Annotated in this window: 56 protein-coding genes and 1 pseudogene (1 of these 57 only partly in view); 21 read left to right on the top strand and 36 right to left on the bottom strand. The window is 63.7% G+C overall.

Annotated elements, in window-relative coordinates; all coding sequences use genetic code 11:
* A protein-coding gene (locus tag NKJ76_RS10665) for an alpha/beta fold hydrolase (RefSeq protein WP_352537357.1) crosses the window boundary here: on the top strand, positions 1-370 show its final stretch. Its footprint begins 425 nt before the window's first position; the window shows 370 of its 795 coding nt (coding positions 426-795); its start codon lies off the left edge, out of view; its stop codon occupies positions 368-370.
* 85 nt (positions 371-455) lie between these two features.
* Here the strand turns inward: NKJ76_RS10665 and NKJ76_RS10660 are convergent, their stop codons facing one another.
* From NKJ76_RS10660 to NKJ76_RS10645, 4 genes and pseudogenes are all read right to left on the bottom strand, one after another.
* Positions 456-1,442: a Gfo/Idh/MocA family protein gene (locus tag NKJ76_RS10660; protein ID WP_023693056.1), complete on the bottom strand. Its 987-nt coding sequence runs from the start codon at positions 1,440-1,442 to the stop codon at positions 456-458.
* Between the two features lie 78 nt (positions 1,443-1,520).
* Entirely contained in the window at positions 1,521-2,096 is a 576-nt protein-coding gene (locus NKJ76_RS10655; RefSeq protein WP_023681381.1) for a YceI family protein, read from the bottom strand.
* 68 nt (positions 2,097-2,164) lie between these two features.
* Positions 2,165-2,743, bottom strand: coding sequence for a cytochrome b (locus tag NKJ76_RS10650; RefSeq protein ID WP_023728093.1), 579 nt, complete (start codon positions 2,741-2,743; stop codon positions 2,165-2,167).
* A 150-nt stretch (positions 2,744-2,893) separates the two neighbouring features.
* Positions 2,894-3,773 (bottom strand): annotated as a pseudogene (locus NKJ76_RS10645) (LysR family transcriptional regulator).
* Positions 3,774-3,869: 96 nt separating this feature from the next.
* Here NKJ76_RS10645 and NKJ76_RS10640 point away from each other — a divergent pair.
* The gene (locus tag NKJ76_RS10640; RefSeq protein WP_023725579.1) at positions 3,870-4,865 is read left to right on the top strand and encodes an aldo/keto reductase; all 996 of its coding nucleotides are present in this window, start codon (positions 3,870-3,872) and stop codon (positions 4,863-4,865) included.
* A 148-nt stretch (positions 4,866-5,013) separates the two neighbouring features.
* On the opposite strand, the gene NKJ76_RS10635 is transcribed toward NKJ76_RS10640, so the two are convergent.
* The 8 genes from NKJ76_RS10635 to infC all read right to left on the bottom strand — a co-directional run bounded on the left by NKJ76_RS10635 (position 5,014) and on the right by infC (position 12,101).
* Complete coding sequence (locus tag NKJ76_RS10635; RefSeq protein ID WP_023725578.1) at positions 5,014-5,616, bottom strand: nucleotidyltransferase family protein; 603 nt, start codon at positions 5,614-5,616, stop codon at positions 5,014-5,016.
* 146 nt (positions 5,617-5,762) lie between these two features.
* On the bottom strand, positions 5,763-8,171 hold the full coding sequence (gene pheT / locus NKJ76_RS10630) for a phenylalanine--tRNA ligase subunit beta (RefSeq protein WP_352537356.1): 2,409 nt from the start codon (positions 8,169-8,171) through the stop codon (positions 5,763-5,765).
* Between the two features lie 2 nt (positions 8,172-8,173).
* Complete coding sequence (locus NKJ76_RS10625) at positions 8,174-8,620, bottom strand: GFA family protein (RefSeq protein ID WP_023681387.1); 447 nt, start codon at positions 8,618-8,620, stop codon at positions 8,174-8,176.
* Entirely contained in the window at positions 8,617-9,669 is a 1,053-nt protein-coding gene (gene pheS / locus NKJ76_RS10620; RefSeq protein ID WP_032891898.1) for a phenylalanine--tRNA ligase subunit alpha, read from the bottom strand. Before pheS ends, NKJ76_RS10625 begins: the two co-directional genes overlap by 4 nt.
* A 296-nt stretch (positions 9,670-9,965) precedes the next feature.
* Positions 9,966-10,367 (bottom strand): 50S ribosomal protein L20, encoded by a 402-nt coding sequence (gene rplT, locus NKJ76_RS10615; RefSeq protein WP_023672281.1) that lies wholly within the window; start codon positions 10,365-10,367, stop codon positions 9,966-9,968.
* Positions 10,368-10,406: 39 nt separating this feature from the next.
* Complete coding sequence (gene rpmI / locus NKJ76_RS10610) at positions 10,407-10,610, bottom strand: 50S ribosomal protein L35 (RefSeq protein ID WP_006201248.1); 204 nt, start codon at positions 10,608-10,610, stop codon at positions 10,407-10,409.
* A 184-nt stretch (positions 10,611-10,794) separates the two neighbouring features.
* Positions 10,795-11,433, bottom strand: coding sequence for a methyltransferase family protein (locus tag NKJ76_RS10605; RefSeq protein ID WP_023681388.1), 639 nt, complete (start codon positions 11,431-11,433; stop codon positions 10,795-10,797).
* A 131-nt stretch (positions 11,434-11,564) separates the two neighbouring features.
* Positions 11,565-12,101, bottom strand: coding sequence for a translation initiation factor IF-3 (gene infC, locus NKJ76_RS10600; protein WP_023744911.1), 537 nt, complete (start codon positions 12,099-12,101; stop codon positions 11,565-11,567).
* A gap of 246 nt (positions 12,102-12,347) precedes the next feature.
* Here infC and NKJ76_RS10595 point away from each other — a divergent pair, with 246 nt between their 5' ends.
* The 4 genes from NKJ76_RS10595 (at position 12,348) to NKJ76_RS10580 (ending at position 15,812) form a co-directional block, all read left to right on the top strand.
* Positions 12,348-13,118 carry an alpha/beta hydrolase gene (locus tag NKJ76_RS10595; RefSeq protein ID WP_023741294.1) on the top strand — a complete coding sequence of 257 codons (771 nt, stop codon included), beginning with the start codon at positions 12,348-12,350 and terminating at the stop codon, positions 13,116-13,118.
* Between the two features lie 6 nt (positions 13,119-13,124).
* Positions 13,125-14,267: a benzoate/H(+) symporter BenE family transporter gene (locus tag NKJ76_RS10590; RefSeq protein WP_352537355.1), complete on the top strand. Its 1,143-nt coding sequence runs from the start codon at positions 13,125-13,127 to the stop codon at positions 14,265-14,267.
* A gap of 117 nt (positions 14,268-14,384) precedes the next feature.
* A complete protein-coding gene (locus tag NKJ76_RS10585) occupies positions 14,385-14,870 on the top strand; it encodes a DUF2852 domain-containing protein (RefSeq protein ID WP_023672286.1) in 486 nt (161 codons plus the stop codon).
* A gap of 183 nt (positions 14,871-15,053) precedes the next feature.
* Positions 15,054-15,812, top strand: coding sequence for a M48 family metallopeptidase (locus tag NKJ76_RS10580; RefSeq protein WP_023702070.1), 759 nt, complete (start codon positions 15,054-15,056; stop codon positions 15,810-15,812).
* A gap of 18 nt (positions 15,813-15,830) precedes the next feature.
* On the opposite strand, the gene NKJ76_RS10575 is transcribed toward NKJ76_RS10580, so the two are convergent.
* On the bottom strand, positions 15,831-16,049 hold the full coding sequence (locus tag NKJ76_RS10575; RefSeq protein WP_352537354.1) for a hypothetical protein: 219 nt from the start codon (positions 16,047-16,049) through the stop codon (positions 15,831-15,833).
* A 109-nt stretch (positions 16,050-16,158) separates the two neighbouring features.
* Here NKJ76_RS10575 and NKJ76_RS10570 point away from each other — a divergent pair, with 109 nt between their 5' ends.
* The 6 genes from NKJ76_RS10570 (at position 16,159) to NKJ76_RS10545 (ending at position 21,863) form a co-directional block, all read left to right on the top strand.
* Complete coding sequence (locus NKJ76_RS10570; RefSeq protein WP_023681392.1) at positions 16,159-16,818, top strand: phosphoribosylanthranilate isomerase; 660 nt, start codon at positions 16,159-16,161, stop codon at positions 16,816-16,818.
* Positions 16,819-16,908: 90 nt separating this feature from the next.
* A complete protein-coding gene (gene trpB / locus NKJ76_RS10565) occupies positions 16,909-18,159 on the top strand; it encodes a tryptophan synthase subunit beta (RefSeq protein WP_023687439.1) in 1,251 nt (416 codons plus the stop codon).
* Positions 18,160-18,161: 2 nt separating this feature from the next.
* Positions 18,162-19,001 (top strand): tryptophan synthase subunit alpha, encoded by an 840-nt coding sequence (gene trpA / locus NKJ76_RS10560; RefSeq protein WP_023693067.1) that lies wholly within the window; start codon positions 18,162-18,164, stop codon positions 18,999-19,001.
* Positions 19,002-19,102: 101 nt separating this feature from the next.
* On the top strand, positions 19,103-20,029 hold the full coding sequence (gene accD / locus NKJ76_RS10555) for an acetyl-CoA carboxylase, carboxyltransferase subunit beta (RefSeq protein ID WP_023672292.1): 927 nt from the start codon (positions 19,103-19,105) through the stop codon (positions 20,027-20,029).
* 62 nt (positions 20,030-20,091) lie between these two features.
* Complete coding sequence (locus tag NKJ76_RS10550; RefSeq protein WP_352459987.1) at positions 20,092-21,417, top strand: bifunctional folylpolyglutamate synthase/dihydrofolate synthase; 1,326 nt, start codon at positions 20,092-20,094, stop codon at positions 21,415-21,417.
* A 26-nt stretch (positions 21,418-21,443) separates the two neighbouring features.
* A complete protein-coding gene (locus tag NKJ76_RS10545; protein ID WP_352537353.1) occupies positions 21,444-21,863 on the top strand; it encodes a VOC family protein in 420 nt (139 codons plus the stop codon).
* Between the two features lie 22 nt (positions 21,864-21,885).
* On the opposite strand, the gene NKJ76_RS10540 is transcribed toward NKJ76_RS10545, so the two are convergent.
* The 14 genes from NKJ76_RS10540 to NKJ76_RS10475 all read right to left on the bottom strand — a co-directional run bounded on the left by NKJ76_RS10540 (position 21,886) and on the right by NKJ76_RS10475 (position 40,281).
* Positions 21,886-22,134 (bottom strand): hypothetical protein, encoded by a 249-nt coding sequence (locus tag NKJ76_RS10540; protein WP_023696002.1) that lies wholly within the window; start codon positions 22,132-22,134, stop codon positions 21,886-21,888.
* A gap of 72 nt (positions 22,135-22,206) precedes the next feature.
* On the bottom strand, positions 22,207-22,488 hold the full coding sequence (locus NKJ76_RS10535) for a cupin domain-containing protein (RefSeq protein WP_023696001.1): 282 nt from the start codon (positions 22,486-22,488) through the stop codon (positions 22,207-22,209).
* A 132-nt stretch (positions 22,489-22,620) separates the two neighbouring features.
* On the bottom strand, positions 22,621-22,944 hold the full coding sequence (trxA, locus tag NKJ76_RS10530; RefSeq protein ID WP_023672297.1) for a thioredoxin: 324 nt from the start codon (positions 22,942-22,944) through the stop codon (positions 22,621-22,623).
* 73 nt (positions 22,945-23,017) lie between these two features.
* Entirely contained in the window at positions 23,018-26,536 is a 3,519-nt protein-coding gene (gene addA, locus NKJ76_RS10525; RefSeq protein ID WP_352537352.1) for a double-strand break repair helicase AddA, read from the bottom strand.
* On the bottom strand, positions 26,533-29,670 hold the full coding sequence (addB, locus tag NKJ76_RS10520; protein ID WP_352537351.1) for a double-strand break repair protein AddB: 3,138 nt from the start codon (positions 29,668-29,670) through the stop codon (positions 26,533-26,535). The genes addA and addB overlap by 4 nt, the downstream gene beginning before the upstream one ends.
* Positions 29,667-30,371, bottom strand: a complete 705-nt coding sequence (locus tag NKJ76_RS10515; protein ID WP_027049083.1) for a nucleotidyltransferase family protein — start codon at positions 30,369-30,371, stop codon at positions 29,667-29,669. Before NKJ76_RS10515 ends, addB begins: the two co-directional genes overlap by 4 nt.
* Positions 30,372-30,385: 14 nt before the next feature.
* On the bottom strand, positions 30,386-31,897 hold the full coding sequence (gene tsaE / locus NKJ76_RS10510) for a tRNA (adenosine(37)-N6)-threonylcarbamoyltransferase complex ATPase subunit type 1 TsaE (RefSeq protein WP_352537350.1): 1,512 nt from the start codon (positions 31,895-31,897) through the stop codon (positions 30,386-30,388).
* An 8-nt stretch (positions 31,898-31,905) separates the two neighbouring features.
* Positions 31,906-34,470, bottom strand: a complete 2,565-nt coding sequence (locus NKJ76_RS10505) for a sensor histidine kinase (RefSeq protein WP_352537349.1) — start codon at positions 34,468-34,470, stop codon at positions 31,906-31,908.
* A gap of 308 nt (positions 34,471-34,778) precedes the next feature.
* The gene (gene ahcY, locus NKJ76_RS10500; RefSeq protein WP_023681401.1) at positions 34,779-36,179 is read right to left on the bottom strand and encodes an adenosylhomocysteinase; all 1,401 of its coding nucleotides are present in this window, start codon (positions 36,177-36,179) and stop codon (positions 34,779-34,781) included.
* Positions 36,180-36,386: 207 nt separating this feature from the next.
* Positions 36,387-36,677: an HPr family phosphocarrier protein gene (locus NKJ76_RS10495; protein ID WP_023672303.1), complete on the bottom strand. Its 291-nt coding sequence runs from the start codon at positions 36,675-36,677 to the stop codon at positions 36,387-36,389.
* Complete coding sequence (locus tag NKJ76_RS10490) at positions 36,674-37,075, bottom strand: PTS sugar transporter subunit IIA (protein ID WP_023672304.1); 402 nt, start codon at positions 37,073-37,075, stop codon at positions 36,674-36,676. The genes NKJ76_RS10495 and NKJ76_RS10490 overlap by 4 nt, the downstream gene beginning before the upstream one ends.
* Positions 37,076-37,239: 164 nt before the next feature.
* Positions 37,240-37,701, bottom strand: coding sequence for an HPr kinase/phosphorylase (locus NKJ76_RS10485; RefSeq protein WP_023672306.1), 462 nt, complete (start codon positions 37,699-37,701; stop codon positions 37,240-37,242).
* Positions 37,702-37,713: 12 nt separating this feature from the next.
* Positions 37,714-39,495, bottom strand: a complete 1,782-nt coding sequence (locus NKJ76_RS10480) for a sensor histidine kinase (RefSeq protein WP_023672307.1) — start codon at positions 39,493-39,495, stop codon at positions 37,714-37,716.
* A gap of 84 nt (positions 39,496-39,579) precedes the next feature.
* Positions 39,580-40,281, bottom strand: coding sequence for a response regulator transcription factor (locus NKJ76_RS10475; protein ID WP_010912942.1), 702 nt, complete (start codon positions 40,279-40,281; stop codon positions 39,580-39,582).
* A gap of 346 nt (positions 40,282-40,627) precedes the next feature.
* On the opposite strand from NKJ76_RS10475, the gene NKJ76_RS10470 reads away from it, so the two are divergent.
* From NKJ76_RS10470 to NKJ76_RS10455, 4 genes are all read left to right on the top strand, one after another.
* Positions 40,628-42,238: a phosphoenolpyruvate carboxykinase gene (locus NKJ76_RS10470; RefSeq protein ID WP_023672308.1), complete on the top strand. Its 1,611-nt coding sequence runs from the start codon at positions 40,628-40,630 to the stop codon at positions 42,236-42,238.
* Positions 42,239-42,324: 86 nt separating this feature from the next.
* Entirely contained in the window at positions 42,325-42,759 is a 435-nt protein-coding gene (arfB, locus tag NKJ76_RS10465; protein WP_023672309.1) for an alternative ribosome rescue aminoacyl-tRNA hydrolase ArfB, read from the top strand.
* A gap of 153 nt (positions 42,760-42,912) precedes the next feature.
* Positions 42,913-43,542: an alpha-ketoglutarate-dependent dioxygenase AlkB family protein gene (locus NKJ76_RS10460; protein ID WP_023681406.1), complete on the top strand. Its 630-nt coding sequence runs from the start codon at positions 42,913-42,915 to the stop codon at positions 43,540-43,542.
* 124 nt (positions 43,543-43,666) lie between these two features.
* Positions 43,667-44,803 carry a phosphatase PAP2 family protein gene (locus NKJ76_RS10455; RefSeq protein ID WP_352537348.1) on the top strand — a complete coding sequence of 379 codons (1,137 nt, stop codon included), beginning with the start codon at positions 43,667-43,669 and terminating at the stop codon, positions 44,801-44,803.
* Here NKJ76_RS10455 and coaA read toward each other — a convergent pair.
* From coaA to hisB, 9 genes are all read right to left on the bottom strand, one after another.
* The gene (coaA, locus tag NKJ76_RS10450) at positions 44,790-45,749 is read right to left on the bottom strand and encodes a type I pantothenate kinase (protein ID WP_352537347.1); all 960 of its coding nucleotides are present in this window, start codon (positions 45,747-45,749) and stop codon (positions 44,790-44,792) included. The two genes, NKJ76_RS10455 and coaA, sit on opposite strands and share 14 nt — an antisense overlap.
* Before the next feature lie 132 nt (positions 45,750-45,881).
* The gene (locus tag NKJ76_RS10445) at positions 45,882-46,205 is read right to left on the bottom strand and encodes a phosphoribosyl-ATP diphosphatase (protein WP_023672314.1); all 324 of its coding nucleotides are present in this window, start codon (positions 46,203-46,205) and stop codon (positions 45,882-45,884) included.
* Between the two features lie 8 nt (positions 46,206-46,213).
* Positions 46,214-47,020 (bottom strand): imidazole glycerol phosphate synthase subunit HisF, encoded by an 807-nt coding sequence (hisF, locus tag NKJ76_RS10440; RefSeq protein ID WP_023695992.1) that lies wholly within the window; start codon positions 47,018-47,020, stop codon positions 46,214-46,216.
* Positions 47,017-47,853, bottom strand: coding sequence for an arginase family protein (locus tag NKJ76_RS10435; RefSeq protein WP_023741283.1), 837 nt, complete (start codon positions 47,851-47,853; stop codon positions 47,017-47,019). Before NKJ76_RS10435 ends, hisF begins: the two co-directional genes overlap by 4 nt.
* Entirely contained in the window at positions 47,850-48,596 is a 747-nt protein-coding gene (gene hisA / locus NKJ76_RS10430; protein ID WP_352537346.1) for a 1-(5-phosphoribosyl)-5-[(5-phosphoribosylamino)methylideneamino]imidazole-4-carboxamide isomerase, read from the bottom strand. Before hisA ends, NKJ76_RS10435 begins: the two co-directional genes overlap by 4 nt.
* A gap of 3 nt (positions 48,597-48,599) precedes the next feature.
* Positions 48,600-48,890: a DUF1330 domain-containing protein gene (locus NKJ76_RS10425; protein WP_023710435.1), complete on the bottom strand. Its 291-nt coding sequence runs from the start codon at positions 48,888-48,890 to the stop codon at positions 48,600-48,602.
* A 1-nt stretch (position 48,891) separates the two neighbouring features.
* A complete protein-coding gene (gene hisH, locus NKJ76_RS10420; RefSeq protein WP_023681413.1) occupies positions 48,892-49,542 on the bottom strand; it encodes an imidazole glycerol phosphate synthase subunit HisH in 651 nt (216 codons plus the stop codon).
* 1 nt (position 49,543) lies between these two features.
* Positions 49,544-50,020 (bottom strand): DUF2628 domain-containing protein, encoded by a 477-nt coding sequence (locus tag NKJ76_RS10415; RefSeq protein WP_023695989.1) that lies wholly within the window; start codon positions 50,018-50,020, stop codon positions 49,544-49,546.
* A gap of 4 nt (positions 50,021-50,024) precedes the next feature.
* The gene (gene hisB / locus NKJ76_RS10410) at positions 50,025-50,624 is read right to left on the bottom strand and encodes an imidazoleglycerol-phosphate dehydratase HisB (RefSeq protein WP_023727853.1); all 600 of its coding nucleotides are present in this window, start codon (positions 50,622-50,624) and stop codon (positions 50,025-50,027) included.
* 237 nt (positions 50,625-50,861) lie between these two features.
* Here hisB and hslV point away from each other — a divergent pair, with 237 nt between their 5' ends.
* From hslV to NKJ76_RS10385, 5 genes are all read left to right on the top strand, one after another.
* On the top strand, positions 50,862-51,413 hold the full coding sequence (gene hslV / locus NKJ76_RS10405) for an ATP-dependent protease subunit HslV (protein WP_023672322.1): 552 nt from the start codon (positions 50,862-50,864) through the stop codon (positions 51,411-51,413).
* Positions 51,403-51,930: a GNAT family N-acetyltransferase gene (locus NKJ76_RS10400; protein WP_352537345.1), complete on the top strand. Its 528-nt coding sequence runs from the start codon at positions 51,403-51,405 to the stop codon at positions 51,928-51,930. Before hslV ends, NKJ76_RS10400 begins: the two co-directional genes overlap by 11 nt.
* A gap of 4 nt (positions 51,931-51,934) precedes the next feature.
* Complete coding sequence (locus tag NKJ76_RS10395) at positions 51,935-52,537, top strand: DUF2585 domain-containing protein (RefSeq protein ID WP_352537344.1); 603 nt, start codon at positions 51,935-51,937, stop codon at positions 52,535-52,537.
* Between the two features lies 1 nt (position 52,538).
* Positions 52,539-53,852 (top strand): ATP-dependent protease ATPase subunit HslU, encoded by a 1,314-nt coding sequence (gene hslU, locus NKJ76_RS10390; RefSeq protein WP_023672325.1) that lies wholly within the window; start codon positions 52,539-52,541, stop codon positions 53,850-53,852.
* A 276-nt stretch (positions 53,853-54,128) separates the two neighbouring features.
* Positions 54,129-55,085 carry a DUF1402 family protein gene (locus NKJ76_RS10385; protein WP_352537343.1) on the top strand — a complete coding sequence of 319 codons (957 nt, stop codon included), beginning with the start codon at positions 54,129-54,131 and terminating at the stop codon, positions 55,083-55,085.
* Positions 55,086-55,224 lie beyond the last annotated feature (139 nt).

Raw genomic sequence — 55,224 nt, 5'->3', positions numbered from 1 at the left:
CAGCGAGAACGGCCTGTCGGAAGGGCCGGGTCAGGATGAAGCCGGGCCGCAAGACGGACCGCCTTCGTTCGAACCGTCGCCCGAGGAGGCCGAGACCTTTGCCAGGGTCAGCGGCAATTTCGAATACTGGCTGGCGCATGGCGTCATGCCGCTGTCGCTCTACCGTCCTGATATCGAGGCGCTGCGCGGCCGCCCGGTCGTGGTCGGCATCGGCGAAGAGTCCATCGGCCAGCCGATCGACGGCATGGGCAAGGCGCTGGCCGACAGGCTCGGCAGCAAGCGCGCCGCCTTCCCCGGCGACCATATGGGCTTTGCGCCCTATCCCGACCGCTTCGCCGAGACCTTGCACCTGACGCTCAGAGGCGCGTGAGATCGTCAGTCCAATAGGAAAGGAGCGTCCGCATGCACAATGCGGACGCCCTTCTCCCATGAAATTACCGGCTAAGATTGGTGTATCAGACGGCCTCCCAGCCTTCCTTGCCGCCGGCGCGGAAGATGGCGTCGATGACCTTCTGGTTGAGCACGGACTCCTCCAGCGTGAAGACACGCTCCTTGCCGCCCTGTGCCGCCCTGGCAAACGTCTCGACCTCGCGCCGGTATTGCTGGGTGCCGGGAAAGCGGAACACCTGCGCCTCCGTATGGTTCTGGTTGTGCAGTTCGATGCGGTGATGGTCGTAGAGCCCGGCATTGAACGGCGAGAACACCTCGATGAAACCCTTCTCGCCGTGAAACACCATCACCTGCCGCGCCGCCATCTGCGTCGAGAGGTAGAAGGACAGTTCGAAGTCGCCGAAATCGGCGCGGATCGAGGAATAGATGTCGGTGCCGAATTTTTTATCGCGCTCGATCGTCGCCTGCACGCGCAGCGGCTCCTTGCCGGTTGAAAACCGCGTCGACACCGTCGGATAGACGCCGATATCAGGCAGCGCGCCGCCGCCGAGATCGAGCTGGTTGCGCATGTTGGTGGGATCGACATTGTAATAGGAGAAGGCGCCCTGCACATGGCGCAGCCGGCCGATGGCGCCATCGGCGATGAGATCGCGCACCTTGATCCATTGCGGGTGGTAGATGACCATGAAGGCCTCGCAGACCAGCACCTTCTTCTGGTCGCGCAGCTTGATCAGCGGCGCGATGTCCTTGGCGTCGAGCGCCAGCGGCTTCTCCACCAGCACATGTTTTCCCGCTTCGATGGCCTTGGCCGTCCATTCGACATGCTGCGAGGTCGGCAGCGGGATGTAGACGCCGTCGACGTCTTTCGAAGCGAGAAGCTCCTCATACGAACCAAAGGCATGCCTGGCGCCGAACCGCTCGCCCAGGGCCTCGGCCTTCGACAGGTCGCGGCTGGCGATCGCGGACAAAACGCCATTCTCGGCCTCGACGATTGCCGGCAACAATTGCTCGCGGCCGATCTTGGCCGTCGACAAAACACCCCATCGGAACATCAGGCTTCTCCTATCGATTTACAGGCGAGGAGGTTTGCCCGAAATTGCGGGAAAAGCCAATGCGGATCGCTGGTCCTGCTAGCCTCGCTTGCCCGTCAGCGTCATGTCGAAATTGACGATATTCGAATAGATCGGCGTGCCGACATCCATGCCGTACCGGGAGCGCAGCACCTTGCCGGTGACGTGGAATTTAATGACGCCGCCCTTTAGCCCGCCGAGCTCGGCAGTGAACTTTTCCGCAAACGTCTTGCCGCGCGCCGTCAGCCGGCCGCTGACCAGCGCCGTGGTGTCGCTGGTTCGGGTTACGCTGGTCGAGCGGAACTGGATTTCGGGGCTGTTGGCCACGTCGAACACCGCATCGGAGCGCAGGAAGGCGTCGATGCGGCCCTGGCCGGTGCCGACGCTTTCGGGATAGATGGTGAAGTTGACCGCGGAACGGCCGACATCGCTGTTGTCGATGCGGATGGAGCCCTTGAAGCGGCCAAAGGCGCCGTCGAGGCCGCCGCCACCGACCTTGCCGATGGAGAAGCGAATGCTGGAGCTGGCCGGGTTGACCGTGTAGCTGCCGGCGGCGTCGCCGAGGTCCACAGCGGCGGAGACAGGCATGGCAAGGCAAGCGGCAACAGCCGCCAATCCGAAGATGCGCGCATACATGGGTTTTGTCCTTCTGGGGCAGGCGAAGTGTTGCGCCCTCACTCCAATGAACGAATGCGCGGCGCGCCCTATTCCATGTCCTGATCTGACGAAGGCGTGATCATGCGCGTGAGCACGCTGTCGTGGAGCCAGAAATGATGCCGCAGTGCCGCCAGTGCATGCAGCGCGACCAAGGCAATGCCGGCATAGGCGAGATACCAGTGTGCTACCGCCCAGAAGTTTTCCGCCGCATCGGACACGCCGAGCGGCAGGTTCGGCATCACGAACAGGTTGAACGGCATGCTGGGTATCTCCAGCATCGACACCGAAACCAGTGCCCAGCCGGACAGCGGCACCGCGAGCTGGAAGCCATAAAGCGCCAGATGTGCCAGCGGCGCCGTCCGACGCTCCAGGCCTCCGACCGAGGCCGGCAAGGCCGGGGCCGCATTGCCGAGCCGCCAGGCAAAGCGCAGGATGAGGAGGCCGAGCAGCAGGAAGCCGAAGGATTTGTGCAGCTGGATCAGCTCGAAGGCGGTGCGCTGGCTGGTCAACCGCACCATGATGAAGCCGAGCATGAACTGGCCGATGAACAAGATGCCGATCAGCCAGTGGAGGACGATCGCCGCCCAGCCGTAGCGGGTTGAGTTGTTGGTGATGAATGCCGGCATGGTTGGTGAACGAATGGCAGCTGGGCTTTCTTCCACCCTCCCCCTTGTGGGGAGGGTCGGCGCGAAGCGACGGGGTGGGGGGTAGCGCCCTACGAAGACCCCCACCCCGATCCGCTACGCGGATCGACCCTCCCCACAAGGGGGAGGTGGCTAAGCACCGGCCTTGAAGAAATCCACAAACGCCCGCAGCGCCGGGCGCATCTGGCGGCGGCTGGGGTAGTAGACGAAGAAACCGTCGAAGGGCGGACACCAGTCTTCCAGCACGCGGATCAAGCGACCGTCGGCGAGCGGCGCGCGCACATAATCGTCGAAGACGAAGGCGAGCCCAGCGCCGTCGACCGCCGCCTGGGCGATCAGATGGTCTTCGTCGAGGATCAGCGGCCCTTGCGCCGCGATCTCGATCTCTTCGCCATCCTTCTCGAATTCCCAGCGGTAAAGAATGCCGCTGGAAAAACGGAAGCGGATGCAGCGGTGGTCGGCAAGATCGCGCGGATGGCGGGGTCTTGGCATGGTCGCGAAATAGGATGGCGCGCCGACCACGGCGCCGCGAAGGTCCGGTCCGATGCGCACCGCGATCATGTCGCGCTGCAGGCTCTCACCGAGCCGCACGCCGGCATCGAAGCCGCCTTCGACGACGTCGGTGAAGCGATCCTCGATGACGATTTCCAGCACGATGTCAGGATAGGCCGCGGCAAAGCCGCCGAGCCTGGGCGTCAATGCCAGGTGGGCCGCGGTGCGCGGCACGGTCAGCCGCAGGTTCCCGGCCGGCCGGTCGCGCGCCTCGATCGCCGTTTCCAGCGCCAGATCGATCTCGGACAGCGCCGGCCGCAGCCGTTCGAGCAGCTGCGCGCCCTCCTCCGTTGGTGCCACGCTGCGGGTGCTGCGCGCCAAAAGCCGCACGCCGAGCCGCGCCTCCAGGCTGGATAACTGCCGAGGGCGCGATGGCCAGTTCGCGCGCCGCGCCGCGAAAACTACCGCATTGGGCGACTGTTGCCAGTACAGCGAGTTGAGAAAGATGCGCTCGGTTCATTGCTCTATTTTATAGAACAGCCCGTGCGAATGACAGCCAATTATCGAACGTAAAGCTAGGCGCTATCTCTGTTTCATCGCAACAAGGAGATGCGCCATGAAAACCCGCAAACTTGGTACTGAACTCGAAGTCTTCCCCGTCGGCCTCGGCTGCATGGGCATGAGCTTCGCATATGGCGGTCAGGCCGAGGCGGATGCAATCGCCACGCTGCGCCGCGCTGTCGAGATCGGCGTGACGTTTTTCGACACCGCCGAAGTCTATGGTCCCTTTGAGAACGAGATCCTTCTCGGCAAGGCGTTGAAGCCGGTGCGCGACAGGGTGACGATCGCCACCAAATTCGGCTTCAAGATTTCCGAGGAAGGCTCAGGCCTCGAACGCATGGTCGGCGTCGATAGCCGCCCGGAGCACGTCAAGGCGGTGGCCGAAGCCTCGCTGAAGCGGCTCGATACCGATGTTATCGACCTCTACTACCAGCACCGCGTCGATCCCGACGTGCCGATAGAGGACACGGTCGGTGCCATGGCCGAGCTGGTGCGCGATGGCAAGGTGCGGGCGCTGGGCCTGTCGGAGGTCAGTGCCGCCACCATCCGCCGGGCGCACGCCGTGCATCCGATCGCTGCCGTGCAGAGTGAGTACTCGCTTTGGAGCCGCGACCCCGAAGACGAAGTGTTCGATGTCTGCCGCGAACTCGGCATCGGCTTCGTCCCCTACAGCCCGCTCGGTCGCGGCCTGCTCACCGGCACCATCGCCAAGCCCGAGGCCCTCAGCGACGACGATTGGCGCCGCACCTTGCCGCGTTTCCAAGCCGACGCCATGGCGGCAAACGCCAAGGTCATTGCGACGCTGGAAAAGCTGGCGGTGGAAAAAGGCGTCACATCGGCGCAGCTGGCGCTGGCTTGGGTGCTGCACCAGGGCGACTTCATCGTGCCGATCCCCGGCGCAAGAAAGATACGCCATCTCGAGCAGAACACGGCGGCGGTCGGGATCGAGCTGAGCGCGGCCGAGGTCGCGGCGATTGGAGATGCGCTGTCGCCGGACAAGGTGGTTGGCAAGCGCTATACGGAGGAACTGTTGGCGCTGGTGAATGGGTGAGTGCCTTTACCCTCCCCCTTGTGGGGAGGGTCGATCCGCGAAGCGGATCGGGGTGGGGGTCCTCGTAGGGCGCACCCCCACCCCGTCTCTCTGTCTCCGCCTCGCTGCGACAGCGAGCCGACCCTCCCCACAAGGGGGAGGGTAAGTCTTACCAAGGCACCACCGTAATCTCCGGCCAGCACGCCTTCGCCCTCGCCCCCTTGGCCTCATGCGTGCGCCTGTTATCCATCAGCCGGTTGGGCGTGATGCGAAACGCGAAGAGGTCATCCAGCCCGAACGGCGCCACGACCTCAAGCTGCCCGTCGGCATCGTATCGCACCCCGACCGCATGCGTCTTCGAGGCGAAATAGCTCACCGACTCGCTGGAGCTCGTATAGCGCGGGCAGGGCTGGCCGAATTTCTGCGGATACCACAGATGCACCCGTGCCTGGTTGCGCACCTCGGCCGGCAGAGCCAGCCCCTCGAAATGCTGCGCGGCCCGGCGGATGACCGCGTCCTCGGCCTCGTAGGACAGGTCGCTGTCATCGAAGTAGAAGAGATCGACATCCTTGATGCCGTAGCCCGGCGGCTTGCCGGTCAGGTGGTTCCAGACGCTGTTGTAGAGCGCACCGGACACCACCAGCCAGTCCGGCAACGCCAGCGTCCGTGCCCGCTCCAGCGCGTCGCTGACGAGCGCATCCGCCAACACCATGGCGAGAAACGCTTCGCGCTGGGCTTCGAACGGCAGACCGGAATAGCGCAGATGGTCCATCGCCCTTTGGAGAGCGATTCGCCACCAGACGGCAATCCTCAGAAGCAATTCCAGGAAAAGTGTGTAGCGGTTTTCCCGGGAAAGCGCGCCGCGCTTTCCCTAAGAATTGCGTGAAGGCGAAATATGTAGGGCGGGCGTTAGCCGCTCTACGTTCTCAGCAAGCCGCCCGTTTGCTTGCCGACATTGTCGACGATGCGCTTGGCCAGCGCCTCGAAATCCTCGTCGGTGAGCGTCTTTTCAACCGGCTGGATAGACACTTCGATGGCAATCGACTTCTTGGCGACCCCGAGAGATGCCCCCTCGAAGACGTCGAACACCGAAACGCCTGTGATGAGCTTCTTGTCGGCAGCGAGCGCCGCGCGCACCAGCGTACCGGCCTCGACCGCCTTTTCGACGACGAAAGCAAAGTCGCGCTTCACCGCCTGGAAGGCGGACAGCTCGAGCTTCGGCTTGGTTTTCGTCGGCTTGGCCTTCGGTTCCGGCACGGCGTCGATATAGACCTCGAAACCGCAGATCGGTCCGGAAACGTCCAACCCCTCCAGCGTCTTCGGGTGGAACTCGCCGAAGGTGCCGAGCACTGTCTTCGGGCCGAGCTTGATCGTGCCGGAGCGGCCGGGATGATACCAGGCCGGACCGCCTGGCTCGATCTGCAGCCTGTCGACCGGCGCGCCGCAGGCTTCCAGCGCTGCAATCGCGTCGGCTTTGGCGTCGAACACGCCGACCGGACCGGAATTGCCGGCCCAACTGCGGCCGGAACCGTCGAGCTTGGCGGTGCCGCGGCGCACACCGGCGGCAACGCGCCGCTGCTGGTCGGGGCCGTCGCCCTCATAGGTACCGGAGACCTCGAACAGCGCGACATCGCCGATCCCCTTGTCGGCATTGCGCTGCGCGGCGACGATCAGGCCGGGCAACAACGAGGGCCGCATATCGGACATGTCGGCTGCAATCGGATTAGCGAGCTTCAGCGCCGTCTGGCCGCCGCCGAACAGTTCGGCGTGTTTGGCCGGGATGAACGACCAGGTGAGAACCTCCAGCATGCCCCGCACGGCGAGCGAGCGCTTAGCAATGCGGGTGCGCACCTGCAGCGTCGTCAGGATCTTGGAATTGACCGCGTCATGAGCGCCGAGCGGCTGCGGCGCGATGTTGTCGACGCCGTGAATGCGCATGACTTCCTCGACCAGGTCGGCTTTGCCATCGACATCGGGCCGCCAGGACGGCACCGCCACATCGACGATGTCGTCCGAGCCCTGCGGCTCGAAGCCGAGGCGCGAAAGGATGTCGAGGCTTTCCGCCTTCGGCACCTCGATGCCGGTCAGCCGCTTCACTTCCGAGATCGGGAAGGAAACGATCTTCGGCTTGTAGCCGGCATAGCCGACCACCTCCGTCTCGGTCGGCTCTCCGCCGCAGAACTCCAGCACCAGCTTTGTCGCCAGTTCGACGCCGGGCACCATGAATTCCGGGTCGACGCCACGCTCGAAACGGTAACGGGCATCGGTGATGATGCCGAGCGTACGGCCGGTGCGGGCCGTGGTGATCGGATCCCAAAGAGCGGATTCGATCAGCACGTCCGTGGTGTTCTCGTCGCAGCCGGAATGCTCGCCGCCCATGACACCGGCGATCGATTCGACGCCATTGTCGTCGGCGATCACGCACATCTGCGGCGTCAGCGTGTATTCGCGCCCGTCAAGCGCCAGCACCTTCTCGTCGTCGCGTGCGCGGCGCACGACGAGATTGCCGGCGACCTTCTTGGCATCGAACACATGCAGCGGCCGGCCACGGTCGAAGGTGACGTAGTTGGTGATGTCGACCAGCGCGCTGATCGGGCGCAAGCCGATGGCGATCAGCCTTTGCTGCAGCCATTTCGGCGACGGCCCGTTCTTCACGCCTTTCACCAGGCGCAGCGCGAAACCGGGGCAGAGCTCCGGCGCCTCGATGGTCACCTTGACCGGCGTTTCACCTTTGCCAGGGACCGCTTCGACCGGCGCGGTCTTGAGCCGGCCAAGCCCGCTTGCCGCCAGGTCCCGGGCGACGCCGTAAATGCTGGTCGCATCCGGCCGGTTCGGCGTCAGATTGATCTCGATCACCGGATCGTCGAGATGCGCGTAAGCCGCGAAGCTGGTGCCGACAGGCGCATCGGCCGGCAGGTCGATAATGCCATTGTGCTCATCCGACAGCTCCAGCTCGCGCTCGGAACACATCATGCCATGGCTCTCGACGCCGCGGATCTTGCCGACGGTCAGCGTCACGTCGATACCGGGCACATAGGCGCCGGGCGCGGCGAAGGCGCCGATCAGGCCGGCGCGGGCATTCGGCGCACCGCACACCACCTGGACAGGGGCTGCGCCATTGCCGGTGTCGACGGTCAGCACCCGCAGCCGGTCGGCGTCGGGATGCTGCACCGCCGTCAGCACCTTGGCGATGACGAACGGCTTCAGGCCGGCCTTGTCGTCGACATGCTCGACTTCGAGGCCGATCGAGGTCAGCCTCTCGACGATCTCGTTGAGCGTGGCGTCGGTGTCGAGATGATCCTTGAGCCAGGAAAGGGTGAGTTTCATCACTATGTTCCGTTTTGTCTGTACCCGCCCGGACCTTGTCCATCGGGTCTGGGCACGCTTGTCTTCAAATGGCGCGGCAAGTCGTCGGGCATATGCACGAAGGGCAGCTGCTCGCGCACATAGGCATGGTGCGTCGGCCGGAAATAAGCCGGCATGTCCATGGCGCCCAGCATGAAATAGATGTGGTCTTCCAGCCGCTCGTCGACATAGGCGATAGGCGAGCCGCAAATGCCGCAGAACGAGCGTGTAACCGGGCCGTTCTCGTACATCTTCAGTGCCTTGCCGGTGAAAGCCACCTGCTCGGTAAGGAAGCCGACAAAGGCCGACACCGGCGCGCCGCTGGCGCGCCGGCAATCGCCGCAATGGCAATAGCTGACATGGTGCGGTTCGACCGAGGCCTCGAACCGTACCGCGCCGCAGCGGCAGCCACCGGCGTGCGGCGCCGTCATGCGGAAAGACCTCCGAACAGCGTCGGCATGTCGAGCGGCCGGAAACCGTAATGCGACAGCCAGCGGACATCGGCGTCGAAGAAGGCGCGCAGGTCCGGCATGCCGTATTTCAGCATGGCGATGCGGTCGATTCCCATGCCCCAGGCAAAGCCCTGATATTCGTCGGGATCGAGCCCGCCGGCGCGCAGCACATTGGGGTGGACCATGCCGCAGCCGAGGATCTCCATCCAGTCGGAGCCTTCGCCGAAGCGCACTTCGCCGGGCCGCGAGCGGTCGCATTGGATGTCGACCTCGAGGCTTGGCTCGGTGAACGGGAAGAACGACGGCCGGAAGCGCATCTTGACCTGCGGCACCTCGAAGAAAGCCTTGCAGAATTCTTCCAGCACCCACTTCATGTTGGCGACATTGGCCGATTTGTCGATCACCAGCCCCTCGACCTGATGGAACATCGGCGAGTGGGTAGCGTCGGAATCCTGCCGGTAGGTCTTGCCGGGAATGACGATGCGGATCGGCGGCTTCTGCTTCTCCATGGTGCGGATCTGTACCGGCGAGGTGTGCGTGCGCAACAGCTTGCGCTCGCCCTTTTCGTCCGGCTGGAAAAAGAAGGTATCGTGCATCTCGCGCGCCGGATGCCCTTCGGGGAAATTCAGCGCGGTGAAATTGTAATAGTCGCTCTCGACATCGGGACCTTCTGCGATGGCAAAGCCGAGATCGCCGAAGATCGCCGCGATCTCGTCGATGACCTGGCTGATCGGATGGATGCGGCCGCGCTCGGCCGGCGATTGCCGCACCGGCAGCGTCACGTCGACCGTCTCGGCGGCAAGGCGCGCCGTGACCGCCACATCCTTCAGCTCGGCCTTGCGTGTCGTCAGCGCTTCGGTGACGCGGTTCTTCAGGCCGTTGATCGCGGGGCCCTTGACCTGGCGCTCCTCGGCGCTCATCGCGCCCAGTGTCTTCAGCAATTCCGAGATCGACCCCTTTTTGCCGAGAGCCGCGACGCGCACGGCTTCGATAGCAGCCTCATCGGCGGCCGACGCGACGTCGGCCATCAGGGAGTTTTCGAGAGTATCCAAGCCGGTAGCTATGTCGTTCACGGTCAAACTCGCTGTGTTGGGAGTCAACTTTGAGGTGAAAGTCACTTTCAAGTTGAAAGTTCAGCCATAAGAAAAACCCGCGCCAGCCGTGCCAGCGCGGGTTCCCCAATCAGAATTGCGAATGCTGGGAAGCGCTGGGCTCGGAGGCCGATCCCGAAAAGTTGCAGACTTTTCGGAAAGATCGCGCTCCTCGCTAAATTTCCCTGAGCATGATGTTGTCCAAAAAGTCAGCAACTTTTTGGCATCATGCTCTAGGCGACAGCGCTTTCAAAAGCATTCGGGGTGGTGTTCTTCAGATATTCGAGCGCGACCTTGGCCTTGGCCACGAGTGCGGCGAACGCCTGCGGTTCATGGATGGCCATGTCGGACAGGATCTTGCGATCGATCTCGATACCGGACTTGTTGAGGCCGTCGATGAAGCGGCCATAGGTCAGGCCATGCTCGTGCGTCGCGGCGTTGATGCGCTGGATCCACAGCGCGCGGAACGAGCGCTTGCGGTTCTTGCGGTCGCGATACGCATACTGCATCGACTTTTCGACCGCCTGCTTGGCGATGCGAATGGTGTTCTTGCGGCGGCCGTAGAAGCCTTTCGCGGCTTTCAGGACCTTCTTGTGCTTGGCGTGCGAGGTGACGCCTCTTTTTACGCGTGCCATGTCATGATCTCCTTAAACGCTGTTCCTGAAACCGAATGCTCAGAGGCCGTTCGGCAGAAAATTCTTGATGACCTTCTTGCCATCCGGTTCAGCCAGAACCATCGTGCCGCGGGCATTTCGAATGAACTTGTTGGAACGCTTGATCATGCCGTGACGCTTGCCGGCCGCAGCCGACAGGACTTTACCCGTACCTGTGATCTTGAACCGCTTCTTGGCGGCCGATTTGGTCTTCATCTTGGGCATTTTGCTACTCCGTATTGGTGGCGCACAATCGCGCTTCTTGTTCGCTTCGGGCGGACCAAAAGCCCGAAAAGCAAATGAAACCGCCACGGCATGCCCTGCCGGGCGGTTTTCTTGGAACGGCGGTCCTATACGTCAAAGCGGGCTGGCGCGCAACACCCGAGCGGCTGCGACGCTCTCTCCGCGATCAGGGCAGCCTAAACAGCACCGGCAGAATGCCCGATTGCTGGGCACCATCGATGGTCTCGAACACCGGCAACGCCACCAGAAACACCAGCCCGTCGAGCAAGGTGGTCAGCAAGAGGCGCGGCTTGAAGCTGCCGGTGTCGCCTTCCTGGTAGAGCGACAGCTGGGGGAAGAAACGCGGCACCCGCGCCAGATAGGCTGTGTAGGGCGCGCCGAGAACCTCCTTGAGATACCGTTCCTCGCGCAGGATGACGATGTGGAAGGCGCCGGCGCACAAAAGCGCAAACAGGACGATGCCGGAGAACGAGCCGATCTGCGCCCCGACGCCGGCGGCGGCAACGGTCGAGAACACGTAGAGAGGATTGCGGGTGATCGAATAGGGCCCGCCGGTGACCACTTCGGAGGATTTGCGCCCGCCGATATAGAGTGTCGACCACAAGCGGCCGACGACGCCAAGGAAGATCAGCAGCACGCCGACCATCTCGATCGTTTCATGCACCGGGGTATCGGGCGGGAAGGTCGACTGGCCGAACAGCAGTGCCGCAAAGAGCACCACCACCAGCACCGCAAGCACCATGCGGCGCATGTGCTGGTAGCCGCCCAGCTCCTTGATGGGCGCAGGGTTGATTTCATTGGCCATGTCGGGAATCCGATCGTCGAAAAACTTGCCGGCGATCGCGGCGTCTGGACAGGAGAATAGGCGTCCCGCCGATCGCCGGGACGCCATGAGACAGGATTCAGGCGGATTTAGAGCGCAACGCCCGAACTGATCTAGCGCGGGGCCAGCACCATCATCATCTGGCGGCCTTCCAGCTTCGGCTCGGCTTCGACCTTGGCGATGGTAGCCGTCTCCTCGCGCACCTTGTTCAGGAGCTGCATGCCGAGTTCCATATGCGCCATCTCGCGGCCGCGGAAGCGCAGCGTCAGCTTGACCTTGTCACCTTCCTCGAAGAAGCGCCGCACGGCCTTCATCTTGGTTTCGTAGTCATGGCTGTCGATGTTCGGGCGCATCTTGATCTCCTTGATCTCGATGACCTTCTGGTTCTTGCGCGCCTCGGCCGCCTTCTTCTGGTTGGCGTATTTCAATTTGCCGAGATCGAGAATTTTGACGACAGGCGGCACCGCATTGGGCGAGATCTCGACCAGATCGAGCCCTGCCTCTTCGGCGAGCAGCAATGCGTCGTTGATGGAAATATCGCCGCGGTTCTGGCCATCGGCGTCGATCAGCTGGACCCGGGGCACCCGGATATCACGGTTGGAGCGCGGGCCATCTTTGGTGGGCGCCGCTGCTTTGAAAGGTCTGCGAATGGTCGTGGTCTCCTTGGCCGTTTCGTTCAGGGTTTCAATCTAGAATGTTCAGGACGCGCCAATGTGGTGAGCGCGCGGGCGGAGTCAATAGCACAGCGCTGACAGAAAATCACCCTGATCGCAGGCCTGCACCAAACAAAGGATGTCGCGAGCACTTTCCGCCTCGCCTGTGCCTGTGTCAAAAGACCGGCGAGTAAAATCAGGCTCCCACAATCAGGCCCCCAGAACCAGGATTGATCCACAGCCATGACCGCGACCACCCCAACCCTGCTGGATGTCGACGGCATCGATATCGCGGTTCGCCATTCCTCGGGCGCAACGCCCGGCGTCGTCTGGCTCGGCGGCTACAAATCCGACATGCTGGGCACGAAGGCGCAAACGCTGTCGGATTGGGCGGCCAGGGAAGGCCGCGCATATCTGCGCCACGACTATTCCGGCCATGGCGAATCCGGCGGCGCCTTTGCCGACGGTACTATCTCGAAATGGCTTGGCGAGAGCCTCGCCGCCTTCCGGCATTTCACCGAGGGCAAGCAAATCCTGGTCGGCTCGTCGATGGGCGCCTGGATCGCGCTGCGCATGGTGCAGGAGCTGCGCAAGGCGGGCGACAGCAATGTGGTTGGCCTGGTGCTGCTCGCGCCGGCGCCGGATTTCACCGCCGAGCTGGTCGAGCCGGCTCTGACGGAGGAACAGAGGCGCGACCTCCGGGAGAAAGGCTTTTTCGAAGAACCTTCGGACTATTCCGCCGAGCCTTACATCTACACAAGCGCGCTGATCGAGGACGGCAGGGCGAACCGGGTCATGACCGGGCCGATCGATACCCATTGCCCCGTCCACATCCTGCAGGGCCTGGCCGATGCCGATGTGCCGGCAAGCCATGCGCTGAAGCTGGTCTCGCTGCTGCCGGCCGACGACGTCACCTTGTCGCTCATTCCCGACGGCGACCACCGGCTGTCGCGGCCGCAGGATCTCGACATGCTGCTGAGGGCGGTGGGCGACATGGTTCAGCGGGCGGGGTAGGCAAGAATGCGCATTTCCATCCCGATATCCGCCTTTGTCGCGGCAATCGTCGGCTTCGGCGGCACGCTGGCCGTCGTCATTGCCGCCGCCAAGGCGGTTGGCGCCACGCAAGCCGAAACCGCGAGCTGGGTGACGGCAGTGTGCGTGGCGATGGCGATCGAATGCTTGTGGCTGTCCTGGCGCACGAAAATACCCATCATCACCGCCTGGTCGACACCGGGCCTGGCGCTGATGGCGGCATCGAGCGGGTTTACCATGGCTGATGCGGTCGGCGCCTTCATCGTCACCAGCTTGATTTTGATCGCCACCGGCCTGTTCAAGCCGCTGACCCAGCTGATATCAAGGATACCGGCGTCAGTCGCGTCCGGCATGCTGGCGGGCATCGTCGTCACCTTCGCGCTCAATGCCGTCAAGACCATTCCGGTCGATCCCTGGCTGATCCTGCCGCTGATCGCGGCCTTCTTCGTCATTCGCCTGTTCAACCCGGCGCTGTCGGTGCTGGCGGTGCTGATCGGCGGCGGCATCGCCGCATTCCTGACAGGCCGTGTCGGCGGACTGCCGGCGCCGGAACTGTCGACGCTGACGCTGATTGCCCCGCATTTCAGCGCCGCAGCTGTCATCGGCCTGGCGCTGCCGCTCTACCTCGTCACCATGGCGTCGCAGAACCTGTCGGGTCTCGCCGTCTTGCGCGCCGCCGGCTATCACCCCGAACCCGGCCCGCTGATCGGCGTCACCGGCCTGTTCTCGCTGCTGTCGGCGCCGTTTGGCGGCTCGACCACCAATCTGGCCGCGATCTCTGCGGCGATCTGCACCGGGCCGGACGTCCATCCCGACCCGGCCGAGCGCTGGAAGACCGGACCCTTCTATGCACTTGCCTATCTGATTTTCGCGGTTTTCGGCGCCTCGCTGGTGGCGATCTTCGCAGTGCTGCCGCAGAGCCTGATCGTTCTGGTAGCCGGCCTGGCGCTGATGGGATCGCTCGCCAACGCGCTGTCGATCGCGCTCAAGGACGAGGACCAGCGCATGGCCGCCACGGTCACCTTCGTGGTCACCGCGTCAGGGCTGACCTTGTTCGGCGTTGGCGCCGCCTTCTGGGGTCTGGTCGCTGGCCTGGTCGTGCTTTCCCTCGAAGCGCTCAAAAAGCGATAATCATTTCAGGCCCTTGTCCGGTTTTGGCGGACGTTGTCTTGAATCGCCGTTTTTCTCATCCCATTTCGAATCCACGCAGCCACTCTTGGCTGTCTCCAACCGAAGGAATGGGAGAAAATGAACACATCCGCATTGATCCGCCCGGCCTGGACGCCGGCGACCATCGCGCTGATGGTGATCGGCTTCATGGTGTTCTGGCCGCTTGGCTTCGCCATGCTCGCCTACATCATCTGGGGCGACCGGCTTGACGGCTTCAAGCGCGACGTCAACCGGGCCACCGACGGCATCTTCGCCGGCTGCCGCCGCGGTTCAGACAAGGCCGCGCGCTGGGGCCACGGTTCGGCCCGCACCGGCAATGTCGCTTTCGACGACTGGCGCGAGAAGGAACTCGAACGCCTCGCCGAAGAGCGTCGCAAGCTCGACGAGATGCTGAGCGAGTTCGATGAGTACGCCCGCGAATTGCGCCGCGCCAAGGACCAGGACGAGTTCGACCGCTTCATGGCCAACCGCAACAAGTCGACGGCGCCTGCGAAAACAGGCTCGGCCGAAACGGCCAAGCCCGCGACCCCCAAGCGCAAGGGCCCGAACCTGCTTGACGACTGAGGCTGCGCGCATGACCCCGAAAATCGGAACCGATTTTCGGGGTCAGAGTGCTACAGCGTCCTTTGCGCGTCAGAGACGCGCGGCGCTGTAGGACAGGCCTTGGCATGATGGACGGGCGTCGCGCGAGCGGCGCCGTTTCTTTTTTGTTCTGGTCGTTTTCCTCGAATCGCGTATCGTTCAGCCATGTCCTTCGGCTTTTTCCGCAACCTGACCAAACCAAAACCCTCGCCTGTCGAAGAGCGAGAGCACGTCGTTGCCGGCCGCACACTGCCGCTCAGGATCGTCGAGAGCGCCCGCGCACGGCGGCTGACGCTGCGCATCGATTCGGGCGGCCAGGGGCTGCGCATCACCGTGCCGCCGGGCCTGCGCCGCGGCGAGGTGGAGAAATTCCTTCACCGCCACCAGGACTGGCTGGAGCAGCGTCTGGCCAAGGTCCCGACACGGCCGCAAGTGCGCCCCGGCATCAAGATCCCGATACGCGGCGTCGCGCATCGCATCGTCCACGAACCGTCGAAACGCGGCACCGTCACCGTGTCGCGCGACGAGCGCGGTCCGCTGCTGATCGTCCATGGCGAGCGCATACATTTGCCGCGCCGCATCGCCGATTTCCTCAAGCGTGAGGCCAAGAAGGACATCGAGAAGCTGGTGGTCAAGCATACCGAGGCCATCGGCAAGCGCGCCAAGGCGATCCGCTTCAAGGACACGTCGAGCCGCTGGGGTTCCTGCACTTCCGATGGCAATCTGTCCTTCTCATGGCGCATCATGATGGCGCCGACGCCGGTGATAAACTACCTGGTCGCGCATGAGGTGGCGCATCTCAAGGAGATGAACCACGGCCCGAAATTCTGGAAATTGTGCGAGCAGCTCTGTCCCGATACCGACCGCTGCAAGGACTGGCTGAAGCGCAATGGCGGCGCGCTGCAGGCGATCGTGTTCGATTAGCCTGCGCCGGCGCCGCGCTCAATCATCATTGGCCGCATTAAGCTCTTCAGGCCGCAGCCCTTCGTCGCCACGGCGCGGCCATGGCAGGAAATTCTGCTCGAACGCATCGCTGCCGAAATAATCCAGGACCCGGTGCGCTTCTGCCCCGTCGAAGGCGGCCTTTTGCATCAGATGCGCGATGACGTCGCGGGCTTGCGCAATCTTCTGCCTGAGTTCGGCTATGCTCTGGTCGGCCATTCGTCTGCTCCGCCTTGCTTCTCCCATCAATAGGTAGCGCCTTTGGCGTTGCCGGCAAACAGCATGCTTTTTCTCGACTCTTGGCCGGTTTCGTGCCAATCCCCGCGCCATGGCGCTCGATATCAAGATCTGCGGATTGAAGACCGATGAGGCAATGGCCGCGGCCCTGGCCGGCGGCGCCAGCCATGTCGGCTTCATCTTCTTTGCTAAAAGCCCGCGCTATGTGGAGCCTGCGGCAGCCGGCCGCCTGCGCGAGGCGGCAATCGGCAAGGCCAGGGCGGTCGCCGTGACGGTCGATGCCGATGACGCGTTCCTGGATGAGATCGTCGCAAAGATGCGCCCCGACATGCTGCAGTTGCACGGCACGGAGACGCCCGAGCGGGTGGCCGAGGTGAAAGCTCGCTACGGCCTGCCTGTCATGAAGGTGTTCTCCGTCAGTGAGGTAGCCGATCTCGAGCGGCTAAAGCCGTTCATCGGCGTTGCCGATCGCTTCATGTTCGATGCCAAGCCACCAAAGGGCTCGCAACTTCCGGGCGGCAATGGCGTCGCCTTTGACTGGCGCATCCTGGCCGGCCTTGACGCCGGGCTCGATTACATGCTTTCCGGTGGGCTCAACGCCGCCAATATCGGCGACGCCCTGATATCAGCCAATCCGCCCGCGATAGACATTTCGTCGGGGGTGGAAAGCGGCCCGGGCGTCAAGGATCCGGCGCTGATCGAGCAGTTCTTCCGGGCCGTCAGGGCCGCGCGCGACGACCGCGCTGCCTGAGGCACTTCTTTCGAACCCGAGCATGTTCCGGAGAAGTGGGAACCGGTTTTCCGATAAGACATGCTCAGAACCAAGACCAGGAGATCGGCGATGAACAAGCCGGCGACACCCAATTCCTTCCGCACGGGACCCGACGAACAGGGCATGTTCGGCATCTTCGGGGGCCGCTTCGTGGCCGAGACGCTGATGCCGCTGATCCTCGACCTCGAGCGGCACTGGAACGAGGTCAAGAACGATCCGGACTTCAAGGCTGAGTTGACCAACCTCTCGACCCACTATGCCGGGCGGCCGTCAAAGCTGTATTTCGCCGAAGGCCTGACCAAACATCTTCGTGAGGTTTCCTCGGCGAAGGGCCTCGGGGGCGGCGCCAAGGTCTATTTCAAGCGCGAGGACCTGAACCACACCGGTTCGCACAAGATCAACAATTGCCTCGGTCAGATTCTGCTCGCCAAGCGCATGGGCAAGAAGCGCATCATCGCCGAGACGGGCGCCGGCCAGCACGGCGTTGCCGCGGCCACGGTCGCGGCGCGCTTCGGCTTTCCCTGCGTCGTTTATATGGGCGCCACCGATGTCGCCCGCCAAAGCCCCAACGTCTTCCGCATGAAGCTGCTCGGCGCCGAAGTGCGGCCGGTGACCGCCGGTCACGGCACGCTGAAGGACGCCATGAACGAAGCGTTGCGCGACTGGGTCACCAATGTCGAGGACACTTATTATCTGATCGGCACCGCCGCAGGTCCGCATCCCTATCCGGAGCTGGTGCGCGACTTCCAGTCGGTGATCGGCATCGAGGCGCGCGCCCAGATCCTCGAACAGGAAGGCCGGCTGCCCGACACCATCATCGCGGCTGTCGGCGGCGGCTCCAACGCCATCGGCCTGTTCCATCCTTTCCTCGACGACAGGCAAGTCCGCATCATCGGCATCGAAGCCGGCGGCCGCGGCCTCGACGGCATCGAGCATTGCGCCTCGATGAATGCCGGCGCGCCAGGCGTCCTGCACGGCAACCGCACCTATCTCCTGCAGAACGCCGATGGCCAGATCATGGACGGCCATTCGATCTCGGCCGGCCTCGACTATCCGGGCGTCGGCCCCGAACATTCCTGGCTGCGCGATTCCGGCCGCGTCGAATATGTGCCGATCCTCGACGACGAGGCGCTGGAAGCCTTCAAGCTGACGACGCGCGTCGAAGGCATCATCCCGGCGCTGGAATCCGCCCACGCCATCGCGCATGCGGTGAAGATCGTGCCTGATATGGACAAGGACCAGATCGTCATCGTCAACCTGTCGGGACGCGGCGACAAGGATGTGCACACAGTGGCCTCGATGCTGGGCATGGAGATCTGATCATGGTGACCCGCATCGACCGCCGCATGGCAAAACTGAAAGCCGAGGGCCGCCCGGCGCTCGTCACCTATTTCATGAGCGGCGACCCCGACTATGACACCGCTTTGTCGATCATGAAGGCGCTGCCCAAGGCCGGCGCCGACATCATTGAAATGGGCATGCCGTTTTCCGATCCGATGGCCGATGGACCGGCGATCCAGGCCGCTGGCCTGCGGGCGCTGAAAGGTGGCCAGACCCTGGTCAAGACGCTGAAGACGGCGGCTGATTTCCGCGCCACCGACAATGAAACGCCGATCGTGCTGATGGGCTACTACAACCCGATCTACATCTACGGTGTCGATCGCTTCCTCAAGGACGCCATCGCCAGCGGCATTGACGGGCTGATCGTCGTCGACCTGCCACCGGAGATGGACGAAGAACTCTGCATTCCGGCGCTGAAGGCCGGCATCAACTTCATCCGCTTGGCAACGCCGACCACCGACGACAAGCGCCTGCCCAAGGTGCTGCAGAATACGTCGGGCTTCGTCTATTACGTGTCGATGACCGGCATCACCGGCTCGGCTTTGGCCGACACCGGCAAGGTTGCCGCCGCGGTCAAGCGCATCAAGGGCCACACCAATCTGCCGGTCTGCGTCGGCTTCGGCGTCAAGACCGCCGAGCAGGCGCGCATTATCGGCGCCAATGCCGATGGCGTCGTCGTCGGCACCGCGATCGTCAACGCGGTCGCCAATGTGTTGGGACCGAAGGGCGAGAAGACCGCCGACCCGGCCGAGGCCGTCGCCACCCTGGTCAGCGGACTGTCTCAGGGCGTGCGTTCGGCCCGCCTTGCTGCTGCCGAATAGTTTCCCTACTTAGGCCTTGTGCAAGTCGTTATCCCAAAACCGGTTCCCACTTTTGGGCGACATGCACGAGCCAACTCTTCGTCAGGACAGGAGCCGAAGCGATGAACTGGATCACCAATTACGTTCGCCCGAGGATCAATTCGATGCTCGGTCGGCGCACCGACATGCCCGAGAATCTCTGGATCAAGGATCCCGAGACCGGCGAGATGGTGTTTCACAAGGACCTGGAATCCAACCAGTTCGTCATCCCGTCATCGGGCCATCACATGAAGATTTCGGCCAAGGAACGGCTGAAATTCTTCCTCGACGACGGCAAATACGAGCAGCTTGAGAACCCCAAGGTCATGCAGGACCCGCTCAAGTTCCGCGACGAGAAGCGCTACACGGACCGGCTGAAGGACGCCAAGGCCAAGACCGGCCTGGAAGACGCCATCATCAACGCGCTGGGCACGGTCAAAGGCCTGCCGGTTGTGGTGACGGTGCAGGATTTCGCCTTCATGGGCGGCTCGCTCGGCATGGCCGCGGGTGACGCCATTGTGCACGGTTTCGAGGTCGCCTTGCAGCGCAAGCGGCCGCTGATCCTGTTTGCCGCCTCCGGTGGCGCGCGCATGCAGGAAGGCATTCTGTCCCTGATGCAGTTACCGCGCACCACGATCGGCGTCGACCGGCTGAAGGAAGCCGGCCTGCCATACATCGTCGTCTTGACCAACCCGACCACCGGCGGCGTTACCGCCTCCTACGCCATGCTGGGAGACGTCCACATTGCCGAGCCCGGCGCGCTGATCGGCTTTGCCGGCCCGCGCGTCATCGAGCAGACCATCCGGGAGAAACTGCCGGACGGTTTCCAGCGCTCCGAATATCTGATGGAGCACGGCATGGTCGATATGGTGGTGTCGCGGCTGGAACTGCGCGAGACGATTTCACGGCTGTTGAAAATCCTGCTCAAACTGCCGCAGGAGCAAAAGCCGCTGGAGCCGGAAATCCTGCCGCCGTCGGTCATCCCGACGGAAGCCCGCCCGCAAGCCTGACGCGACATTTCTGGCCGCAAACCGCGATTGCGTGCACCTGCGCGCATGCGTAGGATTCGCTCATGACAACGCTTGCCGCAGATCGTGAAATCGAAGCCCTGATGGCGCTGCATCCGAAAGGCTTCGACCTTTCGCTCGACCGCATCACAAGGCTGCTCGAACGCCTCGGCAATCCGCAGGAGCGGCTGCCGCCGGTCATCCATATCGCCGGCACCAACGGTAAGGGCTCGTGCGCGGCCTTTTCGCGCGCGCTGCTCGAAGCCGGCGGCCACCTTGTCCATGTCCACACTTCGCCGCATCTGGTGAACTGGGCCGAGCGCTACCGGCTGGCGGCCGAGGGCGGCGGCCGGCTGGTCGACGACGAGACCTTCGCCGAGGCCATCGCCCGCGTCGCCCGGGCCAATCAAGGCCAGAAGATCACCGTCTTCGAAATCCTAACCGCCGTCACCTTCATCCTGTTTTCCGAACATCCGGCTGCCGCCGCCATCATCGAGGTCGGCCTTGGCGGCCGCTTCGACGCCACCAATGTCGTTGCCCGGCCGGCGGTGTCGGTGATCATGCCGGTGTCGATGGATCACGAAGCCTATCTCGGCGACCGGGTCGAACTGATCGCCGCCGAAAAGGCCGGCATCATGAAGCGCGGCTGCCCGGTGGTCATCGGCGCGCAGGAGAGCGAGACGGCGCTGCAAGTGCTGATCGAAACCGCCGAGCGGCTGGATTGCCCGACCTTCGTCTACGGCCAGGATTTTCTCGCCTTCGAGGAAAACGGCCGCATGGTCTATCAGGATGAGGACGGGCTGATGGACCTGCCGCCACCGCGCCTGCCCGGGCGCCACCAGTTCGCCAATGCGGCGGCAGCGATTGCCGCCGTCAAGGCCGCCGGTTTCGAAATCAGTCATCGCGCCACTGAGAAGGCGATGGCGAGCGTCGCATGGCCGGGCCGCATGCAGAAACTGGTACAGGGCCGGCTGATGGAGCTGGCGCCCAAGGGCGCCGACATCTGGCTCGACGGCGGCCACAATCCGGGCGCCGGCATGGTCATTGCCGAGGCGCTGGCCGAGCAGGAGGAAAAGAACCCGCGGCCGCTGTTTCTGATCTCCGGCATGATCAACACCAAGGACCAGAGCGGCTACTTCCACGCCTTCAAGGGCCTGGCACGGCATGTCTACACCGTGCCGGTGAGCATGAGCGATGCCGGCGTGCCGAATGACGAGCTGGCGGTGCGGGCGACCGAAGCCGGCCTCACGGCCGAACCGGTCAGTTCCGTCGCCAGTGCGCTGATGCTGCTGCGCGACACCTGGGACGGGCCGGCGCCACGCATCCTGATCGGGGGGTCGTTATATCTCGCCGGCGCGGTGCTGGCCGAAAACGGCACGCCGCCAACCTGAAGCCATTTCACTGCGAGGAGCCCATCATGATCAAGGTCAAGCAACTCGCCCATGTCTGCATCTTCGCGCATGATCTGGAGGCGACGCGAAGCTTCTACCGCGACGTGCTTGGCCTCGACACGCAGTTCAATTTCCTGCGCGACGACAAGGTCTTCGGCTTCTACCTCAATTGCGGCGGCCGCAGCCATGTCGAGGTGTTCCAGAAGGACGGCACTGCATACAGCGAGCAGAACCAGATCAACCATTTCTGCCTGGAAGTCGAAGATCTCGACGCGGCGATCGCCCATATCAAATCGAAGGGCATCGACGTCACCGCCAAGAAGCACGCCTGCGACGACACTTTTCAGGCCTGGATCCGCGATCCCAACGGCGTGAAGATCGAGCTGTTCGAATACACCGCAAAAAGCGCGCAATTCGCCGGAGGCGACCGCATCGCCGACTGGTGAGCTGTGTTGGTGTCGACGAGGATCAAAGCTCCGGCCCTGTATGGACCTTGCGGCTTTTCCGGATGATTTCTTCCAGATCGATATCCGCGCCACTGCTTGCCGTCAGGCGGGAGTAGAAGGTGGACGCCGGTTCTCGCCCCGCCTCCCGAATCTCATAGGATTCAAGCGCGCGTTCGACGATGTCTGCGATCGAGCGGTTTTCGCGATGAGCAAGACGATGCGCAAGATCTCGTGCTTTTGCGCTGCGGACGGAAAGCCGGGGTTCGGCCATTTCAAAATACCTTCGAGAAAATATATCCCCCATTTAGGACGAGCCATCAAGATGGCAGAGGTTGGCAAGCCATCACCTTAGCTCAATCTCGATGAAGGCATACTCGCCGTCATTGGCGCTAATGACGTCGTGTTCGACGCCCTCCTTTCGGAAATAGGGCGCACCCTTCTTCATCTCGGCAAAACTCTCGCCGTCCTTGGTCACCAGCTTCACCTTGCCGTCCATCAGCGGTACCACGACATAGTCGTGGCCGTGGCGATGCCAGCCGGTGTTGTCGCCGGGCTGGAACCGATACTCGGTGACAATAACGCGCTCGTTGTCGATGAAGACGGTGGCCTTGGCGGATCCGGTCATTGTTGTCTCTCCTGTCCAGCCTCAAGCAGAAGACATGGAGCCTTCAGGCGCGAGGGCCAGAGAGGTCAGGCGATAACGCCAAAGAAAAGCCCGGCGCGAGGGCCGGGCTTAACTTCAGAAACTCCTACAGGATCAGGCGAGGCTGCCATTGATCCAATGCGACAGCGCGGTCTTCGGCGCGGCGCCGACCTTCATGTCGGCGACTTCGCCGCCCTTGAAGATCATCAGCGTCGGGATCGAGCGCACGCCGAATTGGGCGGCAAGCTCGGGGTTCTCGTCGATGTTCAGCTTGGCGATCTTGATCTTGTCGCCGAGTTCGTTGGCGATCTCTTCCAGCGACGGACCGATCATCTTGCAGGGGCCGCACCATTCGGCCCAGAAATCCACGACGACGGGCTGCGAGGCGTTGAGCACATCGGCCTGGAAATTGCTCTTGTCGACCTTGACGGTGGCCATACGAAAATCCTTTCGAAATTTATCTCGCACCAAATGTGGTGGTTCAGCAGCCCTTCTTCAAGCAGAACTTGTGTCACGCTCCCGTGAGTCGGGCAAGGGCGTCATCCATCGCCTGGGCCGGCAGTTCGATAAGCCTCGGTGCCTCGGTGAACAGCAGTGCTGCCGTCACCGCGCGGCCGGGGTAAAGCGGCTGGAGCAGCGCGCGGTAGAGCGCCAGCTGCAGGATATAGGCCGGCGGCACCTGGGCCAGGCCTGCGGGCGCCGGCCGGTTGGTCTTGTAGTCGACGATCGATACGCGCCCGGGCGTCACCGCCAGCCGGTCGATCTTGCCGGAGATCGAGCGCAGCCTGCCCTTGACCTCGATACTGCCCATGACGGCCACTTCGGCGCGGGACGAGGGCGAAAACAGCCCGGCAAAACGCGAATCTCTGAGGATCGCCATCACCGAAGCCAGCGCCTTGTTGCGCTCGGCCTCCGGCCAGTTGGCGCCGGCTCGAATGAGATACTGCGCCGCCGCGCCTTGCCGTTCGTCTTCGGCAAAACCGGGCAGCATCTGCAGCAGCTTGTGCAGCGCCAGCCCGCGCATCACCGCAAAGCCCGGCTCCGCCTCGCTGTCCAGCACCGGCGAGCGGGTATCGACAACAGCTTCCTTGGCCTCGTCGATCAGCGCCGACGCGCCGGAAGGCGACAGCGGGCGCGGCAGCTCCTCATAAGGCGGCAAGGGCCGGAACAAGCCCACCGGCAGCGGCGGCACCTGTTGCGGCAGCCGCGACTCGTCGGCTGCCGCTTGCGCCACCGGCGGAAGCTTGGTCATGACGAAACGGTGCACCGGCTCGCTGCTGGCGGGGTGGCGGCGCTCGGTGCTTTCGGGTGCACCTGTCAGCGCGCGGCTGACGATCGAATGCCAGGTGCCGGTGCTGGGCTGACGCTTGCCGTGATAGCCGCAGACGATCAGCCGGTCCTCGGCGCGCGTCATGCCGACATAGAGCAGCCGCCGGTATTCGTCGTCGGCAAGCTCCCGCGCCCTGGCCGAGGCCGCCTTGGAGAAGCCGTTCGCGACATCGGCGGCCGAGCGCCAGAGATAGCCCTTGCCGTCGAAATTGCGGCCCGAAGCGTCGAACGGCATGAGCCGCGGCAGATGCTGGTCGCTGAACGGCGCCGAACCGCCATCGACCAGGAAGACAACAGGCGCTTCCAGGCCCTTGGCGGCATGCACGGTCATGACGCGGACCTCGTCGCGCGTCTGGTCCATCTCGCGCTTGATCTCCGGGCCGGTGTTTTCCAGCGTCGCCAGGAAAGCCTCCAGCCCCGGCAAGCCGGTGCGTTCTTCGGCCAGACAGAAACTCAGGAACTCGTCGAGAATATCGCCGGCTTCCGGTCCAAGCCGGGCGATCATCTTCTTGCGCAGGCCGTCGCGCGCCAGCACCCCGGCGTAGAATTCGAACACCGGCCGGAACGCCGCCTCGTTGGCCCAGCCGTCGAGCCGGGCAACGACATCGGTCAGCGCGGTATTGTCGCCAGCATGCTGGCGTAATGAGGCGATCAGCGATGTTCCGGCTGGCCGTCCGGCGCCAAGCGTAAAAAGCGTCTCCTCCGACACGTCGAAAACCGGGCTGCGCAGCACGGCGGCGAGCGACAGGTCATCCTGCGGCTGGATGAGGAAATGGCCGAGTGCGATCAGGTCCTTGACCGCGATGTGGCCGGGCAGGCTCAGCCGGTCGGCGCCGGCGACGGGAATATCGCGGTCCTTCAGCGCGCGCGACAGCGCATGGACGAAGCGGTCGCGCTTGCGCACCAGCACAAGAATGTCGCCGGCCCTCAGCCTGCGTCCCTTGCCCTCGATGATCTCGCGGTCCTTGAGCCAGGTCTGGATGGTCGCAGCCACGTGCTCGGCCACCCGCACAGCCGGCGCGCTGGCATGATTGACCGGCAACGTCCAGTCGTCGGGCTCCTCGACGGCGTCAGCGCCGAGCGACGGCCAGACCTCGACATAGCCAGGCGCGTCGTTGCGGATCGCCTTGTGGTCGAGCGGATCGGGGTCATGGCTGATGCCGCGCCGCACGCCCGGATCGGCAAAGACGCGGTCGACGGCGGCAAGCACGTCGTCGGTCGACCGGAACGACCAGGTCAGTTTCAGGTCGGCAAACGAAGCATTGGCGGCGTTCACGCGTCCGGAAAACAAGAGCCGGCTGTCGGCGAAGGAATCCGGCGCGGCACCCTGAAAGGAATAGATCGACTGCTTTTCGTCGCCGACGGCGAACACCGTGCGATTGGTCGTGCCGCGCTGGCCGTGGCCGGCAAAGAACTCCTCCGCCAGCCGCTTCACCACCTCCCATTGGTCGGGGCTGGTGTCCTGCGCCTCGTCCAGCAGGATGTGGTCGATACCCTGGTCGAGCTTGTACTGCACCCAGGGGCCGGCATCGGGCCGCGCCAGAAGGTTGACGGTGCGGGTGATGAGGTCGTTGAAATCGAGAAAGCCGCGGCTGCGCTTCAGGCGCTCGTACCGCACGATCAGCCAGTCGGCTATGGTCAACGCCGCGACCGTGCCTTCCAGCATCCGGAACAGCGCCAGCCGGTCGGAGACGTCTGTTATCGACTTGACGGCCGCCAGATAGCGCTCGGGAAGGTCGGGCAGCCGGCCGAGCAGCGCCTTCTTGAACAACTTTGAGGGATCATAGGGGTCGCCATCGGCCTTGAGAAAGGCTTTGCCGAGCATCTGCAGCCGGCGGGTCGGGTCCGTCTCGGCAAAGGCCAAGCGGGCATAGGGCAAGAGATTGTTGAGCACGGTGCGGGCGTCGGTGGCCTCGGCGGCACTGGCGAACACTGCAAAGAAGTCCGGCAGGAAACCCGGCAGCGGCCATACCGATGCCGCTATGTCTTCGGCGCTCTGCCCGGGGCGAAAATGGAATTCGTCGAACAGGGCCTGAAAGCCGGCGCCATCGCGCCGGACCGCATCGATGAAGCCGCGTAAGCCGTCGCGCTTGCGCACGATTTCGGCGAGCAGCGCATCGAGCCCGTGTTCGCCGCCGCGCTCCAGCACGGTGGCAAAGGCCTCGGCCAGTCCGGCGTCTTCGGCTGACGTGCCCGAAATCATGTCGCGGCGGGCGCCGGCAAACAGCGAGGCCTCCATCTGCGGATCGAGCATTTCGAAATGCGCCGGGATGTTGGCCTCCAGCGGGAACTGGTGCAGCACCGATTCGCAGAAGGCGTGGATGGTCTGGATCTTCAGCCCGCCCGGCGTTTCCAGCGCTTCGGCAAACAGCCGGCGCGCCCGCCGCATCGTGTCGCGGTCGGGCCGGCGGCCGTCCACCGCCTCAATCTTTGTGGCAAGCTCGGCATCGCCGAGCGCTGTCCATTCCGACAGGGTCGAGAACACGCGGTTCGACATGTTGGCGGCGGCCGCCCGCGTATAGGTCAGGCACAGGATCTTCGACGGATCGGTGCCGTTGAGCAGCAGCCGGATGACGCGCTGGGCCAGCACATGCGTCTTGCCCGAGCCGGCATTGGCCGACACCCAGGCCGAGTTCTTCGGGTCGGAAGCGCGCGCCTGGCTGGCGGCGGTTTCGCTGGGGACGGGATAGGCTTTTTTCATGCCTCCCCGCCCTCGTCATCGCTGTCGCCGCCGGCCGACCATTCGAGCACGCGCGCCAGATGGTCGTAATCGCCATCGCTCTCGCCCTCGCGAAAAGGCAGCGCCCGCGACAGGTAGCCGGTCGTCGGATCTGCATAATGGACCAGCAGCTTTTCCAGCCGCGCCCAGGCCTCCTCGGCGAGGTCTTCGGCGGTCCGGGGCTGGCGGTTGTAGTCGAGGATGGATTCCTCGAACACTTCGCCATTCGGCTTCAGCCGCACGAATGCAAGCTGGGAGGGCTCGCGCGCGCCAAGCCCCTTGAAGGCGCCGCGCCGGAGCAGCGCCCCTTCGAGCGCCAGCTGTGGCGCCAGCAGCGTGTGGGCCTGCGCCTTGGACGGGGACGAGCCGGTCTTGTAGTCGAGAATGTCGGCCATGCCACCGGCCAAAAGGTCGACGCGGTCGGCATAGCCGGACAGCGTCACGCCGGTGCGGCCGACAGCGGTCTTTTCGGCGCGCTCCTCGGCATGCCGCCGGGCGACGGCGGGAGCGCGGCCGCGCTCCCATTCGATGATGTTGGCGGCAAGCTTTTCGAAGCGCGGCCACCACACAGCCTCGACGTCGGCGGGCAGGGCGATCTCGGCAAAGCAGGTCCGGCCGGCAGCGATGAGGCGTTCCAGAGCTTCGGGCGCGCGGGGATCCGCCACCTCTGTCGAGAACAGATGCAGGATGTCATGAAACAGCGTGCCGCGCTCGGCCGCGCCGGGGTCGCGGATCACCGGCTCGAGCGGCAGAAGGCTCAGAATACGCCTTGCATAGACCGCATAGGGGTCGCGTCGCAACGTCTCGATCGCGGTCACCGAGAAGTGGGTGGGCCGCATGCTCAGCGGCGGTTTCGGCTGCGGTCGCGGCGCGAAATGTTGCCGCTCGCCGGCATCGAGCGCGCGCGCCCAGGCAAGCAATTCGTCGCCGCGCCCGCGCAATGCGGCCGCCGGATCCTTGCCGATGAAGGTGAGGATGCGCTGCAACCAGCGCGACGGCACCGCCGGTGCGTCGCTGGCGCGGGCGGAGCGCGTCAGCACCACCTTTTTCGCCCCCATCGCCATCTGGAAGTCGTGGGCGGCAAGGCCGATGCGCCGCTCCGGCGGCTCGAGATCGATGCCGGTCTTCATCAACCGCGACATGAAGCGATCGCTTTCCGGCTTGCGTGGCCACACGCCTTCGTTCAGCCCGCCAATGACAAGCGTGTCGACGCTCTGCAGCCGTGCCTCCAGCGCGCCCCATATCGCGATGTTGCGGTCTGTGCCTTGCCCCGGCTTGACCGTTTCCGGTGCTACCAGCGCGTCCATCACATCAGGCCATTCGTCGGCCGGGAAGTCGAACGATGCAGACGCGGCGACCACACCGCGCAGCAGCTCGGCGAGTTTCTCGCCGGCGTCGCCGGCATAAAATTCAGCCAGGCTGCCCTCCGCCGTGCGGCCGAGATTTTCCAGCGCGGCGACGCTCGCTCTGGTCAACGCGACGAGATCGGCGTTCTCTTCACCGCGAAAGGCAGTCAGCGGCGCCAGCGCCGCCACAAGCCGGCTCAGCATATCGCGGGCATTGTCGATGCCGCGCACGCTCAGGCGCGAAAACCAGAAGGGCTGGCGCTTGTCCCCGCGCAGCCCGGCGAGACGCTCCTCGAACAGTGCTGGCAAAGAGGCGATGTCGGGGCGTCCGGTGCCGCCGCGCAGCGCCACGAGTTCGATGAGCTCGGCGGCATGGCGCACGCCTGTGCGCTCAAGTCCGAGCCCGAGCAGCGGATGCTTGAGCAGCGACAAAAGGCCGACGGGATCGCCGGGCCGGAATACCGCTTGAAGTGTGAGCCGCAGCAGGCTGGCGGCAGGCGTGTTGGCGAGCGGCGTGCCGCCGGAATCGTCGGCGATCACGCCGAAGCGCAACAGCTCGGCCGAGACGCGCCGCGCCAGCCCGCGGTCGCCGGTAACGAGCGCTGCCCTTAGTCCCGGCTGTTCCACGGCGGTTTTCAGCGCGATGGCGATCGCCGCCGCCTCGTCGCGTTCGCTGGCGGCTTCCACCAGCGTCACGTCGGCGAAGGCCTCGGCGATGTCTACGGCGTTGAAGCGTATGCGGGTCTCGGCCCATAATTCCGTGGTCTCGGCCGGCCGCAGCGCCTCGCCGACAAGGGCCGCGCGGAGCGCCAGTGCGGGCTCGGCGGAGACCACTTCCTCGACATCGCCACGCAGCACGCCAATCTTGCCGATCAGCTTGGCCATGCCGTATTGCGGGTGGCCAAGCAGTGCCGGCCGCGCACCGGGCGCCCCAATCGCGGCAAAAGACGGTTCGTCCAGCATCCCATCGAGCCCGGGCAGCACCACGGCGCCGTTGGGCAGGCTGGCGACCGTGGCAAGCAGTTCGGCCGTGGCGGGAATAGAGCCCGTCGAGCCGGCGGCGATCACCGGGCCTTTGGGCGGGTTGCGTTCCAGCCGCTTCGCCTCGCGCCGGATCAGCGCATTGCGGTGCGCGGCCGGGTTGGAGCGGTCGCGCTCCTCCAGCAATTTCGGCCAGGCCTCGGTGACGATACGGAGGAAATCGAGCGTCACAAGCCACCATCCGGCAAGATTGCCGGTGACCAGATCGGCAAGCCTGGTCCAGTCCGTGCCTTCGGTTTCGATCTCGTCCATCAGCCGGGCGAGGTCACGCGCTAGCCAGATCGCATCGGCGGCGGAGGCCGGCACGACGATCTCTTCGTTGAACATATCAAGGACATGCGCCGGCAAGGTGCGCTTCCAGGCCCGCACCAGCGGCGCCAGCAGCAGCAGGCGTTCGATGGCTGCGATCGGCGGCGCCATTTCAAGCTCGGTCGGCGTGCCGGCGTCGAAGGCGGCTTCGTCCTCGTCGAACTCTCCGAGCGGGCGGATGACCGGCAGGATCGCCGAACGGCGGCTCCCCCCCGGTCCCGAAAGCGCGTCGACAAAAGCGCCGCGCAGCGCACGGGCCGCGCGCCGTGTCGGCACATAGATGGTGACATCAGCCAGCGCCAGCGGATCGCCGTCGAACCGGAAGCCGGGCACCAGCCGTCCGGCCAGCAAGGCCTCGGCCAGAGTCGGCAGGAATGGCGCTCCGGGCGGGATCGAAAGAACGCGGCGCGCGCCGCTCATACCACCTTCGCGAGAGCTTCGGCGGCGGCCGCTTCCGCCTGCGGAATGGCGTCGGGAGTGCCGACGGTGATCCAGCTTCCGCGCATCTGCATGCCGAACAGACGGCCAGAGGCGATTGCCTTGTCGAAATGGGTGTTGAGCGAATGCGCCCCGGCCGGCGCATCCCTGAAGATGGCGGGATTGACGATTGCCGCTCCGGCATAGATCAACCCGGCCGGATCGCCTTTCGAGCGCCGCAGGCCGCCATCCGGCGCCATCAGGAAATCCGTGCCGACACCGTGTCCGGTGGCCGAGTCGAGATCGGTAAGCATCAGCAGAATATCCATTTTCGCGCCGTCCCATGCAAGGGCAAGGCGCTCGAGGCTGGGCTGGCCGCTGTCGATCCAGAACGTATCGGCGTTGATGATGTAGAAGGGGTCGCTGCCCAGCAGCGGCAATGCCTTGACGATGCCACCCGCCGAATTCAGCAGTGCGTCGCGCTCGTCGGAAATGACGATCTTTGGCGCCCGCCTGTGGGCGATATGGGCGACGATCTGGTCCGGCAGATAGTGCACGTTGACGATGGCTTTCTCGACGCCGGCCGCTTCGAGACTGTCCAGCCCCCAGTCGAGCAAGGTCCTGCCGGCGATCCGCACCAGCGGCTTCGGCATGGTGTCGGTGATCGGCCGCATGCGCTTGCCAAGACCAGCCGCCAGCACCATCGCTGTGGTCAAGGTCACGGGAGCCGTTCCTCCAGCAGGCCATGTGCCATGTAAAACTCCTTCAGCTGAGCCAGCGCCGGGTGCGCCAGCGCCCGCCTGAGATAATCGCGGATGCGCGGCAGGTGTCGGAGATAATAGGGCTTGCCGTCGCGCTTTTCGAGCCGCACGAAAATGCCGAGGATCTTTGAATTGCGCTGCGCCGCGATGATCGCATAGGCCGCGCGGAAGGCGTCCTCATCGAAGCCGACGGCGGCGTGGCGCGCAGCGACATAGGCGTCCACGGTCCGCTGCTCGATATCGGGCGAAACGGTGACGCGGGCATCCATGGCCAGCGACGCAACATCATAGGCCGCCGGACCCATCAGCGCGTCCTGGACGTCGACGATGCCGAGGCGGTCGTGGCCTTTGCGGTCACCGCGCCAGATGATGTTGGGCGAATGGAAGTCGCGCAGCATCAGCGTGTATTCCTGTGTGTCCAGCCGATCGAGAACCGCGTTCCATTCCCTGTGATAGCCGGCGCGTAAAGCCTCGCTTGCCGGGCTGCCGGTCACCATCGGCACATACCAATCGACCAAGAGATCGGCTTCGATCAGCATGGCGTCGCGATCGAAGGGCGGCACCTCGTGGAAGACGCCTGGGACGGCTTCCATGCGCTGCAGCCAGGTCTTGCCATGCATCATGGCCAGCAATTCGGCTGCTGCCGCGTAGCGCTCGGCCACCGGCTCACCATTGCCGTCGAGAAAACCTTCCGAGCCCAGATGCTCCAGCAGCAGAAACCCTTGCTCGAGATCCTCGGCATGGATTTTTGGGACACTGACACCTTGCGCCAGCAGCGCCTTGTCGATGGCGACGAAGGCGGTGACCGACTGCGCCGTGTGGGCGATCACGGCATAGGGCTTGCCGTCGCGCACCGGCGGCCCCAGCACCAGCCGCGGCGAATTCATCAGCACGCGCGGCGCAAGGCCGGCGAGCGAAACAATCTCGTAAGAGCGCGCCGAGGCGTCGCCGACGAAATGGCGCCGCGCGGCGTCGCCCCAACCGGCCGTTTTGAGGAAATCGCGCATCGCCAGCGATCGCGCCACGCGTTCGAAGGCAACGCCTTGGCCCGATAGTTTCGCCAGGCGGCCTTCGCCCTGATGGACGAGTTCGATCCAGATCGACGTCCTGGGCAGAGCGGCCTCCGCCCGTTCCGGCCACTCGACAAGGGCAGCGCCCTGCAGCAGCGCCTCGTCGAAACCCAGCTCGTCCATCTCGCCGGCCGAGGACAGGCGATAGAGATCGAAATGGTGCACGGGGATGCGCGTGTCGTAGCTTTGCACCAAGGTGAAGGTAGGGCTCGGCACATCGAGGCCGGCATCGTCGGCCAGCGCCCTGATCAGGGCCCGCGCCAGCGTCGACTTGCCGGCGCCGAGATCGCCCTTGAGCGCCAGCACGTCGCCCGGCCGCAGCGCCATGGCCAGGTCCTCGCCGAGCCTTGCGGTCGCAGCCTCGTCGGCGAGAAAACGCTCCAGCACAACAACGGTCATCGAGCGCGCTACTCGGCCGCGGCGCGGATGCCCGACGGTGCATCGGGGAAGGTGCAGATGACGGTGGTGCCCTTGTCCTTGCCGGTCTCGATGCGCACGCTGCCGCCGTGCAGCTCGACAAAGCTCTTGACGATCGACAAGCCTAAGCCCGCACCGCGCCGGCGCCCGCCATTGGTGCGCGGCTCGAAGCGGCGGAACACCGAATCGAGCAGGTCCGGCGGCATGCCGGGGCCGTTGTCATGGACGGAGAATTCCACACCTTGCTCCAAATGCCGGCAGGCAAGCGTGATAGTGCTCGCCTCCGGCGCGTAATTGGCGGCGTTGCTGAGCAGATTGTAGAGGATCTGGCGAACCCGGGTCTCGTCGCCGTGAAAACTCTTCGGCGCCGCAGCGGCGTCGATCCGGAGCTTGATCGAATGCTCTTGCAGCCGGTCGGCGACCAGTTCGGCCGCGGCCTCGATGGTGCGCTCGACGCTTACTTCCGAAATGTCGAGCTGCATGATGCCGGCGTCGACGGTGGCGAGGTCGAGTATGTCGTTGACGATGGTGAGCAGCACCGAGGATGACGAGCCGACATGCTCGACATATTCGCGCTGCTTTGGGCTGAGCGGCCCGGTCGCCGGCAGCGACAGAAGCTCGGTGAAGCCGATGATGTTGGTCAGCGGCGAGCGCAGCTCGTAGGAGACATGCTGCACGAACTCGTTCTTCAGCTGGTCGGATTTCTGCAGCGCTTCGTTCTTGTCCTTCAGCGCGCGCTCGACATTGACGCTGTCGGTGACGTCCACAAAGGTCATCATCACCTGGCCGTTGGGCAGCGGGATGACGGCGTAGCTGAGCACTGTGCCGTTCTTCAGTTCGGTCTGGCCATGGCGGTCGCGGCGCTCGTCGTCGAAACCGGTGATGGCGGCGACGAACCCGCCCCACGGGCTGTCGACGGCGCGCTGGTCGCTGAGATCGCGGATCGCCGAGACATGGACGTTGGGCTTGATCACATCCTGGCTAAGTCCCCACAGCGCGACAAAGGCCGGGTTCGACAGGCGCAGCCGCCCATCGGGACCGAACACCGCGACGCCTTCGGCCAGATTGTCGAGCGTTTCGCCCTGGACCCGCACCGCCGTCTGGTAGCGGCTTTCCAGGTCCATCTTCTCGGTCAGGTTCTCAAACACCCAGGTCACGCCGCCCTTCGGCTGGGGGTTGGCGACCACGCGGATGGTCTTGCCGTCGGGCAAATGCCACCAATGCTCTTGCGATTCCACCGCGCGGTAGGCGCCAAGCAGGCCTTCTTTCCAACGCCGCCATTCCGGCTGCTCGGCGATCTTGCCTTCGCTGCGCAGCCGGTCGAGCAGCAGCGCATTGTCGGGCGCGCTGTGCAGGAAGCCCGGGTCCAGCCCCCACAGTTTCTGGAACGCCTGGTTGAAGAAGCGCAACTTCTCGTTGGCATCGAAGATCGCCACCGCCGTGTTGAGCTGGTCGAGCGTGTCGGCATGGCTGCGCACCGTGCGCTCATATTCGCCGCGAATGGTTTCGATGGCGCTGGTGTCGCAGGCAAGGCCGGCCGAGCCGTCCGCACCGGCGAAGTCGGTGACGGCGAACACGCGGCGGTCGCCCTCGATCACTGTCGACAGCGTTTGTTCGAAGATTGGGCGCGATTTGTGCTGCGCGGCGATCTGTTCGCGCGCTTGGGCGCCGAGGAATTCCTTGGCTTCGCGCACGGCGGTCTCGGCGTTCGGTGCCTCGACCGCTCCGGCATAGGCACGGTTGACCCATTTCAGCCGCCCGTCGGTGGCGCGCAGCCAGGCCGGCATCGGCAAGGCGTCGAGCAGGCCGATCATGGTCTCGTAGTCGGCGGCCAGACGCTGGTTCTCGATCTTCAGCCTGGCTTGGCTCCTCTGAGTTTCCGACAGCGAGACGAAGCGCACCAGCACATGCGCGGCGCTCTTGCGGCCATGCACTTCAAGCGGCGCCCCGGCCTGCGATTCGATCACGAGATCAAAGGGTTTCGCTTTCTCGCGCAGACCAGCGACGGCATTTTCGAGCGCCGCCGCCGAGCGCGGCATCAGCCAGCGGCCGAAGGCGAGGAAGGCTGCACGGTCGTCCGGCGCACCGCTTTCCAGCGGCAGCGTGCCGATGAGCTCCGGCTTCTTGTTCTCCGACGCCCAGACGATGACGCGCTGGTCACGCAGATTGAGCAGCGCCTCGGAGCGCTGCAGCGCCGCATTGATGTCGGCAATGCGGGCTCTGAGTTCGACATTCTGCGCCGAGGTGCGGGCTCTTTCGCGGATCAGGAAGATGGCCGAGACCAGTGCCGCGCCCATGACGCCGACGAACATGGCGAGCTGGATGACTTCGACCGCGCTGACCGACAGTCCGGCCTTCTGCGCAATGGCCGGCTCGGCATGGGCGGCAAACGAGGTGAGCGGGCCGGCAAGAGCTGAGGTGGCAAGAAAGCCGGCGGTGCGGGCGCCAACGCGCCTCTTCAGGCCACCGCCTGTCGTGACGGAGCCAGTGCTATCGGAATCGTCATGGCCGCCGGAAACGGCCGATCCCGCGCGAGGCGGGTTTTCCCCCGGCATGCCTTGGTCCTCTTCGCCGCCTGAATGCAAGACCGCCTAGATCAGGATCACGTTTGATGGAAACGCCCTTCTGACCTAACTCTTTTCTAAAGGGCATGATCTTTTCCGAAAACCGCTTCCCACTTTTCGCTGACGCGGTCCTTCGGTTCGAATCATGCTCTCGATGCGTACGCCGGCCTCGTCCCCGGCCCACGAATCAGCACAATAGCGCGTGCTGGAATCGGCGTGAAGAATCATCCGCGCAAAAAAGAAGCCGGGCGAAAAGTCAATCGCCCGGCTTCAATATCTAGTGGTAAACGCCGCTTTGGCTAATAGCGGTAGTGTTCCGGCTTGAACGGACCCTGCGGGGTCACGCCGATATAGGCGGCCTGTTCGCCGGAAAGTTCGGTCAAGCGGGCTCCAAGCTTGTCGAGATGCAGACGCGCCACCTTCTCGTCGAGGTGCTTGGGCAGCACATAGACCTGGTTCTGGTACTGGCCGGGCTTGGTGTAGAGCTCGATCTGCGCCAGCACCTGATTGGTGAACGAAGCCGACATCACGAAGCTCGGATGACCGGTCGCGTTGCCGAGGTTGAGCAGGCGCCCCTCGGACAGCAGGATCATCCGCTTGCCGTCCGGGAAGGTTATCATGTCGACCTGCGGCTTGACGTTGGTCCATTGCAGGTTGCGCAGCGACGCGACCTGGATCTCATTGTCGAAGTGGCCGATATTGCCGACGATCACCATGTCCTTCATCGAGCGCATGTGGTCGAGGGTGACGACATCCTTGTTGCCGGTGGTGGTGATGACGATGTCGGCGGTCGGTGCGGCATCTTCCAGCGTGACGACTTCAAAGCCGTCCATCGCCGCTTGCAGCGCGCAGATCGGATCGACTTCGGTGACCTTGACGCGGGCGCCGGCGCCCTTGAGCGAAGCCGACGAGCCCTTGCCGACGTCGCCATAGCCGCAGACGACCGCAACCTTGCCGGCCATCATGGTGTCGGTGCCGCGGCGGATGCCGTCGACCAGCGATTCCTTGCAGCCATATTTGTTGTCGAACTTCGACTTGGTGACCGAGTCGTTGACGTTGATCGCGGGGAACGGCAGCAGGCCCTTCTTCTGCAGCTGGTAGAGCCGGTTGACGCCCGTCGTCGTCTCTTCGGTGACGCCGCGAATGGCTTCCTTCTGCTTGGTGAAGAAGCCGGGCGAGGCCTTCAGGCGCTTCTTGACCTGGGCGTAGAAGTATTCCTCTTCCTCGCTCTGCGGGTTGGACAGCACGTCCTCGCCGGCCTCGGCGCGGGCGCCGATCAGTATGTACATCGTGGCGTCGCCGCCATCGTCGAGGATCATGTTGGAGAGGCCGCCATCGGCCCACTGGAAGATCCTGTCGGTGTAGTCCCAATACTCCTCGAGCGACTCGCCCTTGACGGCGAACACCGGGATGCCGGCCTCGGCGATGGCTGCGGCCGCATGGTCCTGGGTCGAGAAGATGTTGCACGAGGCCCAGCGGATATCGGCGCCAAGCGCCTTCAGCGTCTCGATCAGCACCGCAGTCTGGATGGTCATGTGCAGCGAGCCGGTGATGCGCGCACCTTTCAACGGCTTCTTGTCGCCGAATTCCTCGCGGCAGGCCATCAGGCCCGGCATTTCGGTTTCGGCGATATCGAGTTCCTTGCGGCCCCAGCCGGCAAGCGAGATGTCGGCGACCACATAGTCCTTGCTACCTGTCATGGCAGTGCTCCGGTGTGATTTGTCTTCAGAATGCGCCTGCGCCACACGGCGCGTCGAAGGGCGCGGAATGCCGGCCTGACTAGCAGATCGCCGCCAAGACGACAATGGGATATAAAGAAATCTTTATGCGCGTATGTGTTTTACGGGGATGCATGCCGCCCAAAAGTATCCCGCGGTTTTGGGACAACGGCGTTCAAAGCAAAAACTTCAGCACTCTTCGCCGAAGCGCGAGGCGACCAGCTGCTCCAGCGCGTCCATCGCCGCTGCGGCTTCAGCGCCGCTGGCGGTGACGCGGATCGAATAACCGGGGCTCGCCGCCAGCATCATCAGCCCCATGATCGAGGTGCCGCCGACCTTGAGACCATCCTTCTCGACATGGACGGTGGCGTCGAAGCCGCTGGCGACCTGGACGAACTTCGCCGAGGCGCGCGCATGCAGGCCGCGCTGGTTGACGATCGGGAACTCGCGCACGATCTCACCGGGCGACAGCGCGTTCATTTGCTGCTCAGCAGCTGACTTGCGACATTGATGTATTTGCGCCCCGCGGCCTGCGCCTCGTCGAGCGCGGTCGCCATGTTGTCGCCCTTGCGGATCGACGACAGCTTGATCAGCATCGGCAGGTTCATGCCGGCGATGACCTCGGTGCGACCGGATTCCATCACCGAAATGGCGAGGTTGGAAGGCGTGCCGCCGAACATATCGGTCAGAACGATGACCCCGGTCCCGGTGTCGACGCGGCCGACGGCGTCGACGATATCGCGCCGACGCTGCTCCATATCGTCATCGGCGCCGATTGCCACGGTTTCGAAATTGTCTTGTGGCCCCACGACATGTTCCACGGCATGGCGGAACTCGGCGGCCAGTTGACCGTGCGTTACAAGCACGAGTCCGATCATTCTATGGTGGCTCCCGTCATCGCCGCTTCACAGGCGCTTTTTATGCTCGCCGGCCATCCCAGGCGGCGGGAGCGCTATCTTGTCGACGCGCGGCGCGTTGACAAGCCCAAAATTGCGTCGGCCATGGCCAATTTGACGCATTGCAGCAAAAAACCGGCGGCGGATCATACGAAAGGCGCAATCGCCAGCCGCGCCATTACCGCCGGCAAAGCCGCAGTGACGTTGCGCTGAACGAGGTCGATGCGCGGCACCACACAGCCGGCAATGGTCGCGCTCGACTCTTCCTGGAAACGCTCCACAGCGTTAGCGGCAACCAGCTGGATCGTAAGGTCGATGACTCCCACAGGTTGGAACAAAAGCGGCTTCGGACCAAGTCCGGGCACCTCTGCGAGGCCGGCAATGCTGGCGGGCGCATGGCAGACCAGCCGCCCGAAACGCGCCGCGACAAACAGCTGGTCGTCGCCGATCAGCCGCGCAAACAGCCCGAGCCGGCTGAAATGGTCGATGAGCGCCAGCGCCAGCGTTGTCTTGCCCGAGCCGGACGGCCCGGTGATCAGGACGCCCCGCTCGCCAATCAGGACTGCGGTGGCATGGATGTTCTCGGGTTCCGCGGTGGGATCGGGCATGCGCAGCCGCGATCAGCCTTCGGCCGGCAGCGTAACGACGAAGCGCGCGCCCTTGATGTCGCCGGGCTTGGTGCCGGGGATGTTCTCGGCGGTCAGCGTGCCGCCATGGGCTTCGACGATCTGCCTGGATATCGACAGGCCAAGCCCCGAATTCTGGCCGAACGCCTCGCCCGCCGGGCGGTCGGTGTAGAAGCGCTCGAAGATGCGGTCGATGGCGTCGGCGCGGATTCCGGGGCCGTTGTCGTCGACGGTGACGATGTTGACCTTGCCCGAGCGTGCCAGGGAAATGGCGATATGGCCGTGGTCCTCCGGCACGAAGGAGCGGGCATTCTCGATCAGATTGGTGATGACCTGGCCGATCCTCAGATCATGGCCGGTGACGAAATAGCCTTTGACGCCTTGCGGCAGCTTGGCGGCCTTGAATTCGATCTCGACAGCCTTTTTGTTGCGCGTCGCTTCGCGCGACACGGCGACGAGATCGGTAATGAATTTCTTCAAATCGACCGTGGCGGCATCCTCACGCGCCAGTTCGGCGTCGAGGCGCGAGGCATCGGAAATGTCGGTGATCAGCCGGTCGAGACGCCGGACATCGTGCTGGATGATCTCCATCAGCCTGCCGCGTGAATTGTCGTTCTTGGCCAGCGGCAAGGTCTCCACCGCGCTGCGCAGCGAGGTCAGCGGGTTCTTCAGCTCGTGCGAGACATCGGCGGCGAAGCTTTCGATCGCCTCGATGCGGGCATAGAGCGCATTGGTCATGTCGCGCACCGCGACCGACAAATTGCCGATCTCGTCCTGGCGGTCGGAAAAGTCGGGGATCTCCTCGCGGCTCTTGACGCCGCGCCGCACCCGCACTGCCGCCGCCGATAGCCGGCGCAGCGGATTGGCGATGGTGGATGCGAGCAGCATCGACAGGATGGCGGTGACCAGGGCGGCGATGCCGAACACGCGCAAAATAGCCTTGCGCTCGGCGGCGACGATCTTGTCGATGTCGCCGCCTTCCGTCGACAGCATCAGCACGCCGAGAACGGCGCGGAAGCGCTGGATCGGCACCGCCACCGAAACGATCTGCTCGCCTTGTTCGCTCACCCGCACGATCGTCGATGGACTGCCGGTCAGCGCCTTGACCACTTCCGGGAAGGCCGCACCGTTGCCGCCGGGCTGCTCATGGTAGACGGGCAGGTCCTTGTTGCGGAAGAAGTCGAAGACGAATTTCTGCACGCGCTCCAGCATATCCGGCTGCTCGTCCTCGACCGGCGGCAGGTCGTAGCGCAGGATCTGGCCGCGCGAATAGAGATGGCGCGAATCGAGCAGCAGATTGGCGTCGCGGTCATAGATGCGGGCCCGGGTGCGCGTCGGCGAAATCAGCCGCCGCAGCACCGGCGCGACGCGCTCGGGATTGATCGGGAAATCCAGATTGTCGAGCTGGTCTGAGCCCGGCCCCAGGCTTTCACCGGCCTGCAGTTCGAGCAGTTTTTCCGGATCGATGCTGATCGAATCGGTCTCGACCGTTGCCGACGCGGCAATGGCGCCGGCGATGATCTCGCCCTGCGTCATCAGGCTTTCGACGCGGGCGTCGATCAGCCCGTCGCGGAAGGTGTTGAGATAGAGGATGCCGGTGACCAGCACGGCGAGGCCGGCCAGGTTGAGGAACAGGATGCGCCGGGTCAGGCTGGAAAAGATGTGGTGGCCGAGGAAGCGGCGCATCGGCACCGTCAACCTCGACAGGAATGCGGGCAGAATCCGCGACCGCCTGACAGCGCTCGTTCGTCTGCTCCGCTGTACATCCACTGCCATCGAATAGCAGCTCCCGCCTAGTCTTTGGTTTTATGCATGTCGTCGTCCCAAAAACGCGACCACTTTTGGGCGACATGCATCAACTCAAGCTTCGCGGAACCGGTATCCGACTCCGTAAAGGGTTTCGATCATTTCGAAGTCGTCATCGACGGCCTTGAACTTCTTGCGCAGCCGCTTGATGTGGCTATCGATGGTGCGGTCGTCGACATAGACCTGCTCATCATAGGCCGAATCCATCAGCGCATCACGGCTTTTTACCACGCCGGGGCGCTGCGCCAGCGAGTGCAGGATGAGAAATTCGGTGACCGTCAGCGTCACCGGCTCGCCCTTCCAGGTGCAGGTATGGCGTTCCTGGTCCATGACCAGCTGGCCGCGTTCCAGCGAACGGGCCTGCTGGCTGGGCGCCTTTGCCGCAGCTTCGCGGGCGCTGGCGCGGCGCAGCACGGCGCGCACCCGCTCGACCAGCAGGCGCTGCGAGAACGGTTTGCGGATGAAATCGTCGGCGCCCATCTTGAGGCCGAAAAGCTCATCGATCTCATCGTCCTTCGAGGTCAGGAAGATCACCGGTAGGTCGGACTTCTGCCGCATCCGGCGCAACAGCTCCATGCCGTCCATGCGCGGCATCTTGATGTCGAGGATGGCGAGATTCGGCGGCCGCGCCGCCAGGCCTTCCAGCGCCGACGCACCATCCGTGTAGGTCTCGACGCGATACCCCTCGGACTCGAGGGCGATCGACACCGATGTCAGAATGTTGCGGTCGTCATCGACAAGCGCGATTGTTGCCATTTCAAGCGGCTCCCTCATGAGCTGTCCCTTCTGTCTTAGAGAAGGGGCTTTTGCAGGACAAATTAGGTACAAAATGTGGCACAGGCTCCACCCGCTGTCGCGGACGGCTTGCCGGCGGCCCCATCGGAACCTCTACACGGGTTGGACGAACACTGTGTGCCAATCCTTTGGGCAACCACCGTGATTTTTTGCACATATAAACGATTTAAACAACTTTCAAAATTTTTAAATCGATTAATGATTTGATATCATTCGAGTTTTCTGGTTCTCACCGTCTCAGCCCCTAACGCGGGCTCGCCGGAAACGCGCCGGCAAAGTGCGGCGAATCCAGAAGAAGGGACCCTTGATGTCGGAAGTCGGCAAACGCAATTCTGCTTGCGCGATCGATCGTATCGGCCTGAAAACCACCGGCACGGTGCATTATAATTTTGGTGCGGCCGCCCTTTATGAGGCAGCGATCCGTCGTGGCGAGGCCCGGTTGACCGCCGGCGGCGCGCTGCTTGCCGAGACCGGCCAGCACACTGGCCGCTCGCCCAAGGACAAGTTTGTCGTCCGCGATGGCGCCACCGAGCCCCATGTCTGGTGGGACAACAACAAGGCGATTTCGGCGGGCCAGTTCGAAATGCTGCTCGCCGATTTCCTTGTCCACGCCGCGAATAGCGATCTCTATGTGCAGGACCTCGTCGGCGGCGCCGATGCCGAGCTGAAGCTGCCGACGCGGGTCATCACCGAATTCGCCTGGCACTCGCTGTTCATCCGCAATCTTTTGATCCGCCCGCAGGCCGCCGAGCTCGAGGATTTCGTGCCGGAGATGACGATCATCGACCTGCCGTCCTTCCGCGCCGATCCGGCCCGCCACGGCAGCCGCACCGAAACGGTGATTGCGGTCGATCTCACCCGCAAGATCGTGCTCATCGGCGGCACTTCCTATGCCGGCGAGATGAAGAAATCGGTGTTCACCATGCTCAACTATCTGCTGCCGGAAAAGGGCGTCATGCCGATGCACTGCTCGGCCAATGAGGGCCCGGGCGGCGACGCAGCGATCTTCTTCGGGCTTTCCGGGACGGGCAAGACGACGCTGTCGGCCGATCCGTCACGTACGCTCATCGGCGACGACGAGCACGGCTGGGGACCGCACGGCATCTTCAACTTCGAAGGCGGCTGCTACGCCAAGACGATCCGGCTGTCGGCCGAGGCCGAGCCGGAGATTTTCGCCACCACGCAGCGTTTCGGCACGGTGCTGGAAAATGTCGTGCTCGACGCCGACCGCGTGCCGGACTTCAACGACGGCCGGCTCACCGAAAACACGCGCTGCGCCTATCCGCTGGATTTCATCCCCAATGCCTCGAAGAGCGGACGGGCCAGCCACCCGAAAAACATCATCATGCTGACCGCCGATGCCTTCGGCATCATGCCGCCGATCGCACGGCTGACCCCGGCGCAGGCGATGTACCACTTCCTCTCCGGCTACACCGCCAAGGTGGCCGGCACCGAGAAGGGCGTTACCGAGCCGGAAGCGACGTTCTCGACCTGCTTCGGCGCCCCGTTCATGCCGCGCCACCCCAAGGAATACGGCAATCTGCTGCGCGAGCTGATCGCCCGCCACGGCGCCGATTGCTGGCTGGTCAACACCGGCTGGACCGGCGGCGCCTACGGCACCGGCAAGCGCATGCCGATCAAGGCGACGCGCGCCTTGCTGGCCGCAGCGCTTGACGGTTCGCTGAAGGCGTCCGGTTTCCGCACCGACGCCAATTTCGGCTTCGAGGTGCCGGTTGCTGTGCCTGGCGTCGACAGCGCCATTCTCGACCCGCGTTCGACCTGGGCCGACAAGGCAGCCTATGACCGGCAGGCAGCGCGATTGGTCGGCATGTTCGCCGTCAACTTCGAGAAATTCGAGAGCCATGTCGATGCCGTCGTGCTCGGCGCAGCACCCCGCCTGCAGGAAGCTGCGGAATAGTCGAGGCGTCTTCACCGAAGCATCCTTGAAAGGCGCGATCTCGATCGGGCCTTTTCTTTTTTGGTCCGCCGCGCCATGACTGCGGCATGCCTATCGACGACATCATCATATCAGACGAAGCCGTAATCCATCCGGGCGACCTGCACGAGGATTTCATCCGCTCGTCGGGTCCCGGCGGCCAGAACGTCAACAAGGTGGCGACCGCCGTCCAATTGCGCTTCGACGCCGCCAATGCGGCTGGCCTGTCCGAACGCGTGCGCGCGCGCACGATCAAGCTCGCCGGCCAGCGCGCCACCAAGGACGGCGTCATCGTCATCGAGGCCGGCCGCTTCCGCACCCAGGAGCAGAACCGGGCCGATGCCCGGGCAAGGCTGACGGCGCTGGTCGCCAAGGCCGCGGAACCGCCGCCGCCGCCGCGCAAGAAGACCAGGCCGTCGAAAGGCTCGGTGGAGCGGCGGCTGCAAAGCAAGGCAGGGCGCGGCACGATCAAAAAGCTGCGCGGCCGGGTAGAGAACGACTAAGGACCGCGCCGACTGCGTGCATAAAGCGGCCTCCCCTGCCGCAGCCGCAAGGTTTCACCATTGCCACAGAAAGGGAGGCCGACAACGGTGGCTTTCGGGTCGCCGTTTCTGATTGGCGGTGGCATGGTTTCAGTATCAACCGGAGGCGAAGTCATGCTCGTTCTGCCCAAAGGCGTCCGCCACATGCCTGGTTATCTGTCCCGCGCGGCGCAGGAAGCGCTGGTCGAAGAGGTGAGGACCATTGTACAGCGGGCGCCGCTGTACGTGCCGGCGATGCCGCGGACCGGCAAGGAGATGAGCGTGCGCATGACCAATTGCGGCACGCTCGGCTGGGTCACTGACAAGGAGCTGGGCTATCGCTACCAGCCAACGCACCCACTCACCGGAGAGCCATGGCCGCCGATCCCGGACGCGCTGCTGCAATTGTGGCGGGAGGTCGCCGCCTATCCGAATCCGCCGGAGGCCTGCCTGGTCAATTTCTATACGCAGGACGCCAAAATGGGTCTGCACCAGGATCGCGACGAAGCCGATTTCTCGGCCCCAGTGGTCTCGGTGTCACTTGGCGACGATTGCCTGTTCCGGGTCGGCCAAGTGACGGGCAGGGGGGCCACACGCGACGGCGGTACCAAATCGTTCCGCCTGAAAAGCGGCGACGTCGTCGTGCTCGGCGGCGAAGGCCGGCTCTGCTTCCACGGCGTCGACCGCATCTATCCGTCGACCTCGGCGCTGCTGAAAAATGGCGGCAGGATCAATCTGACGCTGCGGCGGGTGACCTTGCCTTGAAGAGGTGAGAGTGCATTCTTGCACTTACTGAACCACTGACCTTGCGAATGAAAAGTCCCTAACGGAATTTAAGGTTTCGGCCGCTAGTCTGCGCCAAAACGTCATCATTCCCGGTGTGGATACCATGCTCGAAATCGAATCCGAAGTGATTTGGCGCTACATTCGAAATGCCGCATGGCGCACGGTTTCGATCGCCCGCTCGGATGCATCGCTCTACCTGTTCATTGGCATCTACACTGCAACGGGGCTGGGGTTTCTGGCTTGGGTCGGCGCGCTCCATCGCACCGCATACCAGACCTACGTGCCGATATGGCTTATGGTTTTCGGTTTCGTGCTGCCGGCGGTATCGCTTCTCCTGGAAACCGGCTGGCTTTTGCATCGATTTGAGCGTCGGCGGAAATTTGCTGCGGGCAAGATGTTCTCAGCCGAGCGGATGGCGGTTCTCTTTTCCGGCATATGTCTGTTGATGGGCATCATGATTTTCCAAAGCACCTTCACCTCGGTCAAGAACGGCATGTCCGTCCTGTGGAAAGGTTTCCCCTATGATCGCGCCTTGGCGGATATCGATGCCTATCTGCATTTCGGCACTGATCCGTGGCGATGGCTCTACGTTATCGGCAAGCATGACTGGGTACGGGAATCCGTCGGATGGAACTACGACATGCTGTGGTTCATCATTTGCTACAGCATGCTGTTTTTCATGGTCACGTCACCACGCACCACGCATCTGAAGAGACGCTATGTGCTGTCCTTCATGGTGGTGTGGGTGGTCGTCGGAAACATCCTGGCCGGGCTGTTCATGTCGGCCGGACCGGCGTTCTACGGCTATGTCACCGGCGATGTGCCACGCTTCGGTGAACAGCTTTCGTTTCTTGCGCAAAGCCCGTCGCCGAGTTCCGCCGCCGTGTACCAGCAGTATCTGTGGACGCTCCAGACCGAGGGTGTGACTGGACTCGCGTCGGGAATATCGGCATTTCCAAGCGTTCATGTCGCCTTGATCACCCTGAATGCGGTGTATACCTGGGAGTACGACCAGCGGTTGGGCGCCATCGCATTTCTGTATGTCGCCTTCATAGTCGCGAGTTCGGTCTATCTTGGTTGGCACTATGCGATCGATGGTTATGCGGCGGTCGCGCTCACGATCGCCCTATGTGCGGCCGTCCGCAAGCTGGTACCCGACGGCGAAATCCTGATGCCAGGCCCGGCCCGGCAATCGGCGGCTGGCGGCAGCCGCCCGGAGGCGGCCGTCACAGTTTCCTGAGCGCCACTTCCTCGACCAGATGATTGGCGCCCTTGCGCAGGATGAGGTCGGCCCGCGCCCGTGTCGGCACGATGTTCTCGCGCAGGTTTTTCAGGTTGATGTTGGCCCACAAGCCTTCCGCAATGGCGCGCGCGGCGTCTTCCGAAAGCCGCGAATAGCGGTGGAAGAAGGAGTCCGGATTGCGGAAGGCCGTCTCGCGCAGCCGCATGAAGCGGGCGATGTACCATTGGTGGATCAGCTTTTCGTCGGCGTCGATATAAATGGCGAAATCGAAGAAATCCGACAGGAACGGCACGATCTTGCCGTCCTTCGGCAATTTGCCGGGCTGCAGAACGTTGATGCCTTCGAAGATCAGAATGTCGGGCCGGTCGATGGTGACGAACTCGCCGGGAATGACGTCATAGGTCAAATGCGAATAGACGGGCGCGCGGACATTGCGCTGCGCCGACTTGATGCCCGAGAGGAAACGCAGCAGCGCACCGACATCGTAGCTGTCGGGAAAGCCCTTGCGCTCCATCAGATTGTCGCGTCGCAACACCTTGTTGGGCAGCAGGAACCCGTCGGTAGTGATGAGATCGACCTTGGGGCTCGACGGCCAGCGCGCCAGAAGCTCCTTCAGCACGCGCGCCGTGGTCGATTTGCCGACCGCAACCGAACCGGCAATGCCGATGATGAACGGTGTCTTGACCACATCCAGCGCGTTGAAGAAGGCCTGGCGCTGGCGAAACAGCAACTGGCTGGCCTCGACATGCGCCGAAAGCAGCCGCGAGAGCGACAGATAGATGCGCTTGACTTCTTCCAGGTCGACCGGATCGTTCAGTGAGCGCAGACGGTTGATCTCGTCTTCGCCCAGCGTCATCGGCGTGTCGGCGCGGAAGTTCGACCATTGCTCGGCCGAGAAGAAACGATAGGGGGAATATTTCTCGGTCGGAGCGAGTTGGTCCATCGAGTTTCCTGCCCTCTAGAGCATGAGGCCGAAAAGTGTGAAGCGGTTTTCGGGCGACATCATGCTCCCTCTATCAATTTAGAGACGGATTCAGATTTAAGGCCTCGGCCCGAAATCATCCGGCTCTCGCGGTCAGCCTTTCGGCCGGGATGCCTTTTCAGTGACGCCCGAACGGCCGGTACGGCCCTCAAGCTCCTTCAGCACCTCGCCCAGCGAAACGCCGGCCATGCCAAGCACGACGAGCCAATGATATATGAGATCGGCACTTTCGGAAACGAGGGCATTTTTGTCGCCCTTGACGGCGGCAATCACCGTCTCGACTGCCTCTTCACCAAGCTTCTGCGCCGCCTTGTCGATGCCTTTGGCGAACAGTTTTGCCGTCCACGAGTCCGGGTCGCCGGAACGGGCGCGTTCGCCAATGATCGTTTCCAGATCGGACAGCGAAAATTCAGCCATGGCGCAGCCTACAGCCTTTGTGGAGTGGATTGAACCGGGTAGTCCAGCCGCATCGGCAGCCCGGCCTCGGCCATATGCGCCTTGGCTTCCGCAATCGTGTAAGTGCCGAAATGGAAGATCGAGGCCGCGAGCACGGCGCCGGCGTGGCCGTCGCGAATGCCCTCGACCAGATGGTCGAGCGTGCCGACGCCGCCCGACGCGATGACCGGCGCGCGCACCGCATCCGCTATCGCGCGGGTCAGCGCAATGTCGTAACCGGCCTTGGTGCCGTCACGGTCCATCGAGGTCAAAAGAATCTCGCCGGCGCCGCGATCGACCATTTTTCGCGCAAACTCGACCGCATCGATGCCGGTCTTTTCACGGCCGCCATGGGTGAAGATCTCCCAGCGGTCGGCTTCATTGGGTGCCGACACCTTCTTGGCGTCGATGGCGACGACAATGCACTGGTTGCCGAACTTGTCGGCGGCTTCCGCGACGAAATCGGGGTTCTTCACCGCCGCAGTGTTGATCGACACCTTGTCGGCGCCGGCCAGCAACAGTTTGCGAATATCGGCCACCTGGCGCACGCCGCCGCCGACGGTCAGCGGCATGAAGCATTGTTCGGCGGTGCGGGCGACGACGTCGAAGATGGTTTCACGGTTGTCGGACGACGCGGTGATATCGAGAAAGCAAAGCTCGTCTGCGCCGGCCGCGTCATAGGCTTTGGCCGCCTCGACCGGATCACCGGCATCGATGAGGTCGACGAAATTGACCCCCTTGACGACGCGGCCGTTCTTGACGTCGAGGCAAGGGATGACTCGGGCCTTCAGCATCAGCCCTTCTCCATCGTCGCCAGCAACTCGCTGAGCAGTTCGCCGACCAGCGGCGGAACCTCGGCCTGCGCATCGAACGCCGGATCGTAGGCGGAAATGGTGATGCCGGAAATCGGCAGCAGGCCGGCCATGCCGCAGACAGCCTGGCGCAGCTGTTTCGGCTCCGGGCCGCCGGGCGTGGTGTAGCGGTTGGCCTGCAGCGCCCCGGGGTCGTGCACGTCGAGATCGAGATGCAGGTGCACCCGCTTCGCGTCCGGCGCCTTCAGCCTGGTGCTCGCCGTCGCCCAGTCCGGGCATTCGGTGCGGATGACCGGCAAAGTCTTCAACAGCTCTGTTTCGGCCGGATCGAGATCGCGCGCGTTGACCAGCACGCAGCGCGCCGGATCGATCGGCTTGAAGCCGGGGATGGCCGAGGCCATCGGCTTCCAGCACAGGCCGAGAACCGTGGCCAGCGCCATGCCGTCGAGAAAGCCGAAGATGGACGTCTCCGGCGTGTTGAGATCGCCATGCTGGTCGGCCCAGATGATCGCATCGGCATCCTCGCCGGCAACCGCACCGGCCGATGTCAGACAATTGCCGGCCAGCACGATGGGAAGCCGGCCGCGGTCTATGGCGATGCGGACCTCGCCGGAGACGGCGCCGCACACGGCAAAGCCGGTGGCGATCTCGCGCTGCTGTTCGTCGCCAACCCTGCCGATATCGGTGACGACGACGTCATGCCCGGAGAGCGTCAGCGCGTCGACCAGCCCGCCGGCGACGAGTGCATCCGGGCCTCGGCCCATGCCGCCGTGATAGTGGCCGCTGTCATAGGAGGCCAGGATGATGGAGATCTTCAAGATCGGGCCTCCATCGCCTTGCCCTGCAGCACCGCAAGCGCCTCGGCCGGATCGATGCGCCCGTCATAGAGCGCGCGGCCGGAGATGGCGCCTTCGAGTTTCTTTGCGTCGGGCATTGTCATGCGCACGATGTCGGCGATCGAGGCCAGCCCGCCCGAGGCGATGACCGGGATCGACACCGCGTCGGCGAGATCGATCGTGGCATCCCAGTTGATGCCGGTCAGAACGCCGTCGCGGTCGATATCGGTGTAGATGATGGCGGCAACGCCGGCGCCTTCGAATTTCCGCGCCAGTTCGATGACGCCGAGGCTGGAGGCCTCGGCCCAGCCTTCGACCGCCACCTTGCCGCCCTTGGCGTCGATGCCCACGGCGATCTTTCCAGGAAATTCCTTGCAGGCTTCCCGGACCAGGTCGGGATCGCGCACCGCCACCGTGCCGAGGATGACGCGGGCCAGCCCGCGGTCGAGCCAGTCCTCGATCTGCGCCAGCGTGCGGATGCCGCCGCCGAGCTGCACCGGGTTTTTCGTCGCCTTGAGGATGGCGCCGACCGCCGCGCTGTTGACGCTTTGGCCTTTGAACGCGCCATTGAGGTCGACGACGTGCAGCCAATCAAAACCCTGGTCCTCGAAGGCCTTGGCCTGGGCCGCCGGATCGTCATTGTAGATGGTCGCGGTCGCCATATCGCCGTGCTTCAGCCGCACGCACTTGCCGTCCTTGAGGTCGATGGCGGGAAACAGGATCACCGTTCAGACCCCTTCCACAATGGCGAAATGCGAGGTCGAATAAGCGCGCCGGAATTTCAGCGCTGCCTGGTATTCGGGGGAATGGAAGCAAGCCAGCGCGATCTCGTAGCTTTCGAACTCGACGATCACATGGCGATTGCCGGATGGCCCTTCCGGGCATGACGACTGACCGCCTCGCGTCAGGAATTTCGCGCCGTATTTGTCGAACGCCGCTTTGTTGGCGGCGATGTATTTCGGATAGTTTTCCGGATCGGTCACATCGACCATCGCCATCCAGTAGCCCTTCTTGCTCATCTCAAGGCCTCCAGCGCAGGAAGTTGGTGATCAGTGCCAGGCCGAGCGCCTGGCTCTTTTCCGGATGGAATTGCGTGCCGGCAAGGTTACCGCGCGCGACCGCCGCCGTTACCGGGCCGCCATAATCGGCGACGGCCAGCACTTCGTCCGGCCTTGTCGCGTCGAGATGGTAGGAATGAACGAAATAGGCGTGCAGACCCTTAGGCCCGGTCGCAATACCCGAAAACAGCGGGTGCTTGCGCTCCAGATCGATGGTGTTCCAGCCGATTTGCGGGATCTTCAGTGCCGGATCGGCGGGCGTGATCTCCTTGACGTCGCCGGCAATCCAGCCGAAGCCCTTGGTCACGGTCTTTTCCAGGCCGCGCTCCGACATCAGCTGCATGCCGACGCAGATGCCGAGGAACGGCCGCGCCTTGGCGATCGCTACCTCTTCCACCGCTTCCCACATGCCGGCGACGCCGCGCAGGCCCGCCGCGCAATCGGCATAGGCGCCGACGCCGGGCAAAACGATTCGGTCGGCGCTGCGCACCCGCTCGGCGTCGGCGGTCAGCTCAATGGCAGCGGCAATGCCGGCTTCATGCGCGGCGCGCTCGAAGGCCTTGGTGGCCGAGCGCAGATTGCCCGACCCGTAATCGATGATGGCAACCCGCATCTCAGGCTTTTCCCGGCGTATGGCTCAGGCCCAGCGTCAGCCCGGTCTGCGTCGGCCGGGCCAGGCTGGCGTCCGGCACGATGCGCGGCAGCGGCGCCGGCTCGTCGGCAAGCGCCTCGGCGTCCAGTGTCTGGCGGATGTCGGCATCGTCAGGATTGTCGGCTTCGACGACGCCCCATTCATGCCAGCCGCGGCAGCGCAGCGCTGCGATCCGCAGCCCTTGGCCTTCCAGCCCGATATAGAGCGAGACCAGTAAAGACAGTGCGGAGCCGGCCCAGTCCAGTCCCAGCCATTGGCCGAGCACCGAGATGAGCCCCATGGCGACGAAGGCGAGCGCGGCCTCGATCCAAAGCCGGTGCCAGGCGAGCCACAGCGGCGCCACCAGGAAAGCCAGCCAGGAAAAACCGTCGCGGACCAAAACGGTTGCGTCGGCCGCCTCGGTGCGGCCTGGCGGTTCCATCACGACATAGATGGCCATCAGCCTACCCTTTCAGAGATCCCTTGGTGGAGGGAACCGCTTCCGGCTGGCGCGGGTCGCGCTCCAGTGCGAAACGCAGCGCGCGCGCCACCGCCTTGAAGCAGGTCTCGGCAATATGGTGATTGTTGGCGCCATAATGATTGGTGACATGCAGCGTGATACCGGCATTCTGCGCCAGCGCCTGGAAGAATTCACGCACCAGTTCGGTGTCGAACGTGCCGATCTTCGGGGACGAGAAGGCGACATTCCAGACCAGGAACGGACGGCCCGACACGTCGATCGCGGCCCGCGTCAGCGTCTCGTCCATGGCAAGGTCGACAGAGGCATAGCGCATGATGCCGCGCCGCTCGCCCAGCGCCTTGGCCAGCGCCTGGCCGATCGCAATGCCGGTGTCCTCGACCGTGTGGTGGTCGTCAATGTGCAGGTCGCCCTTCGCCTTCACCGTCATGTCGATCAGCGAGTGGCGCGACAGCTGGTCCAGCATATGGTCGAAGAAGCCGACGCCGCTCGACATGTCGGATTTTCCGGTGCCGTCGACATGGACCGAGACACTGATCTCGGTTTCCTTGGTCTTGCGGCTGACTTCGGCGGAACGGGACGCCATGACCTTGTCCTTGGCTGAGGGATTCGAAACTCAAGACGGGGTTCCAAGCTGTCATTTGCTTGAAAACGAGTGCCTTCTAGCAGCATGAACCGGCGATTGCCAGTTGCGATGCGGACAGCCACCGGCCATGGCGGACGCCGTTTGCAATCACCCGCCCCATGCATACATATGGCCGATCGAAATCACTCGTACCGCGCGCCAATCGCCTTATCGGGATCGCGCGAATCGGAGCAGCAGATGTCCAATGAACTGAGCATGCACGCCACGACCATCGTGACGGTGCGTAAGGGTAACAAGGTGGTGATCGCCGGCGACGGCCAGGTCAGCCTTGGCCAGACCATCATGAAAGGCAACGCCAAAAAGGTGCGCCGCATCGGCAAGGGCGGCAATGTCATTGCCGGTTTCGCCGGCGCCACAGCGGACGCTTTCACCCTTCTGGAGCGGCTGGAAGCCAAGCTCGAACAATATCCGGACCAGTTGACGCGCGCCTGCGTCGAGCTCGCCAAGGACTGGCGCACCGACCGTTATCTGCGCCGGCTGGAAGCGATGATGCTGGTGGCCGACAAGTCGGTTTCGCTGGCGCTCACCGGCACCGGCGACGTGCTAGAGCCCGAATTCGGCGTCATGGCCATCGGTTCCGGCGGCAACTATGCGCTGGCCGCTGCCCGCGCGCTGATGGACAGCGACAAGGATGCCGAGGAGATCGCCCGCAAGGCGATGCAGATCGCCTCCGACATTTGCGTCTATACCAACAACAACTTTGTTGTCGAAACGCTCGATGCCGGCTAACCCGCCGGTGCTCTATGATTTTCGACCGGTTACCGAAAAAGACCTGCCGATGATCGCCGGCTGGCTGGCCGAGCCGCATGTCGCCGAATGGTGGGACGATCCGGAGACGGAAATCGCCGAAATCCGGGAGCACATTGACTCAATTTCTGTAGAGCCGCTGATCGTCGAGTTCGACGGCAGGCCGATCGCCTATCTGCAGAGCTACGATCCGCATCTGGAAGATGGCCATCCCTATGCCGACCAGCCGTTCGGCACGCTCGGCATCGACCTGTCGATCGGCGTGCCGGACCTGGTTGGCAAAGGTCATGGCTCGGCGATCGTCAGGCAATTCGTCGAGCAACTGTTCGATGAAGGCGCTCCGCGCATCATCATCGATCCGCATCCCGACAATGGCCGCGCCATCCGCGCCTATGAAAAAGCGGGCTTCAGGGCTATCGATCGCAGGCACTCTAGATATGGGGACGTCGTGCTGATGGCTGCCGATGCCGAAGACGGCGACGCGGAAGAAGGGGAATGAGTTGATGGCGACACCGGGAACTGCCAAAAATTACTCGGCCTACGAAGACAGCTGGCGGATGGGGCTTCTGCTCGTGCTCGCTCTGCTCATCTTCCAGGCCGGCGCGCTTTACGGCATGGGCCGCTCGCCGATCTGCACCTGCGGCTACGTCAAGCTCTGGCACGGTGTGGTGAACAGTTCGGAGAATTCCCAGCATATTTCCGACTGGTATACGTTCTCGCACATCATCCACGGCTTCCTGTTCTACGCCTTGGCCTGGTTCCTGTTCCCGCGCTCCCCGATCGGTCTGCGCCTGGCTTTCGCCGTCATCATCGAGGGCGGCTGGGAACTCCTGGAAAACAGCCCGTTCATCATCGAGCGCTACCGCGCCGGCACCATCTCGCTGGATTATTATGGCGATAGCATCATCAATTCGGTGTCCGACACGCTGGCCATGGTGCTGGGGTTTGTGATGGCCAGAAAGCTACCTATATGGAGCATCGTCGGCCTCGCCCTCATCTTCGAACTGGGTGTCGGCTACCTCATCCGGGACAATCTGACGCTCAACGTGATCATGCTGCTGCATCCGTTCGAGTCCATCAAGCAGTGGCAAAGTGGAATTCAGTGATATGACCACCTTCTCTCCCCGTGAAATCGTTTCGGAACTCGACCGCTTCATCATCGGCCAGAAGGACGCCAAGCGCGCCGTGGCCATTGCCTTGCGCAACCGCTGGCGCCGCCAGCAGTTGGAAGGCCAGATGCGCGAAGAGGTGATGCCGAAGAACATCCTGATGATCGGCCCGACCGGCGTCGGCAAGACCGAGATCTCGCGCCGCCTGGCGCGACTCGCCGGTGCGCCCTTCGTCAAGGTCGAGGCCACCAAGTTCACCGAAGTCGGCTATGTCGGCCGCGATGTCGAGCAGATCATCCGCGACCTGGTCGAGATCGCCATCGGCCTGGTGCGCGAGAAGATGCGCGAGGACGTGAAGGCGCGCGCGCACCTCAATGCCGAGGAGCGCGTGCTGGAAGCCCTGGTCGGCAAGACGGCGAGCCCGGCGACCCGCGATTCCTTCCGCAAGAAGCTGCGCGACGGCGAGCTCGACGACAAGGAGATCGAGATCGAGGTTGCCGACACCGGCACCGGCGGCATGCCCGGCTTCGAGATCCCCGGCATGCCGGGCGCTAATATCGGCGTGCTCAACATCAACGACATGCTGTCGAAGGCGATGGGTGGCAAGAAGACCAAGGCGCGCAAGACGACGGTCAAGGAGTCCTACGCGCTGTTGGTCAACGACGAGTCCGACAAGCTGCTCGACCAGGACGAGGTGGTGCGCCGGGCGCTCGACGCGACCGAAAATGACGGCATCGTCTTCCTCGACGAGATCGACAAGATCGCCTCGCGCGAAGGCGGCATGGGCGCCGGCGTCTCGCGCGAAGGCGTGCAGCGCGACCTGCTGCCGCTGATCGAAGGCACCACGGTGGCGACCAAATACGGACCGTTGAAGACCGACCACATACTGTTCATCGCCTCGGGCGCCTTCCATGTCTCCAAGCCGTCCGACCTGTTGCCGGAATTGCAGGGCCGCCTGCCGATCCGTGTCGAGTTGCGGGCGCTGGAGAAGGACGATTTCATTCGCATCCTCACCGAGACCGAGGCCAGCCTCATCAAGCAGTATATCGCGCTGATGAAGACCGAAGGCGTCGACCTCACCTTCACCGACGATGCCATCGATTCGCTGGCCGGCATCGCTGTCGACCTCAACGCTAGCGTCGAAAACATCGGAGCGAGACGCCTGCAGACGGTGATGGAGCGCGTGCTGGACGAGATCTCCTACGACGCGCCCGACCGCAACGGCACCAGCGTCGCCATCGATGCCGCCTATGTGGAAAAGCATGTCGGCGACCTCTCGCGAAACACAGATTTGTCGCGATTCATCCTTTAAACGAGGGCGCCGGTTCATCCGGCGCCGGTATTAGAGCGCCGCGCGTCCTTTGGACGCGCAAAGGTCGCTCTAACAGTATTGAATCGACGCATCGGACTTTCCAAAAATCGGTTTCGATCTTTGGGCCGATGCTTAGGCAACAGTTTCCGGCAAACATCATCGTGTGTGGCCGGATGGTATCATGCGGCCACCTTTCGTCTTGCTGGCTGCAAGGGCGCTCTCGACTCGACCGGGAGCTTTACCTAATTTGCGCGGCAATTCTCTAGGCGGCGGCGCATGAAAAAACTGATCCTGCTCATTCTTGGCTTGACGCTGGCGGCGACGCTGTTCGCGGCTGACGCGGCGACATTGGTGCCGGCGGGCAACCGCAATGTCGTGCAGCCTGACATACCGGGCGCCTCCAGCCGCCGCACCCAGGCCACCAACACCACCTTCCAGGCCAAATACCGCAAGGTCTACGCTCTGTTGCAGAACGACGCCGAATTGCGCGCCAAAATCAGGAAGGCGGCTGCCGCTTACGGCATCAACCCCTTGCACATCGTCGGCGCCATCGTCGGCGAGCACACCTACAATGTCGATGCCTACGACCGGCTGCAGACCTACTACGTCAAGGCGATCTCCTACCTCTCCAGCAAGCTGTCCTTCGCCTATGACGGCGAGGACATCACCGATTTCGTGCAGCGGCCGGAATTCAAGGAGTGCACAATGTCGGACAGCTACGACCTGTGGGAATGCCGCGAGCAGGTGTGGAACCGCTCCTTCCGCGGCAAGACCGTCGGCGGCACCAGCTTTCCCAACGACCGCTTCGGCGCCACCTTCTTCCAGCCCTATTATGCCGGCCAGACCTTTGGCCTCGGCCAGCTCAACCCGCTGACCGCGCTGCAGATGAGCGATCTCGTGCACAAGGTGTCGGGGCTGCCCGAGCTCGATGTCGCCGATCCCAATGGGGTCTACAAGACCATCATGGATCCGGATCTGACATTGCCCTACGTGGCAGCGACGATCAGGAAGTCGATTGACGCCTACAAAAACATTGCCGGCTTCGACATCTCAGGCAATCCGGGGCTGACCGCCACGCTCTACAATGTCGGCAATCCCGAGCAACGCGCCTATGCGCTGAAGGCTGAGAACGACAAGCGCCGCGCCGCGGGTGAGACGGTCAAGCTGCCGGAAGAGAATTATTACGGCTGGCTGGTCAACGACAAGCTGGACGAGCTGAAGGCGCTGTTTTAGCGGGCTTAGCTCAGCCGTCTACCTCCCCTTGTGGGGAGGTCGGACCAAAGGTCCGGGTGGGGGTCGGTGCCGCGGGCGCCCCCCCCCCCCGGGGGGCGCCCCCCCCCCCCCCGCGGGGGGGGGGGGGGGGCGCGGCGCG

The sequence above is a fragment of the Mesorhizobium sp. M0029 genome, assembly GCF_040323735.1.
Classification (GTDB): domain Bacteria; phylum Pseudomonadota; class Alphaproteobacteria; order Rhizobiales; family Rhizobiaceae; genus Mesorhizobium.
This window is presented reverse-complemented; position numbering and strand designations above follow the sequence as displayed.

Coding starts and splice junctions, on each gene's coding strand:
- rpmI (WP_006201248.1), bottom strand. CDS start 10,610: ATGCCCAAGATGAAGACCAAATCGGCCGCCAAGAAGCGGTTCAAGATC.
- NKJ76_RS10595 (WP_023741294.1), top strand. CDS start 12,348: ATGACCGCGACCACCCCAACCCTGCTGGATGTCGACGGCATCGATATC.
- trpA (WP_023693067.1), top strand. CDS start 18,162: ATGGTGACCCGCATCGACCGCCGCATGGCAAAACTGAAAGCCGAGGGC.
- coaA (WP_352537347.1), bottom strand. CDS start 45,749: ATGGACCAACTCGCTCCGACCGAGAAATATTCCCCCTATCGTTTCTTC.
- NKJ76_RS10495 (WP_023672303.1), bottom strand. CDS start 36,677: ATGAACGCGCTGTCGCCCGGTGAGATCGTGCGCGAGTTCCCGATCGTC.
- NKJ76_RS10505 (WP_352537349.1), bottom strand. CDS start 34,470: ATGCCGGGGGAAAACCCGCCTCGCGCGGGATCGGCCGTTTCCGGCGGC.
- hisB (WP_023727853.1), bottom strand. CDS start 50,624: ATGGCGTCCCGTTCCGCCGAAGTCAGCCGCAAGACCAAGGAAACCGAG.
- hslV (WP_023672322.1), top strand. CDS start 50,862: ATGTCCAATGAACTGAGCATGCACGCCACGACCATCGTGACGGTGCGT.
- NKJ76_RS10640 (WP_023725579.1), top strand. CDS start 3,870: ATGAAAACCCGCAAACTTGGTACTGAACTCGAAGTCTTCCCCGTCGGC.
- NKJ76_RS10460 (WP_023681406.1), top strand. CDS start 42,913: ATGCTCGTTCTGCCCAAAGGCGTCCGCCACATGCCTGGTTATCTGTCC.
- NKJ76_RS10400 (WP_352537345.1), top strand. CDS start 51,403: ATGCCGGCTAACCCGCCGGTGCTCTATGATTTTCGACCGGTTACCGAA.
- tsaE (WP_352537350.1), bottom strand. CDS start 31,897: ATGACCGTTGTTGTGCTGGAGCGTTTTCTCGCCGACGAGGCTGCGACC.
- NKJ76_RS10605 (WP_023681388.1), bottom strand. CDS start 11,433: ATGGCCAATGAAATCAACCCTGCGCCCATCAAGGAGCTGGGCGGCTAC.
- NKJ76_RS10425 (WP_023710435.1), bottom strand. CDS start 48,890: ATGAGCAAGAAGGGCTACTGGATGGCGATGGTCGATGTGACCGATCCG.
- pheS (WP_032891898.1), bottom strand. CDS start 9,669: ATGGCCGACGTCGCGTCGGCCGCCGATGAGGCTGCTATCGAAGCCGTG.
- hslU (WP_023672325.1), top strand. CDS start 52,539: ATGACCACCTTCTCTCCCCGTGAAATCGTTTCGGAACTCGACCGCTTC.
- NKJ76_RS10585 (WP_023672286.1), top strand. CDS start 14,385: ATGAACACATCCGCATTGATCCGCCCGGCCTGGACGCCGGCGACCATC.
- NKJ76_RS10535 (WP_023696001.1), bottom strand. CDS start 22,488: ATGACCGGATCCGCCAAGGCCACCGTCTTCATCGACAACGAGCGCGTT.
- NKJ76_RS10650 (WP_023728093.1), bottom strand. CDS start 2,743: ATGCCGGCATTCATCACCAACAACTCAACCCGCTACGGCTGGGCGGCG.
- addA (WP_352537352.1), bottom strand. CDS start 26,536: ATGAAAAAAGCCTATCCCGTCCCCAGCGAAACCGCCGCCAGCCAGGCG.
- NKJ76_RS10470 (WP_023672308.1), top strand. CDS start 40,628: ATGTCGGAAGTCGGCAAACGCAATTCTGCTTGCGCGATCGATCGTATC.
- NKJ76_RS10490 (WP_023672304.1), bottom strand. CDS start 37,075: ATGATCGGACTCGTGCTTGTAACGCACGGTCAACTGGCCGCCGAGTTC.
- hisH (WP_023681413.1), bottom strand. CDS start 49,542: ATGCGGGTTGCCATCATCGATTACGGGTCGGGCAATCTGCGCTCGGCC.
- trpB (WP_023687439.1), top strand. CDS start 16,909: ATGAACAAGCCGGCGACACCCAATTCCTTCCGCACGGGACCCGACGAA.
- NKJ76_RS10445 (WP_023672314.1), bottom strand. CDS start 46,205: ATGGCTGAATTTTCGCTGTCCGATCTGGAAACGATCATTGGCGAACGC.
- NKJ76_RS10590 (WP_352537355.1), top strand. CDS start 13,125: ATGCGCATTTCCATCCCGATATCCGCCTTTGTCGCGGCAATCGTCGGC.
- NKJ76_RS10575 (WP_352537354.1), bottom strand. CDS start 16,049: ATGGCCGACCAGAGCATAGCCGAACTCAGGCAGAAGATTGCGCAAGCC.
- accD (WP_023672292.1), top strand. CDS start 19,103: ATGAACTGGATCACCAATTACGTTCGCCCGAGGATCAATTCGATGCTC.
- NKJ76_RS10455 (WP_352537348.1), top strand. CDS start 43,667: ATGCTCGAAATCGAATCCGAAGTGATTTGGCGCTACATTCGAAATGCC.
- NKJ76_RS10545 (WP_352537353.1), top strand. CDS start 21,444: ATGATCAAGGTCAAGCAACTCGCCCATGTCTGCATCTTCGCGCATGAT.
- NKJ76_RS10415 (WP_023695989.1), bottom strand. CDS start 50,020: ATGGCCATCTATGTCGTGATGGAACCGCCAGGCCGCACCGAGGCGGCC.
- NKJ76_RS10475 (WP_010912942.1), bottom strand. CDS start 40,281: ATGGCAACAATCGCGCTTGTCGATGACGACCGCAACATTCTGACATCG.
- NKJ76_RS10485 (WP_023672306.1), bottom strand. CDS start 37,701: ATGCCCGATCCCACCGCGGAACCCGAGAACATCCATGCCACCGCAGTC.
- arfB (WP_023672309.1), top strand. CDS start 42,325: ATGCCTATCGACGACATCATCATATCAGACGAAGCCGTAATCCATCCG.
- NKJ76_RS10660 (WP_023693056.1), bottom strand. CDS start 1,442: ATGTTCCGATGGGGTGTTTTGTCGACGGCCAAGATCGGCCGCGAGCAA.
- trxA (WP_023672297.1), bottom strand. CDS start 22,944: ATGGCCACCGTCAAGGTCGACAAGAGCAATTTCCAGGCCGATGTGCTC.
- addB (WP_352537351.1), bottom strand. CDS start 29,670: ATGAGCGGCGCGCGCCGCGTTCTTTCGATCCCGCCCGGAGCGCCATTC.
- NKJ76_RS10655 (WP_023681381.1), bottom strand. CDS start 2,096: ATGTATGCGCGCATCTTCGGATTGGCGGCTGTTGCCGCTTGCCTTGCC.
- NKJ76_RS10395 (WP_352537344.1), top strand. CDS start 51,935: ATGGCGACACCGGGAACTGCCAAAAATTACTCGGCCTACGAAGACAGC.
- NKJ76_RS10580 (WP_023702070.1), top strand. CDS start 15,054: ATGTCCTTCGGCTTTTTCCGCAACCTGACCAAACCAAAACCCTCGCCT.
- NKJ76_RS10480 (WP_023672307.1), bottom strand. CDS start 39,495: ATGGCAGTGGATGTACAGCGGAGCAGACGAACGAGCGCTGTCAGGCGG.
- NKJ76_RS10550 (WP_352459987.1), top strand. CDS start 20,092: ATGACAACGCTTGCCGCAGATCGTGAAATCGAAGCCCTGATGGCGCTG.
- NKJ76_RS10635 (WP_023725578.1), bottom strand. CDS start 5,616: ATGGACCATCTGCGCTATTCCGGTCTGCCGTTCGAAGCCCAGCGCGAA.
- pheT (WP_352537356.1), bottom strand. CDS start 8,171: ATGAAACTCACCCTTTCCTGGCTCAAGGATCATCTCGACACCGACGCC.
- ahcY (WP_023681401.1), bottom strand. CDS start 36,179: ATGACAGGTAGCAAGGACTATGTGGTCGCCGACATCTCGCTTGCCGGC.
- NKJ76_RS10570 (WP_023681392.1), top strand. CDS start 16,159: ATGGCGCTCGATATCAAGATCTGCGGATTGAAGACCGATGAGGCAATG.
- NKJ76_RS10385 (WP_352537343.1), top strand. CDS start 54,129: ATGAAAAAACTGATCCTGCTCATTCTTGGCTTGACGCTGGCGGCGACG.
- NKJ76_RS10625 (WP_023681387.1), bottom strand. CDS start 8,620: ATGACGGCGCCGCACGCCGGTGGCTGCCGCTGCGGCGCGGTACGGTTC.
- NKJ76_RS10540 (WP_023696002.1), bottom strand. CDS start 22,134: ATGGCCGAACCCCGGCTTTCCGTCCGCAGCGCAAAAGCACGAGATCTT.
- NKJ76_RS10515 (WP_027049083.1), bottom strand. CDS start 30,371: ATGGTGCTGGCGGCTGGTCTTGGCAAGCGCATGCGGCCGATCACCGAC.
- rplT (WP_023672281.1), bottom strand. CDS start 10,367: ATGGCACGCGTAAAAAGAGGCGTCACCTCGCACGCCAAGCACAAGAAG.